This window comes from Serratia symbiotica (Periphyllus acericola) (assembly GCF_964019515.1).
Taxonomy (GTDB): Bacteria; Pseudomonadota; Gammaproteobacteria; order Enterobacterales; family Enterobacteriaceae; genus Serratia; species Serratia symbiotica_D.
The window spans coordinates 57,672-115,342 of sequence record NZ_OZ026452.1; the positions used below are offsets into that span (position 1 = coordinate 57,672).

Genomic DNA, 57,671 nt, shown 5'->3' on the forward strand with positions numbered 1-57,671 from the left:
GTGGGCACAACCTGCTGCTGATCTGCCCACCGGTTACCGGAAAAACCATGTTGGCCAGCCGCCTGACCGGCCTGCTGCCATCGTTAACCGAGCAAGAGGCATTGGAAAGCGTGGCGTTAGCCAGCCTGCTGCGCCATGATGTAGAGTCTTTACCTTGGCGGCAGAGGCCTTTTCGCGCGCCGCATCACAGTGCATCGATGGCCGCGTTGCGATGGCCGCTTTGATCGGGGGAGGATATTTGCCGCAGCCAGGTGAGATCTCCATGGCACACAACGGAGTACTGTTTCTGGCTGAACTACCTGAATTCGAACGCAAGGTGCTCGATGCGCTGCGTGAACCCTTGGAATCCGGTGAGATCGTGATTTCACGCGCCAACGCAAAAGTCTGTTTTCCCGCACGGGTGTAATTGATTGATCGCAGCGATGAACCCCAGCCCGACCGCACACTATCAGGGGGCGCATAACCGCGCTTCCCCTCAGCAGGTGTTGCGTTATTTGAGCCGACTTTCCCGGCCTTTTCTCGATCTTTTCGACCTGTAGATAGAAGTGCCGCTATTGCCGCCAGGTATTCTCAGCAAACGCCGGACAGAGGGAAAAAATAGCGCTTAGGTGCGCACACGAGTTATGCAGGCGCACAATAGGCAGCTTCATCGAGCCGGTAAAATCAATGCACGGCGTTGTTGAATAAATCGAACTTTTTCTTGGCCACGGAATGTCGCTATTTTTGCAGAAGGAGAGTGATCTGATCCTCGTGGCGGCTAAAAGTTCGATTTATTCAACAACGCCGGGGTAATAGATGCTAGAGTCAATTTTACCAGCTTCAGCGCATAGGCGATGCTCAGCGTCCTTTTGCCAAACAGCGAAATGCAAAATAGTAGCCAATGCACGCACCCAGCCCGGTTTTGTTCAGACTACGGGAGATCATGATTGAAAAACCAATCAACCAGATAAACTGGTCGGAAAATCCGCTCAGCGCATCGTCCAGCGCCGCGCCCGGATCGTCAGGATGAGTGACACCAGTAACAGCCACAAGCGCAATGGCAATCACCGCAACGGCACCGATCGGCATCGCCTTACCGATGATGGCAATCATGGTGCCGACAAACAGCGCCAGCAACTGCCAGGCGCTAGCGGCAGCACCTGCCGGCACTGGGATAAGGAACCAAATAATCAATGCAGCAGCAACGGCGCACAGTGAAGCAACAGGTCTAAGCGGTGTCAGTGTATCCATAACGTACCCACTTTTTTCTAAACGGATCGGCATCTCAAGCAAGATGGAAAAGAGCGCAGCAATCGCCCTAGGTGCTCGCTTAGCTTGGATGTGTGGCGCATCATTCTCAATGATATAGGTCAATAATGCCAACGTTTCTCAGACGTCCCGCACCCGGGTGCTCACCCACAGCGCTGCCACCGCCAGCAGCGCTGCCAGCCAGTAAACTGCATAGTGACCCATATTTTCCACCAGTGCTCCCTGTAATAGACCCGCTAAGATCACTCCGGTAGAAATGCTATTGGTGAACAATGTCGTCGCAGCACCTGGCCGCCCCGGCATCAGATCCTGTAAATAGAGCATGCCGATACCCGCGACGATGCCGATAAAGATGGAATTGAGTAACTGCAACGCCATCAGCGCCGACCGACCATTGAACACCACCAACCCGGCGTAGAACAGCACTCCAGCCAGCACCGCAAACAGCATCATGTTACGCTTGCCGAAGTACCTGACACAGTAACCCGCCAGTAATATCGCTGAGATCTCCAATCCAGCTGCGGTACCCATCATCACCCCCGCCAGGTTCTCCGGCAAGCCGAGATCAGCGGTGATGTACAGCGGCATATCAATGATGTACATGGTGTTGCAAGTCCACATCAGCATTGAGGCGATAAACAATAGACGCACATCGCGGTTGCGCCAAGCGTTGGCAGGAGCGATCAGCACAGTAGCGCCGCCCTGCAAGGTATCGTCCATCGCGTTCGCACGAGGTACCGAGGGCAAGGTCAACCAGACCAGCAACGAACAGACGATGAAGGTAGCGGCAGCGATCAGAAAGATTATGGTAAAATCGTAGTTCAGCGCCACCGCAAACGACAGCGGTGGGCCGATCACCCACGCCAGCGATAGTTGGGCGCGCATCACCGAACTGAACATCACCACCTCACGCGCTTCATTTTCAGCGTATTCCCGCGCCAAAGCGAAAATTTGCGGCATCGCGGTATTGGCAATCGCCGCCATCAACACACCCAGGGTGATCAACGTCAGATAGTCACGGTTGAAGGCGAACAACAAGCAGTTGCCGATAGCCATCAGGCAACACAGCAAAATTAGCCTACGCCGATCGCCAAAAATATCGGAACGTTTAGCCAACAGGAAGCTGACCAGGATGCCAGCCACCGCGTTGGCGGTATAGAACAACCCGACCCATAGCGGCCGCACTTTCACCTCAGTGGTCAGGAACAGACTCAGCGTCGGTGTCTGTAACGCGCCAGCGATGCCGTAAAGAAAGGCGATCAGCAGGAAAGCGGCAAAGATGGGATTAAAGCGTTGAGACAACCAATTGGGGCGTTTCATATCTTCCCTTAGTCGGTGCTCTTAGAAGTGAAAACCTTAGGCTAGCTGATATAAATTGCAAGAAGATGAACGCCTGACAGGATAAAAAAACCTGTGGGTTGCCCCACTGGCTGGCGAAACAGCACCATTACTCAGAAACTCTTTTGCTCTTCGTATTTCAAATCATAGCGTTGTTGGATTTTCCCCCTTTGCCGCCTAGCTAAGGTATGAAATCCATCGGGCATCACTTTGTTGCCTTATCACAGAGGCTCGCGATACTGTTTGTCCTTTATGTCAAGGCTGTAGTCATTTGACCCGCAGCAAGGTGCGAGTCGTGAGGTGTAGTGGGCCAAATAAGCGGCGGGTAACACAGGCGTAGTCTACGTTGTCGGGCTTGCCGATAGCCCACAAGGGGCCCGACCCCTCCGTCTAGATAACGGGTTGTTGGGTCTGCCGCGGTATCAGATTCAACGGTGGGATACTGCCTAAGATCCCACTGGAGCAGGTGAGCCAGCATATCCAGCCGGGCCTGTTCTGGCACCACCCCCAACCAATCAGCGTGCTGGCGGCGCACCGCGCTGAAATAGCGCTGATAAAACTGTTTTCACAAGAAAGTTTTTATTATTCGCCCTCCCCCGTTCGTTGAGGAAAATTGTCGGCGTAATATTAGGAAAAGATAAATTGACTAATTGACACAGGAGTATTCCTCTTTTATGTCCACTTCCAGATTGCAGCAGCAGTTCATCCGCTTGTGGCAGCGCTACTATTGCAAGACCACCGAAACCACGCTTCAGCAGTTGGTAGACGTGCTCAAGTGCTCGCGGCGTCATATGCGTTTGCTGCTGAACACCATACAGCAGCGGGGTTGGCTCACCTGGCCAGCGGAACCGGGGCGCAGTAAGCGTTCTCTCCTCACCTTCCATTACACCGGCCTGGCGTTGCAACAGCAGTGGACTGAAGAGTTACTGGATCAAGATCGCATCGATAAGCTGGTACAGTTGGTCGGCAATAAAAATGAGCTGCGCCAAATGCTGTTATCCCAACTCCGCCGCCGCTTTCGCCAAGGAAAACACATCCTACGGGTGCTCTACTATCGCCAACTGTACAACCTGCTGCCCGGCTCAGCACTGCGGCGTTCGGAAACACACTTGGCTCGGCAGATCTTCAGCTGTCTGACGCGGATAAATGAGGAAAATGGGGAACCAGAATTAGACCTTTCCCATCACTGGCAAGTCTTGACGCCACTACACTGGCGTTTTTATCTGCGTCCAGCAATTTGTTTTCACCACGGTCGCGAATTGGAGATGGAAGATGTCATCCGTTCGCTCACCCGCCTGATACCGCAGCCACTGTTTGCACAAATCAGAAGAGGCAGGCCGTAATCGGACTATTTCCCTGCCTCTCCTCTCCGAACCGGACGTGCGCCTTTCAGCGCAGCCGGCTCTCTATTTAAACGCTGGCGAACGCCATTGCCACTTCAGTAAAACGCGATGTGTATGTGCGCGATGTGTATGTGTTTATGACTTCTGTCCGCAGATAAGGATTACCTTCAGGCAAACGCCAACGGAACAACTTCTTGCCTTGCCTGACCAACCTGTACAGGATTTTACCACTGAGTTTGCCATTATTGGTTTTGCTAAATAAAACCCATGTTTTACTCTTTCCGGGCTTTGGTGGCTTACGCCAATGGCGCATCAGCGTTTTGATACCCACACGGTATTTACGGGCCAGCCAGTGAGCAAGTTTCCAGAACACCACACGGTCGATATAGCTGAACACTTTGGATTTAAAATCAATGAACTGATAGAACGTAGCCAAGCCTTTCAGTTTCCGGTTGAGCACCTCAGCCATATAGATTTTGCTTTCGCTGTAATTGCCTGATAACAGTGGCGTCAGCGATGTTGCGAAGTTTCTGGCCTTATCGTGTGGGATTGTCGACACCACCCGTATGTCACCGTAACGGCTACGTTTGCGCATGATCCGATGACCCAAAAAGATAAAGCCGTTATTGACATGAGTGATCCTGGTATTGTCCATGTTCAGCTTGAGTTTAAGACTTTCTTCAAGCACGCCACGACACTCTTTCCTGATCGCTTCCGCCTGTGCTTTACTCCCCTTGATGATGAGCATAAAGTCATTGGCATAGCGGCAATAAGCAACGTCGGGTTTCCATTGCCAGTTTTCTATGACCGCAGTACTTCAGCCTCGCTGGATACTGTTATTCCAGTACCATCGATCCTTTCTGGCTTTCCCGCTCAGGTAGCGTTTATGTAGATACTGATCGAATTCATTCAGCATGATATTCGACAGTAACGACGATATCACTCCTCCCTGCGGTACGCCTTCACTAGCGGCCCGAAAGAGTCCGACATCAATATGTCCCGCCGTGATTGTTTTTCACAGCAGAACCATGAAACGTGAGTCACTGATCCTGCGGCGTACGGCTTTCATCAGCAGACGATGATGCACGGTGTCGAAGTAGCTGGACAAATCTCCTTCAATAACCCAGCGTCACCGGGTTTCCCCACAGTCGGTGAGCTGTAATTTCACTGTACGGATCGCGTGGTGAACACTGCGTTCAGGCCGGAAGCCATACGAGAGCGTATGAAAATCACTCTCCCAGATCAGCTCCATCGCCATCAGCATTGCTCGCTGAACAATACGATCCCGTAACGCGGGGATACCCAGCGGTCGCTGTTTGCCTTTGCTTTTAGGGATGTAAACCCGTCTGGCTGGAAGGGGCTGGTAGTGACCCGAGAGAAGTTCTTCTCTGAGTATTTGCAGTTCAGCAGCTAGTCTGGCCTGTAGCTTTGCTTTGTTCACGCCATTAACGCCAGGGGTATGCGCCCCTTTTGATGAAAACGTGATCCGCGCCGCTTTAGCCAGCCATTCTGGTTGTGTTATCAGACGCAGCAGCCGTTGAATCCGTCGGGACGGTTCGGTTACTGCCCATGTGGCAAGCTTGCGTTATATTTCGCTGATTATCAAAGGTCTTCAACTCATTAGGTCAGTTAATTCACGTCGCAAACATATTTAAACTGCTTCCCTTCGCCATGTAATGGGCTTTCCTCATCGCAGACTACTCAGTACGAAAGCTCCGTCAGCCAGCACGTCATCGGGGCCATGCCCCCTTAACATCCGTCGCTGACCTTCCCCGGTTCACCTGTCTGGACTCAGACATACTGAGGAGGCTGCCTATCGCACTCTTTACCCTTGCTTGCCGCAAGTTGGCAGAAGTCAGTAGCCCGAGAGTGACGGGCGCTGCTGTCCCGGTATTTTGCCTACATATCAAAACATCTTTGACTGACAGTGCACACCTGTCACTGACAGTCCCTTCTGCACGGCCTGACAGATCACATAGGCCGTGGTGACGTTTTCAACCCACAGAGGCGGATTAACGGGTTCATGTTCTTCAGCCTTTCATTACTTAACCTTGATGATCATCTTGGCTGAGTGATCTCGCCTCAATCCCGATTGTCAGCGGGTTAAATCACCCTTCAGGCATGCCGCAGGCCACTGCCGCTCAGGTTCTCCACCGTCACACCCGGTGGGATTGTTTGGCTTCTCGTCATGAGTTACTGGCTCAATATTCCAGATAGACTCGTGGTTCATTTGAGCATCCGTGCTCGTCTTAGACTCCGGGCCACACTATAGGTAATATCCGTTACCCAGACCTGATTGGGTTTCACAACCGTGAACTCCCGCTGCAGAAGGTTAGGTGCTATCAGTGACGGACGTCCTCTGTTTCCACGTGGTATCTTGTAACCGGCGTTGTTGAATAAATCGAACATTTGGCCGGGACGAGGATTAGATCACTCTCCTTCTGTCAAAATAGCGACATTCCGTGGCCCAGCAAAAGTTCAATATCACCAACTGAAAGGCTTACAACAACGCCCTTATCGCTCGGGGTTCACTCACTTTCTCGGTGGATGAAACGGCACTTCACGCCTGGTACTGCGAGGCAAAACCTTCTCTGCGTGGTCGCCCACCACATTATTCCGATATGGCAATCACCAGCGTATTGATGCTGAAACGGATTTTCGGCCTGACACTTCGCGCCCTACAGGGCTTCTTCGATTCCATTGTCACACTGATCAAAGTGCCGTTGAACTGCCCGGACGACACCTGCATCAGTAAGCGGGCGAAGTCCGGCCATGTCCCGTTTAAAACCCCAACGCCGGGTGAAATTGCGCACCTCGTTATCGACTCTAGCGGGCTCAACGTGTTGGGTGAAGGCGAGTGGATGGCAAAAAAATACGGTCAGGAAAAACGGCGGATCTGGCGAAAACTGCATTTGGCCGTAGATACAGAAACACATGAGGTCATCTGTACTGACCTTTCCTTGAGCAATGTCACCGATACCGAAGCCTTCCCAGGTCTCATCAGCCAGAGGTACCGTAAAATCAAAGTCGCCTCGGCGGATCCGGCTTAGGATACGCGAGTGTGTGATGATGAGTTAAGGGGCAAGAAGCTCAAGGCGTTAATATCGCCCAGCAGCGGAGCCCGTTACTGGTCGGCAGACTATGCAGAGCGAAATCAAGCGGTGGCGAACCAGCGCGTTACCGGAGACAACACACGGCGGAAAAGTATCACAGGCTACCACCGACGTTCGATAGCGGCAACAGCGAGGTACAGAGTAAAACAGCTATGTGGTGGTCACCTGTCGCGGCGAGATTATGATGGGCAAGTTGCAGAGGCGCTGGCCATGATCTGTTCACTCAACAAGATGCCGCTCGCCGGTATGCTAGAAAGTGTACGCCTTGCCTGAAAGATGCCAATTCACGGGACTCTTTATTCCAAATCCGATTTATTCAACAATACCACATAGAAGGATGAAAAGCAGAACCAGCTCACAAGCCACTCGCAAACGTTTGCCCGCACTGTTAGAATTGCCGCGCCTTACTTCCGGCACCAATACTGGAAGCACGATTTTCAAACTGCAAACCGCCGTGGGGATCGCGCAGTGACCGATAAAACCTCTCTCAGCTATAAAGACGCAGGTGTCGATATCGATGCTGGCAACACATTGGTAGACCGCATCAAAGGTGTCGTTAAACAGACCTGTCGCCCGGAAGTGATGGGTGGCCTGGGCGGGTTTGGTGCCCTGTGTGCATTGCCACAGAAATACCGCGAACCGGTGCTGGTTTCCGGTACTGATGGTGTAGGTACTAAGCTACGTCTGGCCATGGATTTGAAACGCCACGACACCATTGGCATAGATCTGGTTGCCATGTGCGTGAACGATCTGGTGGTTCAGGGCGCTGAGCCGCTGTTCTTTCTCGATTACTATGCCACCGGCAAACTCGACGTGGACACAGCCGTCAGCGTGGTTACGGGCATCGCAGAAGGTTGCAAGCAATCTGGCTGTGCGTTGGTGGGCGGTGAAACCGCTGAAATGCCGGGTATGAACCACGGTGCAGACTATGATGTGGCTGGCTTCTGCGTAGGTGTGGTCGAGAAATCCAACATCATTGACGGCAGCTTGGTGCAGTCCGGCGATGCCCTGATCGCCCTGGGCGCTTCCGGCCCACACTCCAACGGCTACTCATTGGTGCGCAAAATCCTTGAAGTCCACAACACAGACCCCGCTACCACCCTGCTGGCAGGCAAAACGCTGGCGGATCACCTGCTAGCCCCAACCACAATTTACGTGAAATCGGTACTGGAACTTATCGAGACAGTCGAGGTACACGCCATCGCCCACCTGACCGGTGGTGGTTTTTGGGAAAATATCCCGCGCGTGCTGCCAGCAGGCATGCACGCGGTCATCGACGAAGCCAGTTGGCAATGGCCAGCAGTCTTCCATTGGTTACAGCAGGCCGGCAACGTCAGCCACCATGATATGTATCGTACTTTCAACTGCGGTGTGGGCATGGTTATTGCCCTGCCGGAAGCTGAGGTGGAAGCCGCCCTCGCGTTGCTAAATGCAACAGGGGAAAATGCGTGGAAGATCGGTAAACTGACCGCATCGGCTAGCGAGCAACAGGTAGTCATAAACGGATGAAAAATATCGTGGTGTTGGTTTCTGGTCAAGGGAGCAATCTCCAGGCACTCATTAATGCCTGCCAACTTGGGCAGATCAGTGCCAAGATCGTGGCAGTATTCAGCAATAAGGCGCAGGCTTACGGTCTTCAGCGCGCCAAAGCGGCAGGTATTGCCGCTCACGCGCTGGACGCCAACGCTTACCAGGATCGCGCGGCGTTCGACGCAGCCTTGGCCGACGTAATCGACCAATATCAGCCTGATCTGGTGGTACTGGCTGGTTATATGCGTATCCTCAGCCCGCCGTTCGTGCAGCGCTATGCTGGCCGCATGCTGAATATCCACCCTTCCCTATTGCCAAAATACCCTGGGCTGCATACCCACCGTCAGGCTATAGACAATGGCGATAGCAAACACGGCACCTCGGTGCATTTCGTGACCGAAAAGCTCGACGGCGGCCCGGTGATCCTACAGGCCAAGGTGCCTATAGTCCCCGGTGACGAAGAAGATGATGTGATCGCGCGGATACAGGCTAAGGAACACACCCTATATCCATTGGTGGCGAATTGGTTTGTCACTGGTCGGCTGGTGATGCGTGAAAACGCCGCATGGCTGGACGGTGAGCACCTACCCGCACCAGGACATGCCGCTGACTGAACGCGGCAATCTGCCCCCATATTTTTTTCGCCATAAGTCGTTCCCTGAAGTTATACTTTGTACAATTTCGTGATTAAAGAGGAACACAGATGTCCAGCTCTACTAGCTTCAGGCTACGCCCATTGCGTTCGTCCACCAGATGGAAAACAACGCCAGTGTGATGCGTTATTGGTTTGGAGAGCCCTATGAAGCCTTTATGTATGGAGCTTTCCGATCTCTACAATAAACACATCCACGATCAGAGCGAACGGCGTTTTATCATCGAACACCAAAGCAGCAAAGTCGGGTTGGTGGAACTGGTGGAAATCAATCACATCCACCGCCGTGCAGAATTCCAGATTATCATAGATCCAACGCACCAAGGCAAAGGCTACGCCAGTAGTGCCGTCCGCCTGGCGATGGATTACGGCTTCTCGGTGTACAACCTGTACCTGATTGTCAATTAAGGAAAACGCAAAGGCGGATCCATATCTACAGCAAATTGGGGTTTAACGTAGAAGGGGCGTTGTTGAATAAATCCAACTTTTGGCTGGGACGAGGATCAGATCACTCTCCTTCTTTCAAAATAGCGACATTCCGTGGCCCAGCAAAAGTTCAACATCACCAACTGGAAGGCTTAAAACAACGCCATTATCACTCGGGGTTTACTCACTTGCTGGGGGGATGAAACGGCACTTCACGCCTGGTACTGCGAGGCAAAACCTTCTCTGCGTGGTCGCCCACCACATTATTCCGATATGGCAATCACCAGCGTATTGATGCTGAAACGGATTTTCGGCCTGACACTTCGCGCCCTCCAGGGCTTCGTCGACTCCATTGTCACACTGATCAAAGTGCCGTTGAACTGCCCGGACGACACCTGCATCAGTAAGCGGGCAAAGTCCGGCCATGTCCCGTTTCCCGTTTAAAACCCCAACGCCGGGTGAAAGTGCGCACCTCGTTATCGACTCTAGCGGGCTCAACGTGTTGGGTTAAGGGGAGTGGAAGGTAAAAAAACACGGTCAGGAAAAACGGCGGATCTGGCGAAAACTGCATTTGGCCGTAGATACAGAAACACATGAGGTCATCTGTGCTGACCTTTCTTTGAGCAATGTCACCGATACCGAAGCCTTCCCAGGTCTCATCCGTCAGAGGTACCGTAAAATCAAAGTCGCCTCGGCGGATCGGGCTCTCGATACGCGAGTGTGTCATAATGAGGGAAGGCGTGCTTCAGCATCAATATGGCCCTACCCTTCGTCGCTCTCATCCAGTGAGTGGGCAACCTGGCAGAACGCATTGGCAATAACGATGGGAAAAAACGGCGGAGATAGAGCCGCCATCACTGCGGTTAGAACGCAGTGGTGTCCTTGAAAAGGCCCACTTTCAGATCGCTGGCAGTGTAAATAACCTGACCATCGACCAGCACTTCACCATCGGCCACGCCCATAATCAGCTTACGGGTAATCACGCGTTTAAAGTTAATGCGATAAGCGACCTTTTGTGCCGTCGGTAGAATCTGTCCAGCGAATTTAACTTCACCTACACCGAGCGCGCGTCCTTTTCCTTCACCACCGAGCCATCCGAGATAGAAGCCAACCAACTGCCACATCGCGTCAAGACCCAGACAGCCCGGCATCACAGGATCACCAATGAAATGGCAGCCAAAGAACCATAACTCTGGATTGATATCCAGTTCCGCTTCCACATAGCCTTTGTTGTGGCTGCCACCGTCTTCAGTCATTTTCACCACACGGTCAAGCATCAACATGTTACCTGCTGGTAACAGTGGGCCACCAGCGCTAAACAGTTCGCCACGGCCGGATGCTTCGAGGTCTTCTTTCGTATAGGAGTTGCGTTTATCTACCATGTTCTCAATAAACCTTATTGTAATGAAGGGCGTAGTTTAGCTAACAGGTGTACGCCTTGAACCAAACTGAGCCAACGAAGTGGCCATGGCCAACAGCGGCGTTCCTGCGGATTCACTTGCGAAATTCGTTGGTGAATGGCTGCTAATAGATTTGGTTGCTGTTCATCAGAGTAGGCGTAACCGGTGAGTAATGGCAACGCCTCTGCAACGCTATTGACGGCCCACAAATGAAATTTTCCCTCACGCGCTGCATTAACCACGTCTTGACGTAGACACAAATGGCGCACATTGGTGGCCGGTAGAATCACGCCTTGCTTACCGGTTAGGCCACGGCGTAGACAAACTTCAAAGAAGCCTTCAACTTTTTCATTAACGCCACCGATTGGCTGCACGTTGCCGAATTGGTCGACGGAGCCGGTAACCGCAATCTGCTGGTTGATAGGTTGCTGAGACAGAGCGCTAATCAAGGCGCACAGCTCGGCCAGTGAGGCACTGTCGCCATCCACTTCGCCATAAGATTGCTCAAATACGATAGAGGCGGAGAAAGGCAGTGGGTGGTCTAGTTCCAGTTCGGAAATCAGGAAGGCCTGCATAATCATCATGCCTTTTGCATGCAGATTACCGCCGAGTTCAGCTTTACGCTCAACATCAGTGAATTCGCCATCACCGAGGTGCACAACGCAGCTTATACGTGACGGTTCGCCGAAACTGCGTGGATGGCCTGGATAATCCAGTATGGAAAGCCCGTTAATCTGGCCAACTGTTTCGCCTTCTGTTTCGATCAGGATTTGGCCCAACTCAATCTCACGCTGCATGCGTTCCGCGAGATAACTTTCACGCCAATCTCGTGCACTCAGCGCAGCCTTGAAGGCTTTGGCTGTAATGACGTTTTCTTTGGTATATAGCGCAGCCTCAGCAAGCTGCTGACTAATCCACAGTGAGGACAATGGCAGAATGCCTTGATCACCGCTGTAGCGCACTGCGTGAGTCATCAGAAGTGGCCAAGCGTCACCAGCCAACGTCGGCAACTGCTGCTCTACGATCACGCTATTAACGTAGCCACACCACTGTGACATATCGCCGATATCGTTGAGTTGCAGACAATCTTCGTATTCTCCGTAGATTGCTTGCTTACTAAGCTCAGGTTCGATATCGTGAAAATCAGCTAGCCCGTGACGATCACCTACCACGATCAAACGCAGTTCCAGCGGTATGGGCGGAATGGTGATCGGCAATGGGCGCGTTTCATCCGGGGAAACCCAGTGGAACTGGCGCTGTGTGATCATCTGCTTCAGCCTCAACCATAGCAGTGGCTGAGCCAATAGTGAACGGACAGAAAGGATCAACACACCGTCATTGGCCTGATGCACCAGACCCGGCTGTAGGCTGATCTCATTATTATGGAATCTGACACAGCCAAAAAGTTGTTCCGGCTCTACCCAATCCTGGAATACGCAGCTACCGCTAGTGGCGAAAGGTTCGTCTCCGTGACTGGCAGCTTCAACGCTAACCTTACTGCCCTGGATCACATAATGGATGCCTTTGCTGGCGGTTTTCTGTGGGTGGAGTTGCTGCACCGCACGAGCGATCAGCGCCAGATATTCTCGTATTTCTTGCGCTTTCAGCAGCATGAAACGCAGTGGTGACTGCGGACGGCAAAATAGCGCCAGCGCATTTTCTAGCCGGGGCTGAATAGCCGCAAAGGGCACGGGTGCCAACTGATAGGAGGTATCAAATATCGCCTGATAAGGCGTTACGTCCGGCAACAGAGATTGCCATTCAAGTCGGTTGTTGGTCAAAGTGTTAGATGCAATCGTTAAAAAGGGAAAGAGCGATTATACAAGAATAACGGTAGCTTAATATATGCAGAGTAGTTGTTGGTGAAAGGGAGTTTGATATCTTGTGGTTACTGCTGCTCAGTGTATTGCCGTCTGATCGATATCGGCCCACCACCGCAAAAATAACTCGGTGTCCACAGAATACCTTTGTAGTAATAGCGCTGGGCTATGTCGGGGCGGTCACGGCAAAGCAGTCTGCTAGAAACGCCTTTAAGACTGTTGACCAAGTTTGATATTGCCAGCTTTGGCGGGTAGTTAATCAGCAAATGCACGTGATCGCATTCACCATCCATCTCGACCAGCTCAACATCAAAGTCAGCACATACGCTAGAAAAGTAGCAGCGCAGCTTTTCTATGGCATCCTGATCAGATATTTTTCGTCGATACTTGGCAACGAATACCAAGTGAACATGCATCAGGAAAATGCAGTGTCTTCCTCGGCAAATATCGGTTTCTTTTGTCACAGACCAGAGTATTATAGTAATAATGAAACGACTTCAAGCCTTCAAATTTCAGTTAAGACCAATACGAAAATGACCTCATGGCTCATTAATTGGAAATCCGATCCTGAAACACAATGGCTTAAAGAATCTCCATTGCAGACGTTGCAGCAGTCACTGAAAGATTTAGAGCGCGGCTACAATAATTTCTTCCAGAAGCGTGCAGCATTCCCCCGTTTAAAAAAACGCGTGCAGAATGGTGCATTGCGCTACCCACAAGGTGTGAAGCTCAATCAAGCCAATAGTCGTATATCGTTGCCAAAGTTGGGATGGATACGCTACCGCAACAGCCGCGAAATTATAGGTGAAGTGAAAAATGTCACCATCAGCCAGTCATGCAGCAAATGGTACGTCAGCATCCAGACAGCATACGAAGTTACTGAACCCGTTCATAACTCAGCGTCAATGGTCGGAGTGGATGCCGGAGTCACCAAACTCGCTACGCTTTCAGATGGCACGGTATACCCGCCCGTCAACAGCTTCAAAACAAGCCAGCACAAGCTGGCAATACTTCAGCGTCAGTTAAGCAGAAAGGTAAAATTCAGCGCCAACTGGCAGAAACATAAGCGAAAAATCCAGCATCTACACTCGCACATTGCCAATATTCGGCGCGACTACCTTCATAAAATCACCAGTGAAATCTGCAAAAACCACGCAATGATCGTCATTGAAGACTTGAAGGTCAGTAACATGTCAAAGTCGGCAACAGGCACGGCAGAGCAGCACGGGCGAAACGTCAGAGCTAGATCAGGCTTAAACCGCTCGATACTGGTCAGGGATGGTATGAAATGCGTCGTCAACTTGAGTACAAGCAGCTCTGGCGAAGAGCACAGGTACTAGCAGTATCTGCGGCATATACCAGCCAGCGGGGTGCATGCTGCGGTCATACAGCGAAAGAAAACCGCCTGTCGCAAAGTAAATTTGTGTGTCAGATATGTGGATACACCACGAACGCCAATGGAGGGATAGTGCAGTCAGACCCCGCCCGTTGAAGCAGGAACCCACCCAGGCGAGTCAGCTTTCGGTCTGAACGCTGTAGGAATCCCCGTCCTTTAGGCCGGAAGGACGTCAAGATGTTCAAGATTGACTACAATAGCTACCGTTCGGTAGCCAGCTTCAATCAACGCGTACGCTTTCTGGTGATGCATTATACGGCACAGAATTTTGTCAATTCCGTGAAATTTTTGACCGGCAAATCAGTTAGCGCCCATTATCTGGTACCCGATCCGACGGATACCAGCTACCAGGCTGCGGGTTTCAACGGCGTGCGCATCTTCAACTTGGTGGATGAGAATGAACGCGCCTGGCACGCTGGGGCCAGTAAGTGGGGTAACTGCAATAACCTCAACGACACATCGATTGGTATCGAGATCGTTAACCTGGCGAGCGGCAATGGGGAATACATCACCTTCCCATACTTTAATCCACAGCAGATTGAAGCGGCAACCCAGCTCGCGCAAAACATCCTGCAACGCTATCCGTACATCACCCCGGTCAACGTGGTGGCACACTCCGATATCGCACTAGGTCGCAAGAGCGATCCTGGCCCGCAGTTCCCTTGGCGGCAGTTGTATCATGCAGGGGTAGGGGCCTGGTATGACGAAGCCACGAAGCAAAAGTACCAGCAAAACTATGGTAGCCATGGCCTGCCTGCACAGCAACAACTGCTGACGCTGTTCGCCAAATACGGTTACGATATCTCGGCTGCGACCGGTGCTGAAGGTTATCGCCAACTGGTACGTGCTTTCCAGTTACATTTCCGTCAGAAGAGATACGATGGTGTGATGGACGTAGAAACCGCTGCTATTCTGCGCGCCCTGTTAGATAAGTACGCTGCTGAAGGGCTTTATGGCGAATGAGGGACTCCTGATTCGCCTTTTCTCCTTGGACGGGTGGGTACAATCGGTAGGATAAGGCATTCAAGGTTGTGCCTGACCGCCTCAAAGCTGTATCGTTGTACCACAGTGGCCGTGAGAAAATGAATCTGTATATGACTAAAGCAAGGGTATAAAAAGGGTATAAAGATGGATAATTAAAATAAAGCGAGTTTTCAGAAAATTCTGGAATTTGTGCGTATGTTACGACGTAAAAATAAGTTGCAACGCGAAATCGACGACAATGAAAAGAAAATTCGTGATAACCATAAGCGTGTACTGCTGCTTGACAACCTCAGTGAGTACATCAAGCCTGGTATGAATATGAGCATTGATGACATTCAGGCTATCATCGCCAGCATGCGCTGTGACTATGAAGAACGCGTTGATGACTACATCATCAAAAATGCCGATCTATCTATCTAAAGAGTGCTGCTAACTTAATGAAATTAATTAATTGTTATTCATACTAATGTGTGCTTGGTACGTTTTTTGGTACATACCCCACATCGAGAAGGGCGAGGCTTCCTAATCCGGCGTGGGGACTGATAAAGTGGTTGAACAAAAAAATGTTAAGCCTCGTAAAAAAATTTTAACAAGGTGTTTGGATGAATGAACTGGAAAATATGTTTATAAAAGTGAAGTCTGACTGCGTCAAAAGAAACGCTTTCTTTGTAGCCTTCATTATGTTAATAGTAATTTTACCCATTGGTTTCGTCAATGAAAAGTCGGCAAGAGTGGCTTTCTATTTATGCGGATATATTTCTATACTGGGAATTTTATTGGATTATAAAAATATTAAGTGGATCATCTTAAACAACAAGCAATTCTATCCTTTTTTAGCACTTTCAATACTTTTCTTTTCATGGTCTGTTATTTGTACATTTCATGAATACCCAAAAAAATCCCAGGGAACATTGTTTACTCCAGCTAAGCGCTGGCTACTATCCTATATAATAAGTATTTTCCTAATTTCAAACCTCAATAAAATCATATCTGATAGAAGAGTTTTTTCTAAACTTGCGTTTATTTCCTTATTTTCGTCATTTGTTATATCAAGCGGATATGGAATTATGCAAAGCTATAATGGTATAGATAGAATCTTACTAGGTATTGACCGTGCCACATTGACAGCATATATTTATAGCGCACTATCATTGACTGTAATATCGATTCTTTCGAGGATTGAAAAACCTTCATGCCGATGGCCTTTGCTAATTCCGTCATGGCTAATCTCGGTTTATGTTATAATTGCCACTGGAACCCGTTCCGCCACTTTAATTCACACGCTCATATCTCTCAGCATTATTTTAAGTGCAGCATGGAAAAACAAAAGTGTATTATCAAAAACAATGTTTTTATTTTTTTTAATTGCTTTATTTTTTTCTGTTATTTGCATAAATAAAACCACGATACAACATCAAGCCGAAATGGTAGTAAAAGAGATATTTAGCTACTCTCACGGTAATGATCACACCTCCCTCGGTTCTCGTTTTACACTATGGAAGACAGGACTGATTGCATTCCACGAACAGCCATTTGGACAAACTCAATTACATAGAAATAGGATAATAAAGGACTATCTTAACAGTGTAAACCCTAATTCTTTTGCTCTAGAATATATTGACGTACACTTACATAATGAGCTTATACAGTATATTTCAATTTTCGGAATTTTTGGTGCTGTAATTTTGCTTTACTTCTATATCTCATTAATTTTTAAATTTTTTCTAAAAAAATCTATGGTTTTAATTGTAGTAACAGCTTTACTTTATGGTTTAACCGACTTACTCTTAACTTCTATCGAGTATATTACTCTATTTTCAGCACTGTTCATCCTAAATAATATTTACAGATAAAGGAATGGAATATGGAATCCAAAAAACTTAACTCCATAATAAAAATTTATATCATCAACCTTCCTGAGCATAAAGATAGATTGGAACTCATGACTAAATAAATGGAGAATTTGGATATTCCATTTGGGATAATTGTAGGTTTCAATGGGGAAAAAATTAAAGATGCAGATGGCGTTGTTGAATAAATCGAACTTTTGGCCAGGACGAGGATCAGATCACTCTCCTTCTGTCAACATAAAGTGCCGTTGAATTGCCCGGACGACACCTGCATCAGTAAGCGGGCGAAGTCCGGCCATGTCCCGTTTAAAACCCCAACGCCGGGTGAAATTGCGCACCTCGTTATCGACTCTAGCGGGCTCAACGTGTTGGGTGAAGGGGAGTGGATGGCAAAAAAACACGGTCAGGAAAAACGGCGTATCTGGCGAAAACTGCATTTGGCCGTAGATACAGCAACACATGAGGTCATCTGTGCTGACCTTTCCTTGAGCAATGTCACCGATACCGAAGCCTTCCCAGGTCTCATCCGTCAGAGGTACCGTAAAATCAAAGTCGCCTCAGCGGATCGGGCTTAGGATACGCGAGTGTGTGATGATGAGTTAAGGGGCAAGAAGCTCAAGGCGTTAATACCGCCCAGCAGCGGAGCCGGTTATTGGTCGGCAGACTATGCAGAGCAAAATCAAGCGGTGGTGAACTAGCGCGTTACCGGAGACAACACACGGTGGATATGATAGGCTACCACCGACGTTCGATAGCGGCAACAGCGAGGTACAGAGTAAAGCAGCTATTTGTTGGTCACCTGTCGCTGCGAGATTATGATGGGCAAGTTGCAGAGGCGCTGGCCATGATATGTTCACTAAACAAGATGCCGCTCGCCGGTATGCCAGAAAGTGTACGCCTTGCCTGAAAGATGCCCATTCACGGGACTCTTTATTCCAAATCCGATTTATTCAACAACGCCTAAAAAAACATCTAAATGGTATGTTGAAGTTCACCCTAAGTAAAATTACATTTTTAATAAAAATGTATTATATTTTTTGGTGCAGTGCAATAGGTGCGGTGCAATATTTGTGTGATTCGATGCAATACAGGGGCTTAAGAAATCAAAGCTTGCAAAAGAGGCCTCTCAGATGGTAAAGATTTATACTGCGTCACACTAAAATGGCAGGTGAAGCATTCATTGCATTAACATAAGCCTGTATCAAATAATTAAGTATTCTCTTCGTTGCACGGTGGTTAAATGTGGGGAAGAGAGTCTCTAAGGAATTTTGGTTATGAAAAATGTAAAAATTAGCCTTGCATGGCAAATACTGATAGCGTTGGTGTTAGGTATTATTGTCGGTGCGATATTGCATAATCAGGCCGAGTCGCGTGAGTGGTTGGTCAGCAATATTCTCAGCCCTGCAGGCGATATTTTTATTCGTCTGATTAAAATGATTGTCGTGCCGATTGTTATTTCCACGTTGATCGTCGGCATTGCTGGGGTAGGAGATGCGAAGAAGTTAGGGCGCATCGGATTAAAAACGATTATATATTTCGAAGTGATCACCACGATCGCCATAGTGGTAGGATTAACACTGGCCAATTTTTTTCAACCCGGTCACGGCATCGATATGTCGACGCTGACCACAGTGGATATCCCGCAGTACGAGAAAACCACCGAGCATGTGCAGAGTGGTTCGCATAGTCTGGTGGTCACCATCCTGTCGTTGATCCCGTCTAACATCTTCTCATCAATGGTCAACGGGGACATACTGCCGCTCATCTTCTTCTCGGTGTTATTTGGCCTAGGGTTGTCTTCATTGCCGAAGGAAACCAAAGACCCGTTCCTGAAGATGTTTAAAGCGGTTTCAGAGAGCATGTTCAAGGTCACCCACATGGTTATGCTTTACGCGCCAATCGGGGTGTTTGGCTTAATCTCGGTGACGGTGGCGAACTTCGGCTTCACCTCGCTGTTGCCGTTGGCTAAATTGGTGCTCCTGGTGTATTTCGCCCTCGCCTTTTTTGCTTTCGTGATATTGGGCGTAGTCGCGCGTTTATGCAACCTACGCATCTGGATGCTGATCCGCATTCTGAAGGATGAATTGATCCTAGCCTACTCTACCGCCAGTTCAGAAACGGTGCTGCCGCGCATCATTGAAAAGATGGAGGCTTATGGCGCGCCTAAGTCGATCGTCAGCTTTGTGGTGCCTACCGGATATTCCTTCAACCTGGACGGATCAACCCTGTATCAAAGCATTACCGCTATCTTTATTGCACAGCTGTATGGGATTGAGCTGTCGCTGGGCCATGAAATCATCTTGGTACTGACCTTGATGGTAACCTCAAAGGGTATTGCGGGTGTACCTGGCGTTTCCTTTGTGGTATTGTTTGCCACATTAGGCAGCGTTGGTATCCCGTTGGAAGGGCTGGCGTTTATCGCTGGTGTTGACCGTATCCTCGATATGGCGCGTACCGCTTTAAACGTGGTGGGTAACGCATTGGCGGCGCTGGTCATTGCTAAGTGGGAGCACCAGTTCGATCGCAAGAAGGCGCTGGCTTATGAGCAGGAACTCCTCTCAGATAAAGCTAAATCGGCCAGTTAGCCTTAATCCGCGAACGCCACCAGCCTCACTCTGGGGGCGTTTTGTTATCCGCTATTCCCTCATTGAAAACTGAGCGGAGGTCGGCATGAAAAGGGGTAATGCCTCTTTTCGTTGGTTTATGGCTATGAGACAGGCCAGTTAATGCTAAGGTAATATGTTCGGCCCGGTTCGTTGTAGGTAGCCACACCTGCACCGGCAATGTTAATTAAGCCGGTTGTTAGGTTACCGGTGTTCTGCGCGTTGCCGGCGCGGAACTGGCGTTTGTCGAACAGTTTCTCGATCCCTGCGGTGACGCTGACGTTTTCAGTCAGGTTATAGCTGGCGCTGGCCCCCCACAATTGCGTAAGGGCTGACTTCGCGTTTTTCAGATCCAGTAAGTGGGTTTGCCCTGATAATTGTACTTTTTAGGCTTTTGCCGACAGTACCAAGTCAGAGTAGATTGTATCAACAAATTCTCGGTGGCCTGCCAGCTCAGGGTCGAGTTGATGGTGAACTTGGAGATCACCGAGAGGTAATAGCCGGTGCTCTTGTTCTAGTTTTCGATCATGTAGGTGGCGTTGTTGCTCCAGGAGACGCTCTCGCTAACAGGCACGTTCAGCGTACCTTCCAGACCTTGAACTACCCCGCTTTCAGATTGTCGTTGCCAATCAGGTAACAGCCATTGACGATATCGCTGCCCACGCAACCTTTGCCTTGGCTGTACAGCAAATAATTTTTGTTGGTCTGGAATAGGTTAGGTGTCTTATAGGTGCGGGCGATGCCCATTTTCTGGGTGAAGTTGTCGCCCACTTCCTGCGATAAGTTCAGTTATGGACTCCAGTTCTTACAAGCCTTGGAGTGCACATCGTAACGCAGGCCCGGCGTCAACATAGTACTGTCGATCAGTTCCAGATTGTCTTCGGCGAACAGCGAGAAGACATGAGCAGAAGCATAAGGGCTACGAGTGCCGGTCTCTCGGCTGGGTAAAGTTCCTCCCCCAGCTTTTGACTGGCTGACGATGTATCTTTCATATGCTGCTGGTTCCACTAGGTACCCAGAGCAGCGGTTTGTGTTACGCCGAGTTCGAGCGGTATATTGACTTCACTGTGTGCTAGGAAACTGTCCAGTTTAGTGGTCATGAAACCAGGATCTTTGAGATTAAAGATGCCCTCGGTGCCACCGGCCAACCCTTCGTTCAGGCCGGTATTGCGGGTGTGCTCAAATTGCACGTAGTTGTTGGTGCTGATGCCATTGTCTCCGGCACCGTGGTAGTTCAAACCGCAGTTTTCGCGATAAATGCGGTTGGTCTCTTTACCGTAGTTACTTTGCACCAGCGCATTGGTGTTGGTGTTCTGGGTATCCCCGGCAACAAATTGCCCTGGCGGCCATAGGCATATTCGAATCCAGCGACTGCAAATGGGCTAAGTCCCAGTGAAGCAGTGCATCAATGTTTTTATCGATGACGCCTGCGTGCCCGGCGGGAATACTATTGATATGGGTAGATGCACGTTCAGATTTATAGGGTGCATTGATATCCCATGCATCGGCCTGCCTTTTGCTCTAGCCGCCAAACAGACGGAAACTCAATTAATCACTCAATGGGCCGGATAGGCTGAAGTCGGTGTGCTTAGCGGCACCTTCCTGCTTATGCTGGGGTAGGTTGAAATAGCCGTTCAGCGTACCATGTAATGCGTTGCTGGTCTTCTTGATGATGATATTGATCACGCCGCCAGCAGCACCAGTGCCGTAACGCTCTGCTGCGGGGCTGCGCAGCACATCAATGCGTTCGATCATTTTAGGCGATACCCAGGCGGTATCACCGCGTGTATCATGCTCTCCGCGCCAGCCTTGACGCACCGAGTTGCGGCTAGAGGCGGGTTTTCCGTCGATCAGGATAAAGGTATTTTCTGGCCTCATGCCGCGAATATCGATCTGGCGGTTGTTGCCACGTTGGCCACTGGTGGCGTTGCCCGTCAGGTTAACCCCTAGCATGGTGCGGATCAATTCGTTAATATCACGCGCTGGCGGGCGTTTCTTTATGTCTTCTGCGGTGATGGTGGCAACCCCTGGTGCCTGCAAGTTCTGCCTGGTAGCGGTCACCACGATGGTGTCTTCCACTCGTAGTAATAGGTATTTTCTTCGGTGGTGGTGGTGTCTGTCTGTCTGCTGCGTGGCGTTGGCCATCGCTGATGTTAGCCCTAACCCAAAATGATAGTGGCTAAAGAATAACGAGATAATGTGCTGTTCATTGGTGTGTCCTACGTTGCTGCTATAACCCGCGCTAAGCGGGAAGAGTAGTTGTAGTTATTGCGTGGTTGAGGCATTAAAAAACCAGCCGCGGCAGGGGATATAACCTTATGTATCTAGCATCCCTCGCCATTGTGCAATTTCTGCACAGCTTCCAAGGCTAATACAATATTATAAATGCGAATAATGATCAATATTATTCTTCTCATTGCGTTACATTGCGTCTAGGCTAGTTCTCCTAATCGTTACGGATAAGACCAATGTTTATCTGAACCGCCAACGACAAAATAGACAGGTATTGTGAATATAGAAAGCAGCAAATTATTGGCCAGCCCCCGTGCCGGTAGCCCCGGCTGGTGGTTGCAAGTGGTTCGTCGCGGCACCCCGTGGATGGAACCAGCGGAGAATAACCGATGACGAGTGACGTTTTTCTGGCGTGATCCCTAGGGATGCGAGTTAACTTCAAACTGCCAGCGGATATGGGTGCACATTAACTGCCTGACTAACCATCATCAGCCGAATCCACAACAGGGCTTGCAACGTCTGAATGGTACCGACGTCTGGTATTTGCAGACAGAGCTGAATGGTGACTAGCGTAGCAGTTACTGTTTTATTCCCTGCTTTGATGAGTGTCTGCCAGAGCTCAGCGGCGATGACGCCGACTGCAACATGCACAACATGCGCCACTGGTGGTATCAGGTGTTTGCCAGCACCACGCATGATCTACTCAATCCTCGCCGTGCTTGGTCGGGTACTAGCGGCCACTTTCTCTCCGGCCTGCATCTGCCGGAAGCGCAGCCACAGCCTGAATGGAGCGCATTCGATGAGTATGAGATCACCAGCGGGGCGTTGTACGCCAGCACCGCCATAGCACGTCAGCAACATCATAACTTGGCGCAATGAGCGGCTGGGCAACAGCCGCAACGTCTGGATCTATTGGATCTATACCACCGGTGATAGCCAGCCAACCAAACGCCCACTAGCTATTCTGCTCGATGGGCAATTCTGGGCGCAGCAGATACCGGTGAGGGAACCGCTGATGCAACTGACACGCGGGGGCGAGTTGCCGCAAGCGGTATATGTGCTGATCGATATTATCGATCTGAAGCAGCGTGCGCGCGAACTGACCTGCAAGAATATTTCTGGTTGGCAGTACAGGAAGAACTGATGCCTCAGGTGGCCGAACGGGCGTCATACAGCGACAGCCCCGCCAGCATAGTAGTAGCGGGGCAGAGCTTCGGTGGGCAGTCTTCCCTGTATGCCGGGTTGCGTTGGCCACAGCGCGACATGCTACAGCATCCGACCATGCCGGACGATGCTGGTTGGTTGATACAACATGGTTTGGGTCATTCAGGTGCGCTGAAAGTGTTTATAGAAGCTGGCTGGCGTTTTTGAATAAATCGGATTTGGAATAAAGAGTCCCCTGAATGGGCATCTTTCAGGCAAGGCGTACACTTTCTGGCATACCGGCGAGCGGCATCTTGTTTAGTGAACATATCATGGCCAGCGCCTCTGCAACTTGCCCATCATAATCTCGCAGCGACAGGTGACCAACAAATAGCTGCTTTACTCTGTACCTCGCTGTTGCCGCTATCGAACGTCGGTGGTAGCCTATCATATCCACCGTGTGTTGTCTCCGGTAACGCGCTAGTTCACCACCGCTTGATTTTGCTCTGCATAGTCTGCCGACCAATAACCGGCTCCGCTGCTGGGCGGTATTAACGCCTTGAGCTTCTTGCCCCTTAACTCATCATCACACACTCGCGTATCCTAAGCCCGATCCGCTGAGGCGACTTTGATTTTACGGTACCTCTGACGGATGAGACCTGGGAAGGCTGCGGTATCGGTGACATTGCTCAAGGAAAGGTCAGCACAGATGACCTCATGTGTTGCTGTATCTACGGCCAAATGCAGTTTTCGCCAGATACGCCGTTTTTCCTGACCGTGTTTTTTTACCTTACACTCGTCTTCACCCAACACGTTGAGCCCGTTAGAGTCGATAACGAGGTGCGCAATTTCACCCAGCGTTGGGGTTTTAAACGGGACATGGCCGGACTTTGCCCGCTTACTGATGCAGGTGTCGTCCGGGCAGTTCAACGGTACTTTAATCAGTGTGACAATGGAGTCGACGAAGCCCTGGAGGGCGCGAAGTGTCAGGCCGAAAATCCGTTTCAGCATCAATACGCTGGTGATTGCCATATCAGAATAATGTGGTGGGCGACCACGCAGAGAAGGTTTTGCCTCTTAGTACCAGGCGTGAAGTGCCGTTTCATCCCCCCAGCAAGTGAGTGAATCCCGAGTGATAAGGGCGTTTTTGTAAGCCTTCCAGTTGGTGATGTTGAACTTTTGCTGGGCCACGGAATGTCGCTATGTTGACAGAAGGAGAGTAATCTGATCCTCGTCCCGGCAAAAAGTTCGATTTATTCAACAACGCCAAGAATAGGCTCTCATTCCACTATTGGGGCAAGGCTCACTCTGTTTTAGTGGTCGAGGGGATAAGATCACGCAGCCAACTCCCCCAAAGGCGCTGATAGAACTGCCAGGTATGGGTGATCAGGTAGTGACTAACTCCACGCTCTTTTTCCGACACCAAGCAAAAATCCACAGGCTCTTCGTTAGCGACCATTTCGCTCGCGACGTTGCCGACCGCGTTGATCAAGGCGTCGATCTCCGCCGGATCACCGTCCACCTCCAATCTCCAATCCCACCAACAGATTAGGCTGCTCATCCACCGCCTGATCGTGCATCAGCGTGAGGAAGGCACGGCGCACCAGTTTGCGTTGACTAAGCAATGTGTTTAGCGCCTCCACCATCGCCGTGGGATAGTCCTTCAGCTTGCCTAACAGGATTTGGCTGTCTTTATCAACATAGCGCTCTACCGGCTTGGTAACCCTGTCGGTGGCCAACAGCGTTGCTACCTCCTCGGGATAAAATTCCTTGCCGTATTCCGCCTTTGGGTTCAGGAACAAATCCGCACCCTGGATGATTTCAAACAATACCCGCGCTGGTAGCGCGATAAATGGTTGTTCACCCTCAACAGCTATTCGCAGCGCAGCCAACGAGGAGAAAAACGGAATGATGTTGCCGCCGCCATGTTTTTCCCAATGTTGAATATTGACTGGGATGTCGGCATTCAGGATAATGTCACCGTCCTGCCGCATCTGCTCGTTGTCGCCGAGGATCAGCACCGTGGCATTAAGCAGTGCGCGGAAGAACGCCGGGCGCTCGGCTTGCTCTGTCACTGCCAGCTTAAGCAGGTGTTCAAGTTCATTCTCGCTGGGTGCGACATCCTGATGATGGAAAATCATGGCAAACTCCAGAGATCAAATAGTATCGCCCAGCATGCTGGGCGATGACGATAGAGCACAGGCTAGCAGGCTTCAATGGTTTGGCTCTTGAGCAGCAGATTCGCCAGTGTACGCACACCCAGGCCAGTGGCACCCGCAGACCACTGTTTCCACCACGCCCTTGCGGTAGGTGGCGGAGCAATCGACGTGCAGCCAGCCTTGCTTATAATGTTTGACAAAGTGCGATAGGAATGCAGCTGCGGTGCTGGCCCCCGCGGTGTAGGCGGAGCCGGCCAAATTGTTCAGTTCGGCGAAATTGGACGGTAGCTGGCTGCGATGGAACTCGGCCAGCGGCAAGCTCCAGAAGGGTTCTTGTTCAGCGGCGGCGCTGGTCAGCAGTTCCTGCGCCAACGCATCATCAAAGCTGAACAGGGCATGATAATCACTGCCTAGGGCGGTTTTTGCCGCGCCAGTCAGGGTGGCACAATCGATGATCAACTGCGGGCTCTGCTCGCAGGCGTCAATCAGGCCATCGGCCAATACTAACCGTCCTTCCGCGTCAGTGTTCATCACCTCAACGGTTTTGCCGTTGCGGTAGCAAATAATATCACCCAGTTTGAAGGCGTTGCCGCTAACCATGTTGTCCGCACAGCACAGATACAGTTTCACGCGTTGCTTAAGGCCGCGTGCCGCCGCCAGCGCCAAAGCCCCAGTGATGGTGGCGGCACCGCCCATATCGGCTTTCATGGAATCCATATAGGCACTCTGTTTCAGGCTGTAGCCACCGCTGTCAAAGGTGATACCTTTGCCCACCAGACAAGCGAACACCGGCGCATCGGGGTTAGCAGTGGGGTTGAAATCCAGCACCAGCAGTACCGGCGGACACTTGGAACCACGGACAACGGTATAGAGACCCGCGTAGTTCTGCTCAAGCAAATCCTCGCCTTTGGTGATACGATAGCTAATTGCATCGCCGCCGACATAGTACATCAAATCAACAGCGCGGATAGCCAGTTGCTCTGGGCTTAGTGCGTCAGCTGGTATGTTGATAGTGTCGCGTACCCAGTCAACGATCTTCATGCGCTTATCCAGCTCTTGGCGTTCGGCTTCCGGCAGTTCTGCCCATTCGATGCTGCGTCGGCCTTTTGGCCCACGATAGCCCTGCCAAAACGCCCAACTGCTTTCCAGATCTCAGCCTTCGCTAGCCAACTTCACTTTGCTGATGCCCTGGGCGTCAATTTTGCGCCCAGCACGCTGGATGGCACCCTGCTTATCGTTGCCGGTCAGATGGAGGGTTATTCCTTCCACGTTGGTGCTCAGCAAGGCTTTTTCGCCCCAACGCGCGTCAGCAGGTTGCGGTGACAGCGTGACCTACATGAATTCTGTTGTCATAACCTTCTCACTCCGAATTTATCCCCTTAATTTTTCACTCTTCAAAGCGAAACTCAAGAGGGATTTTTATTGCCTAGCTTATGGATTTCAAGTTGCAGCTAGGCGGCAACTGCCTGGGCCTCCAACCGCTTACACCAGTAAGTGACTGGGGTGACAAATCTGCTGGGAGCAAATTTGCACGCTGCTGGCAGCGGCCCCGCATGGGGTTAGGCCCAGGGATCGGCCAAATAACTGCACGCGGCCAACAGCGCTGTGGCTTGAAAGGCAATGGGTATCAATGCTCACGCGCGTGGTTAACGGTGTAACGGGGTATTTCAATCACCAGATCTTCGTCGGCGACCCGTGTCTGACAGCTGAGGCGGCTTTCCGGCTCCAAGCCCCAAGCCTTATCCAGCATATCGTCTTCCAGCTCGCCGCTTTCTTCCAGAGAATCGAAACCTTTACGCACAATGCAGTGACAGGTAGTACAAGCGCAGGATTTCTCGCAGGCGTGCTCAATTTCAATACCGCTGCGCAACGCAACGTTGAGTATGGATTCCCCGGGTTTAGCTTCCACGACTACCCCCTCAGGGCATAAATCTTGCTGGGACAAAAAAACAATTTTAGGCATAGTTAAACCTCATCCACAGAATGACCAGCCAACGCGCGGCGAGTGGCGGCATCCATGCGGCGCGCGGCAAAATCTTGCGTTTGTGAATCTAATGCTTTAATGGCAGTTTCGATAGCTACGGGGTCGTCGCCTGATACTGCATGTTGCAGCGCTTGCGATACGGCAACGATCGCCTGGCTTTCCATTTCGCTCAGCAGCGCGGCATCTTTATCTAACGCACCCTGTAGGCTTTCTAGCACCTGCAAAGCTTCCACCCGCTGTTCCGCCAGCTTGCGTGTGCCAACATCGTTATGGGCATGGGCCATCGACTCTTTGAGCATCGTGGCAATTTCGCTGTCGGACAAGCCATACGAAGGTTTTACCTGAATTGCGGCTTCAACACCGGTGGATTTCTCCATCGCAGTGACGCTCAGCAGACCGTCGGCATCCACCTGAAAGGTGACGCGGATATGCGCGCCACCGGCCGGTAACGGCGGCAACCCGCGTAGCGTGAAACGCGCCAGCGAACGGCAATCTTGTATCAGTTCGCGCTCGCCCTGCAGTACGTGGATCATCATCGCATTCTGACCGTCTTTGAAGGTGGTGAACTCCTGCGCGCGCGCCACCGGAATGGTGGTGTTGCGCGGGATCACTTTCTCAACCAAACCGCCTATGGTTTCCAGCCCGAGTGACAACGGGATCACATCCAGCAATAGCATGTCGCTGCCCGGCTTGTTGCCCACCAGAATATCAGCTTGGATCGCCGCGCCAATGGCAACAACTTTATCCGGGTCGATAGAGATCAGCGGGGGGCGGCCAAAGAATGTTCCCACCTGTTCACGCACGAATGGCACACGTGTGGAGCCGCCGACCATCACCACTTCCCGTACCTCTTCAGCGACGAGGCCAGCGTCTTTCAGCGCACGTCGGCAGGCAAGCAGAGTGCGTTTCACCAACGACGCGATCAGCGCTTCAAACTGGGTACGCGTCACTTCACCGGACCAACCAATAACCTCGACCTGGACGCTATCGGCATCACTCAGCGCGATTTTTGCAGCGATAGCGGCATCCAGCAGTTGACGCTGCACACCATGATCACTACGGTCAACCACGCCAGCCTGATCGCGTAACCAGTCAGCCAGCAGGTGGTCGAAGTCGTCGCCGCCCAACGCAACATCGCCGCCGGTGGCCAAGACTTCAAACACCCCTCGGCTAAGACGTAATAGGGAAATATCAAAGGTGCCACCGCCCAGATCATAGACCGCGATCACCCCTTCTTGGCCGGAGTTCAGCCCGTAGGCGATCGCTGCAGCGGTCGGTTCGTTTAACAGACGCAATACATGCAGGCCAGCCAGATGTGCAGCGTCTTTGGTGCCTTGGCGCTGTGCATCGTCAAAATAGGCAGGAATGGTGATCACCACGCCGTCAAGGTTCCCTTGCAACGCCGCCTGTGCGCGGACAGAAAGCACCTTGAGAATATCGGCTGAAACCCCTACCGGGTTAACCAACCCAGCAGCGGTAACGATCATCGGCAGGCCGTTGTCACTGGCCTGAAACTGGTATGGCAGGTTAGGATAACGTTGCTGCACATCTACCAGGGAACGGCCCATCAAACGTTTGATCGAGCTAATGGTGTTGGCTGGCTGCTGTGCCGCCTGTTGGCGCGCTTGCCAACCCACAAGCTGCGCCTCCGCCTGGTAGTGCACCACTGAAGGCAGCAAATGGCGGCCCTGTTCGTCGGCCAGTGTTTCTGCCTGCCCACTACGCACCGTGGCAACCAGCGAGTTGGTGGTGCCTAAATCGATACCTGCCGACAAACGGCGCTGATGCGGCGCAGTACTTAGGCCAGGCTCACTAATTTGTAATAAGGCCATGTTGAAGCTTCCACAATCAGAAGGTGTTACTCAAAACCCAGCAGCTTTTCTGTGAGTTGTTCAACCTCTTGCTGGAGTTTGTCCGAAAAGCGCAGCTTACGCACGGTATCGGCAGCTTCCGACCATCGCTCGCCATTCAACTGTTGCACCATCAGCGCACTGCGCCGTTTAATCGTGTCGTTCAACCGCATGTCAAATTCGGCCAGCAAGCTCTCCGCATCCGCTTTGTGCTTAATGGCATCAAGCTCCTCACGTAACTCTAGCTGTTCAATCAGAAAAGCGGTGTCGCGCAGGGTGTGCTGTTCATTAGCCAGGTCAAAGCCGTACAAATATAACATATACTCTGCGCATTTTAATGGATGCTTTAGCGTCTGGTAGGCTTGATTGATGGTCGCCGCCTGCTGCAAGGCTATCAGGCGTTCACGTTCCGGCTGGCAGGCAAAACGATCGGGATGGAATTGGCGCTGTAGATCCTGAAAACGGGATGTGAGTAGGCTAGCATCCACAGGATAGCAAACTGGCAGCCCGAATAGGGTAAAGTAATCCATAGCGTGCTCTTGGCGTTAGCGGATAAAGTACCCCCGCACATGGCGGGAGGGGGCGATAGGCTGTCAAACGTTAAAACTCTCGCCACAGCCACACTCGCTTAAGACGTTCGGGTTGTTGAATTTAAAGCCTTCATTCAGACCTTCCTTAACGAAATCAAGCTCAGTGCCATCAAGATAGACCAGGCTTTTGCCGTCAATGAACACTTTGACGCCTTTGTCTTCAAAGACGATGTCATCATCGTTTATTTCGTCAACAAATTCCAGCACGTACGCCATTCCAGAGCAGCCGGAAGTTCTTACCGCCAAACGCAGACCGAGACCTTTACCTCGTTTATCGATAAAAGTCTGAACACGTTGTGCAGCGCTGTCGCTCATGGTAATTGACATCACAACCTCATAGGTCACATTAAAGCCCCGCCTAACAACCGGGCTAACTGACTCAAAAAAACTACTTGGTGCTATGTTTGCTTTTGTAGTCGGCGATCGCTGCTTTAATGGCGTCTTCTGCCAAAATTGAACAGTGAATTTTAACCGGCGGCAATGCCAGTTCTTCGGCGATCTGGGTGTTTTTGATCGCTTCAGCCTGATCGAGAGATTTGCCTTTCATCCATTCGGTCACCAGCGAACTGGAGGCGATGGCGGAACCACAGCCGTAAGTCTTGAAGCGGGCGTCTTCAATGATACCTTCATTGTTAACTTTGATCTGCAACTTCATCACGTCACCACAGGCCGGTGCACCTACCATGCCGCTGCCAATGGTGGGATCTTGGTTGTCAAAGGAACCCACGTTGCGCGGATTTTCATAATGATCGATTACTTTTTCGCTGTAAGCCATGATTTTGCTCCTGGATCCTGAGAATTAATGATGTGCCCACTCGATGCTGTTGATATCCACGCCCTGTTTGAACATCTCCCACAAAGGGGAAAGGTCGCGCAGGCGGCAAATGGATTTACGCACCAGTTGAATGGTGTAATCGATCTCTTCTTGCGTAGTGAAGCGCCCCAGGGATAAACGGATCGAACTGTGCGCCAATTCATCATTCATGCCCAGCGCGCGCAACACGTAGGACGGCTCCAGGCTGGCGGAGGTACAGGCAGAGCCGGAGGACAAAGCCAGATCTTTCAGCGCCATGATCAGCGACTCACCTTCAACGTAATTGAAACTGACGTTAAGGATATTCGGTGCACCCTGTTCTAGATCGCTGTTTAAATACACTTCTTCCATATCTTTAACGCCGTTCCACAGGCGATCGCGAAGCCAGCTTAGGCGCGCCATTTCCGTCGCCATCTCTTCTTTGGCAATACGGTAGGCTTCACCCAGGCCGACGATCTGGTGCACCGGCAGGGTGCCGGAACGCATGCCGCGCTCATGACCACCGCCGTGGATTTGGGCTTCGATGCGGATACGCGGCTTGCGGCGCACATACAAAACACCAATGCCTTTCGGGCCGTAAATTTTATGGCCGGAGAACGACATCAGATCAACTTTCAGCTTGCTCAGATCAATAGGCAACTTACCCACGCTCTGTGTGGCGTCAACGTGGTAAATAATGCCGCGCTCCCGGCACATTTCGCCAATTTTTTCAATATGTTGTACCACGCCGATTTCGTTGTTCACATGCATGATAGAAACCAGAATGGTGTCGTCACGCATCGCTGCTTCGAGAGCGGGCAGGTCGATGATGCCATTGCTCTGTGGTGCCAGGTAGGTCACCTCAAAACCTTCGCGCTCGAGCTGGCGACAGCTGTCCAACACGGCTTTATGTTCGGTTTTGCTGGTAATGATGTGCTTGCCTTTTTTCTGGTAGAAATGAGCCGCACCTTTAATCGCCAGGTTATCGGATTCCGTCGCCCCTGAAGTGAATACGATTTCGCGTGGGTCTGCCCCCACCAATTCAGCAATGTGATTACGGGCGATATCCACGGCTTCTTCGGCCTGCCAACCGAAACGGTGAGAACGGGAGGCCGGATTACCGAAAGTGCCATCCAGGGTCAAAAATTGCATTATCTTCTCAGCAACGCGCGGGTCTACCGGCGTCGTTGCTGAGTAATCCAGATAAATCGGTAATTTCATTGCGCTTGTGCTCCCTACATCACTTCCAAAACTAAAGAATATCGCCAGCTGCTTATGCGCGCAGATTAACGTCGATAACTTCTTGTGGATGACCGTTTGTCTATGCAACGCGTATCGTTGTTCTGACGATCCGCCACTATCAGTACTTCCTGGTTATTAACTAGTTCTGCCAACGTAATATTGTTCAAGAATTCGCTGATGCGCTCGCTCAGATCGCGCCACAGGGTATGCGTCAGGCAGCGTTCCCCCCCTTGACAACCGTCTTTACCTTGGCAGCGGGTGGCATCTACCGATTCATCAACAGCAGTGATAACAGTACCAACTGCGATGTCACTCATGTCTTTACCAAGTAGATACCCCCCACCCGGACCGCGCACACTGGCCACCAGGCCATGCTTGCGCAGACGAGAGAATAATTGTTCCAGATAAGAGAGAGAAATACCCTGGCGCTCGGAAATATCCGCCAAAGGCACATGCCCTTCCTGCGAGTGCAATGCTACGTCAAGCATAGCGGTTACCGCATAACGGCCTTTAGATGTCAGTCTCATAGTTCAATGGCTACCTGTTGGTCAAATACGGCTGAAATTTTGACATTCCTGAGTAGATCAGTCAACTATTTAACCTAGTAATTCACTCAAGTATTATGTTTAGCCATATCCAATGCTCCAGATGCTGATAAAAACGCTCAAGATCGTCCACCAGTGGATAAGGCGTCTCTTCCTGAGGCGTTCCCCCCGTTTGCTGGCGGTCGAGATAAGCCACACGCAACTCATATGCCAGGATCTGCACCGCCATCGCCAGGTTCAGCGAGCTGTAATCTGGATTGGCGGGAATGGCAACATGGTAGTGGCACTTCTGCAACTCATCGTTGGTCAAGCCCCACCCGTTCACGGCCAAACACCAGCGCCACTGGCGCATGCTCACCTGCCTTTACCGCCCGCAGCCCGCACTCACGTGGCTCCAGCATTGGCCAGGGTAATGTGTGTGAACGCGCACTGGTACCCACCACTAAGCTACAACCGTTAATGGCGTCATCCATGGTATCCACGAGAGCGGCGTTACCGATCACATCGCTGGCACAAGCAGCCAGAGCAATCGCCGGAGAATCGGGTTTTATCAGCGGATTAACCAAATAAAGGTTGGTTAATCCCATATTTTTCATGGCGCTGGCGGTCGAATCCATGTTGCCGGTACGGGAGGTCTCTACGAGAACAATGCGGATGTTGTACAGCATACAAACTCTTGAGCGTAGCGGAAAATCAACGCATCTTAACACAGCAGTAGGCATTTTGCCGCAGAGCTGCTATACTTGTTCCGTGCCGTTTCCTGTTCTTTAACATCCTAGTTGGAAGATACCCATGCATCCGATGCTGACTATCGCCGTGCGCGCTGCGCGTAAGGCGGGTAACTTGATTGCCAAAAACTATGAAACCCCAGAAGCCGTTGAAGCGAGCCAGAAAGGAACCTATGAATTTGTAACTAATGTCGATCGCGATGCAGAGCATCTGATCATCGAAGTGATCCTCAAATCTTATCCGCAACATACTATTGTTACCAATGTTACCGAAGAACGTGGTGAACTGATTGGTGAAGCTCAAGATGTACAATGGGTGATCGATCCACTGGATGGCACCTCAAACTTTATCAAACGCTTCCCACATTTCTCTGTCTCCATTGCAGTACGTATTAAAGGCCGTACTGAAGTGGCGGTGGTATATGATCCAATGCGCAATGAGTTGTTCACCGCTAGCCGTGGCCAAGGTGCGCAACTTAACGGTTACCGCCTGCGTGGCACCCATGCTAAAGATCTGGATGGCACTATTCTGGCGACCGGTTTCCCGTTCAAAAATAAACAGCACGCCGCCCCATATATCAAGGTGATTGGCACACTGTTCACCCAGTGCGCGGACTTCCGGCGCACCGGCTCTGCCGCGCTGGATCTAGCCTATGTCGCCGCTGGCCGCGTGGATGGCTTCTTCGAGATCGGTTTGAAACCTTGGGACTTCGCTGCAGGCGAACTGCTGGTGCGTGAATCTGGTGGCTTGGTCACCGACTTTATTGGTGGCCATAACCACTTTAGATCCGGTAACGTGGTGGCGGGCAACCCGCGTGTTGTGAAAGCGATACTTTCCACCCTGCGTGAAGAACTGAGCGAAGCGCTAAAGCGCTAATAGGAGTTCGGCTGGAAAACCGATGAGATCCTACGCTAAGCCTATTTTTTGTACAGACTACTATCCACTGAGCGTAATGGATTAGATTTTGGTAACGTAGATATGGCAAGGGCTAGAGCACTATCTTACACATTTACTTACTAATACTTACGCTAAGCGTAGGTTTTCGCCCATTAGACCTCAACCCCCTAATACGATTATATAGACTGAACTATTTATAACTTTCAGGCTTATTGCAAAAGTTAAGGAATCCCTTCAGTCACCCAAACTGGGCGTTTTACCGAAGCCCGTTAGACAGGCAAAAACCGGATAAATAATGTAATGCGTAACGAATATGCAGTTTATTTACTTCACTAAGTGAGTCTCTCATGAACGATACCAGCATAAAGCGTCAGCAGGGCCGTCCCCGTACCGGAAATGCCCTGTTACCCGCAGAGCGGGCGCGGCGCTATCGCAAAAATAAGAAGATCCGCCATGCAGAAAGCATCCCCCTCCAGGGCGGAGCTGCTTGCATAGCTGGAAGCGGCAAACAATCGTATACGCCAGCTTGAGGCACAATTAGCGTTACTCGTGATAGAAAGTCATGACTCAATCAAAAACTGGTCAGTACAGGATCGTAAAGGAAAAGCCCGCTGGCAGAGGGTTAAGAATGTTCTGGTGCGGGCAGAAGCGGAGAAGATGCTGGATAAACTGGCAGCTTCAAAGAGTTTAGGGAATTACACGTACCGCATGAGGCGTTGTTGAGTAAATCGAACTTTTGGCCGGCATGCGGATCAGATCACTCTCCTTCTGTCAAAATAGCGACATGCCGTGCCCAGCAAAAGTTCAACATCACCAACTGGAAGGCTTACAACAACACCCTTATCACTCGGGGTTTACTCACTTTCTCGGTGGATGAAACGGCACTTCACGCCTGGTACTGCGAGGCAAAACCTTCTCTGCGTGGTCGCCCACCACATTATTCCGATATGGCAATCACCAGCGTATTGATGCTGAAACGGATTTTCGGCCTGACACTTCGCGCCCTCCAGGGCTTCGTCGACTCCATTGTCACACTGATCAAAGTGCCGTTGAACTGCCCGGACGACACCTGCATCAGTAAGCGGGCGAAGTCCGGCCATGTCCCGTTTAAAACACCAACGCCAGGTGAAATTGCGCACCTCGTTATCGACTCTAGCGGGCTCAACGTGTTGGGTGAAGGGGAGTGGATGGCAAAAAAACATGGTCAGGAAAAACGGCGGATCTGGCGAAAACTGCATTTGGCCGTAGATACAGAAACACATGAGGTCATCTGTGCTGACCTTTCCTTGAGCAATGTCACCGATATAGAAGCCTTCCCAGGTCTCATCCGTCAGAGGTACCGTAAAATCAAAGTCGCCTCGGCGGATCGGGCTTAGGATACGCGAGTGTGTGATGATGAGTTAAGGGGCAAGAAGCTCAAGGCGTTAATACCGCCCAGCAGCGGAGCCCGTTATTGGTCGGCAGACTATGCAGAGCGAAATCAATCGGTGGTGAACCAGCGCATTACCGGAGACAACACACGGTGGAAAAGTATCACAGGCTACCACCGACGTTCGATAGCGGCAACAGCGAGGTACAGAGTAAATCTGTGCATTAAACAAGATGCCGCTCGCCGGTATGCCAGAAAGTGTACGCCTTGCCTGAAAGATGCCCATTTAGGGGACTCTTTATTCCAAATCCGATTTATTCAACAAAGCCCCGCTCTATGCCACACAATACCGGCTCTCGGCAACCAGCGCCGAAGTGAGCCAGGATGTAACGTCGAGTTAAATAATTTATTAATTTCAATCGTTAATATCTCAGCATTCCACCGAGAACGCAGATAGACAAAGTCCTGTGGAGAACGCTGAACGAGCAAATCAAGCATCTTCAACATCGCCTCCGTGGGCCATTTTCGGAGGCGTCCAGGTGAAAGGCTTGCCAATCCTTCATAGCCGCCCAATGTGAACAAATTAACCCATCGTCCGACAGAGGAGCGGGCGGCACATAAGGTTTTACCTAGGTAAGTCAGCGTGTTGCCACGGTGTAACATCAACATGGTGATAAGGCGTCTGGCATAATTTTTATCTGGTTTTTTCTGGATAATTTTTTGCATCTGACGTCGTTCATGTCGGGGTATGGGTGCTATGATCGGCATTACTCAGTTCGGTTGTGAGGGTTTATGATATTTGGCGATTGATGAGATCGCTCAAACCGGATTGAGTTCCTTCAGTGATCTACTATTTAGCGCAGGTATTTAGGGTAGTGTGGAACTTTTAGCAACCTGTGTACCCGTTTTCAGGTAGTCTCAATCAGGCAATGATTATGACCGCGACAGCGCAGCAGTTTCAGCTTGTTAAAGACAGTATTAAAACCATCCCGGATTACCCCAAGCTGGGCATTTTGTTCCGTGATGTTACGAGCCTGCTGGAAAAACCCCTAGCTTATGCCGCAAGCATTGAACTGCTGGCTGAGCATTATCGCACAGCAGGTGTAACCAAAGTGGTGGGTACTGAATCGCGTGGTTTCCTGTTCGGCGCGCCTGTTGCTCTGGCATTAGGTGTCGGGTTTGTGCCGGTGCGCAAGCCGGGCAAACTGCCGCGAACCACCCTCAGCGAAAGCTACGAGCTAGAGTACGGCACTGATCAGTTGGAAATCCACACCGATGCCATTTCCGTAGGTGACAAGGTACTGGTGATTGACGACCTGCTAGCGACCGGCGGAACCGTTGCTGCTACCGTCAAGCTCATTCGCCGTCTGGGTGGAGAAGTGAAAAATGCGGCTTTCGTTATTAACCTGCCTGATCTGGGCGGTGAATTGCGTTTGAACACACTGGGTATCAAATGTTACAGCTTGATCAATTTCGCTGGTCACTAATCTGCATTACCCCATTACAACAACAGCCTCGCGGATCGCTGTGGGGCTGTGTTAGCATGGTTCTCCAGATCACTCGACTTCTTCGGTATTAATGAGCTATCAGGTTCTTGCCCGTAAGTGGCGTCCTCAAACGTTTTCAGATGTTGTCGGACAAGAACATGTCCTGACTGCACTGGCTAACGGCCTTTCGCTGGGGAGAATTCATCATGCCTATTTGTTCTCAGGCACGCGTGGCGTGGGTAAGACCACTATTGCGCGCCTGCTGGCTAAAGGGCTGAATTGTGAAGCTGGCATCACTGCCACGCCGTGCGGTCAATGCACTAACTGCCGTGAGATTGAGCAGGGGCGTTTTTTCGATCTGATCGAGATCGACGCCGCGTCCAGAACCAAAGTGGAGGATACCCGTGATCTGCTGGATAACGCCCAGTACGCGCCAGCCCGTGGCCGCTTCAAAGTTTACCTGATCGACGAAGTACACATGCTCTCACGCCACAGTTTTAACGCCTTGTTGAAAACGCTGGAAGAGCCGCCTGCGCACGTCAAGTTCCTGCTGGCCACCACCGATCCGCAGAAATTACCGGTCACTATTCTTTCCCGCTGCTTACAGTTCCATCTCAAGGTGCTGGATGTCGAACAGATCCGCAATCAGCTACAAAGGGTTCTAATTGCGGAGCAAATCACCAGCGATACCCGTGCGTTACAATTGTTGGCGCGCGCTGCTGATGGCAGTATGCGCGATGCGCTCAGCCTAACAGACCAGGCGATCGCTGTGGGTCAGGGGCAGGTTACTGCTGCCACCGTCAACCAAATGCTCGGTACGCTTGATGACAAACAGCCATTGGCGATCCTAGAAGCGCTGGCCAGCGCTGACGGTGAGAAGGTGATGGCGCAGGTTGCGCAGTCTGCAGCGCGAGGTGTGGACTGGGAAAGCCTGCTGGTGGAGACGCTAGCACTATTGCACCGCATTGCAATGGTGCAATTGCTGCCTGCGATGTTTGATAACCAGTACGCTGCCCTTGAACAGCGGTTACGTGAGCTGGCACGCACCTTGCCGCCCGCAGACGTGCAACTTTATTACCAGACACTGCTGGTGGGGCGTAAAGAGCTGGCCTACGCGCCAGATCGCCGTATGGGGGTTGAAATGACCCTGCTGCGTGCGCTAGCGTTCCATCCCAAAGCGCTAATCGCTGAGCTGCAAAGCGAGCCCGTGCAGATAACTCAGCCAATGCAAGCGCCACAATCTCAGGATGTGCCACCGCCATTAGGCCAAGCTGCTGTACCGCAAAATCACCAACAGCCGAATTTACCGGATGCCACCACCCAGTTGTTAAAAGCACGTAGTCAACTGCGGCAGCAGGGAGCATCCACAGCAAAAAAGCATGAACCTACGGCGTTAGGAAGAGCGCAGTCGGCAAGCTCAGCGCTGGAGCGATTGGCTTCTGTGACTGAGCGCAGCCAGCAGCGTCAGGCAGAAAAAATCGTGCCGGAAAAAACAGTCAAGCCAGAAGCCTACCGCTGGCGTGCTTCAGGAGAGCCGGAGGTAGCGCCGACGGTGCTGAGGACGCCCAATGCGCTACGCACGGCGCTGGAGCATGAGAAAACTCCGGAAATGTCGGCCAAGCTGGTGGTGGAGTCGCTTGAGCGTGATACCTGGGCGGCGGAAATTGCCAAACTGAAGCTGCCAAAGTTAGTGCAGCAGTTGACGTTGAATGCTTTTAAGCAGCAACAGGAAGCGGGCAATATTTGTCTCCACCTTCGGTCTGCGCAATGTCACCTGAATTCGTCCTCGGCGCAGAAGACACTGGCTGACGCGCTCAGCGAGCTATATGGCCGCCCGGTCGAACTGAGCGTGGTGTTAGATGATAATTCGGCGGAACGGACTCCGCTGGAATGGCGGCAAGCCATTTATGAAGAAAAACTGGCGCAGGTGCGCCAGTCCATCGTTGCGGATACCCATATTCAGACGCTGCGCCGCTTCTTTGACGCGGAACTGGATGAAGACAGTATTCGCCCTATTTAAACGTAAATGCTGCGTACTGTGTGCAGCCTAAGTGACGAGAGACGACTATGTTTGGTAAAGGCGGTTTGGAAAATCTGATGAAGCAAGCCCAACAAATGCAGGAAAAAATGCAGCAAATGCAGGCAGAGGTCGCCAAATTAGAAACGACGGGTGAATCTGGCGCGGGTATGGTGAAAGTTACCATCAACGGTGCGCATAACTGCCGCCGTGTGGAGATCGATCCAAGCCTGATGGAAGACGACAAAGAAATGCTGGAAGACCTGATCGCCGCTGCCTTTAACGATGCCGCGCGCCTTATTGAAGAAACCCAGAAAGAGAAGATGGCCTCAGTGTCCAATGGCATGCAGTTGCCGCCTGGCTTCAAGATGCCGTTCTGAGGCAAACCAGCCCGCTGCTTGAATTATTGATAGAGGCGCTGCGCTGCCTGCCGGGCGTGCGCGCAAAACCAGCTCAGCGCATGGCGTTCCAACTGCTCCAACGCGATCGTAGCGGCGGCATGCGTCTGGGGAAGGCACTGACGCGTGCCATGTCGGAAATCGGCTACTGTGCCGACTGCCGCACTTTCACCGAGCAAGATATTTGCACCATTTGCGCCAATCCACGCGGTCAACAAAATGGCCAGATTTACGTGGTGGAGACTCCGTCTGATATTCACGCCATTGAACAGACTGGACAGTTCGCCGGACGCTACTTTGTGTTGATGGTGCGCCTGTCACCGCTGGATGGTATAGGCCCTGGTGATATTGGCCTGGATCGGTTGGGGCAACGGCTGGAGAAGGAACGCATTACTGAAATCATCCTTGCCACCAACCCAACGGTGGAAGGGGAGGCCACCGCCAACTACATCGCCGAGATGTGCGGCAAATATGGCGTGCCCGCCAGCCGGATCGCTCACTGCGTACCGGTAGGTGGCGAATTAGGATGGTCGATGGCACACCACGCTGTCGTATTCTCTGGCCGGTCGTCATGCAATCAGGTTCCCCTGATGGAGCCATTCGGCTCCGTCAGCTATTGTGCAAAAATTTCACGCCAGTCGCTTGAAAAACATCGCCCTGATCCCCACCTGATACGCATTATTATGCGATCTTGGTAACCATTGTCTTTTGAGGTAATCAATGAATATGAAAGGTCAAGAAACCCGTGGGTTCCAGTCTGAAGTAAAGCAACTGCTTAATTTGATGATTCATTCGCTATACTCCAACAAAGAGATTTTTTTGCGCGAGTTGATCTCCAACGCCTCGGATGCTGCTGACAAATTGCGTTTCCACGCATTGTCCGCGCCTGAGCTGTATGAAGGTGATGGTGAACTACGTGTGCGCCTGTCCTTTGATAAAGAGCAGCGTACACTGACCCTCTCTGATAACGGCATTGGCATGAGCCGTGAAGAAGTGATCGAGAACCTTGGCACCATTGCCAAATCAGGCACTAAGGATTTCCTTAAGTCTATCGGTTCCGACCAGGCTAAAGACAGCCAACTGATCGGTCAGTTTGGTGTCGGTTTCTATTCCGCGTTTATTGTAGCAGACAAAGTGACAGTGCGTACCCGTGCCGCAGGTGCCCCCGCCGATGAAGGCGTGTTATGGGAGTCCACAGGGGAGGGAGACTACACTATCGCTGACATTACCAAAGAGACCCACGGCACTGAGGTCACTCTGCATCTGCGTGAAGGTGAAGATGAGTATCTCGACGCCTGGCGTTTGCGTTCGGTGATCGGAAAATACTCCGATCACATCGCGCTGCCGGTGGAAATTGAGAGAAAAAACGAAGAAGACGGCACCATCACTTGGGAAAAGATCAACAAGGCGCAGGCTCTGTGGAAGCGTAACAAGGCTGATATCACCGACGAAGAGTACAAAGAGTTTTACAAGCATATCGCCCATGACTTCACTGATCCGTTGATCTGGAGTCTTAACCGGGTGGAAGGCAAGCAAGAGTATACCAGCTTGCTGTATATCCCGGCTCAGGCACCGTGGGACATGTGGAATCGCGATCATAAACATGGCCTGAAGCTGTATGTCCAGCGTGTGTTTATCATGGACGATGCTGAACAGTTTATGCCGAACTACCTGCGCTTCGTGCGCGGCCTTATAGATTCAAATGATCTGCCACTAAATATCTCGCGTGAAATGCTGCAAGATAGCCGCATAACCCAGAGCCTGCGTGGCGCACTGACCAAGCGTGTACTTCAGATGCTGGAGAAGCGGGCGAAGGACGATACTGAAAGCTATCAGAAATTCTGGCAGCAGTTCGGCCTGGTACTGAAGGAAGGCCCAGCGGAAGACAACGGCAACCAAGAAGCGATCGCCAAGCTGCTGCGTTTCGCATCTACCCACAGCGATAGCTTGGCGCAAACTGTATCGTTGGAAGAATACGTTGGCCGTATGGTTGAAGGGCAGGATAAAATTTACTACATCACTGCCGATAGCTATGCCGCCGCCAAGAGTAGCCCACATCTGGAGTTGTTCCGCAAGAAAGGCATCGAAGTGTTGCTATTATCCGACCGCATCGATGAATGGATGATGAGCTATCTGACAGAGTACGACGGCAAGCCGTTCCAGTCAGTGAGCAAAGCCGATGAAGCGCTGGACAAACTGGCGGACGAAACTGAAGAGCAAAAGGCCGCCGAGCAGCAATTGGAACCCTTTATCGAGCGTGTGAAGACGTTGCTGGGTGAACGTGTAAAGGACGTGCGCCTGACGCATCGCCTGACCGATACCCCAGCAGTGGTCATTACCGGTGCCGACGAGATGAGTACTCAAATGGCTAAGCTGTTCGCTGCTGCGGGTCAGCAAGCGCCGGAAGTAAAATACATTTTTGAGCTGAATCCTGAGCATACCCTGGTTAAACATGCCTCCGATGTGGCTGATAACGAACAATTCGCTGAATGGATCGATCTGTTGCTGGATCAAGCGCTGTTGGCAGAACGCGGTACGTTGGAGGACCCAAACCAGTTCATCCACCGAATGAATAAATTGCTCTCCGTATAATACAGAAACTATGCGCCCCTGACTGACACATTTGGGGCGTATTGCCGATTTTTCTCTACATATCCCCTCTTTTCCCTGAATTTTTTCTTATGATTTACAATTAATTTCCTTTGCGTAACCTTGAGCGACTCCCCCTTGAAATGATATGGTGGTGTGTTTTTGCCATTTTTTTAAAAACTCAATACCCAAAAGATTTCAAATTGCGGCTAGGCGGGCAAGCACGCACAGCCTCAGGTAAGTGACTGTGTTGAGTGTGCGCTGCCAAATTGCGGCGGCTTGAAAGATGAAGGAATAATAGCAAGGGGATTTACGCAATGCGTATCATTCTGCTGGGCGCTCCGGGCGCTGGTAAAGGTACTCAGGCTCAGTTCATCATGGAAAAATACGGTATTCCGCAGATTTCCACTGGGGATATATTGCGCGCTGCCGTGAAGACGGGCAATGAATTGGACAAGCAGGCGAAAGAGATTATGGACGCCGGCAAATTAGTGACCGATGAGTTGGTAATTGCTCTCGTCAAAGAACGCATCACTCAGGAAGATTACCGCAACGGTTTCCTGCTGGACGGTTTCCCACGTACTATTCCACAGGCTGATGCGATGAAAGAAGCCGGTATTAACGTGGATTATGTGTTGGAATTCGATGTGCTAGACGAACTGATTGTCGATCGCATCACTGGTCGTCGCATACATGTGCCATCTGGCCGCGTATATCACGTGAAGTTCAATCCACCACAAGTGTCAGGCAAAGACGATGTAACCGGCGAAGAACTGACCATGCGCAAGGACGATCAGGAAGAAACCGTACGAAAACGTCTGGTGGAATATCACCAAATGACCGCACCACTGATTTCCTACTACAGCAAAGAAGCGGAAGCAGGCAACACCCAATACCGTAAAATCGACGGTACTCGCAAGGTGAGTGAAGTGAGCGCCGAGTTGGCGACTATTTTCGGCTGATCGATTTCATTGCTTGCATAGCGCCAGACCTCAGGTCTGGCGTTTTTTTTGCCATTCTTCCATCGAATAGTGATCGCCGCAGCTTGTAGCGTACGCGCCCTTTAATATCCCTCCGCAAATGGTGTATAGGTGTATAAATGCCTGTATTTTCATCAGCAGCAGGGAACTGGGGATGTTCGGACAAACCAATTTTCTGGCGGAGGCCACCGCGCGCCAGATTGTGCAGCGGGTGATTAGCATCATCAGCCACTGCGTGATCGGCATATCCGGCGAGCCGACCGAGGTGCGCGCCTATGCTGAACTGGTGAAGAAGATGGCGGCGGAGCTGATGGTGGAACAGATGGCGCTGCTGGACCAGAACCAGTGGGAAAAATGCTATCGTGAAGAGTTGGCGAACCAACTACTGTAGCCGCAGCTGTTACGCGAACTGCTGACTGATCTGGAGGCGGCCCAGCGCAAGGCGCTGATCGCCATCACCGGATTCAACGAGATGATCCTGCTGCGCCCGGCCTGCATGGCGCAGGGGGCTTGTCGTTCAAACCTGACGGCGCGCGCCACCCAGGCGCTGGCGCAGCGGCTGAAGCATTAGCTGGGCCGCACCTGGCAGGTAGTGGGCGCGCAGGATGAAAAAGTAGGGCTGCGCGGCACCCTGCGGCACGATTTTTCGCAAAATTGTGATCAAACGCAGACTGCCGCGCAGTTGCATATCCACGTCAATACCCTGCGCTACCGGCTACAGCGGATCGAAGCGATTACTGGACTAAAAATCAATTAGTTAACCGACTCGCTGCGGCTATATATCGGCATGCTGATGCACGACTGAGTTGTGCCAACCCACAATTTCGCTGCCGTTTTAGCGGCGGTTTTTTGTCTTTTCCTCTCAGGCTTATTGCCGACGGCCAGGATAAGGTTGACTGCACATCAACCACGGGGAAAACAATAATGGCAACCGTATCCACTCTGTGGGCACTGGTGGCGTTAACCGTCGCCATCGTCCTGATCTTACGCAAGGTTCCGCCGGCCTACGGCATGATTGCTGGCGGGCGGCCTGTGCGGCGGTGCCGATCTGGTGCAGACCGTCACGCTGATGATCGGTGGCGAGCAGGGCATCACTAACGCCGTGATGCGCATTCTGGCGGTCGGCGTGTTGGCCGGGGTGCTGATCGAATTCGGCGCGGCGCACACCATCGCCTAAACCATCGTGCGCAAAGTCGGTGAAATCCGGGCGCTGCTGTCGCTGTCGATAGCTACACTGATCCTGACGGCGGTAGGAGTATTTATCGACGTGGCAGTAATCACCGTGGCACCGAGCGCGCTGTCCATCGCGCAGAAGGCCGGGATCTCGCACGCGGCGATCCTGCTGGCGATGATCGGCGGCGGAAAAGTCGGCAACGTGATGTCGCCGAACCCCAATACCATCGCGGCAGCTGACAACTTTCACGTGCCGCTCACCTCGGTGATGATGGCAGGTATCGTACCGGGCCTTGTGCGGACTAGTGGTGACTTATCTGCTGGCGCGGCGCCTGAGCGACAAGGGCAGCCTGGTGATAGCGGAGGAACTGACGCAGCACGCTGAAGGCGCGCGTCCGGGGTTTGCCGCGGCGATCAGCGCGCCGCTGGTGGCGATTTTGCTGCTGTCACTGTGGCCGATTGTCGGCACCTGTGGCGATCATGCTGCTCGGTACCGGCACACTGGCGGGCATCATCGCCAACTCGGCGCTGAAGGACGTGCTGATCACCTTCCTGCCGGCCTAGCTGCTGGCACCGCTGTCCGGCGCGCTGATATCGATGGCTACCGCCTCGACCACCGCAAGCACCGCGTTGGCGTCCGGCGTATTCAGCAGCACGCTGTTGGAGCTGGGCGTCAGTGGGCTGGCCGACGCGCCGATGATCCACGCCGGTGCCACTGTGCTGGATCACCTGCCGTACTGCAGCTTCTTCCATGCGACCGGCGGCAGCGTCAATATGGCGGTGCACGAGAGGTTGAAACTGTTGCCGTATGAAACGCAGGTGGGCTTTACCATCGCGGCAGTTTCGGCGCTGATGTTTGGCGTATTTAATTTGGCGGGATAAGAAAGAGTAATAAAAACGTTGAAGAAAGTGGTCATAGCACCGGATTCTTTCAAGGAGAGCCTGAGCGCGCTGGAGGTTGCTAATGCGATTGAGTGCGGCTTCAGCCAAATCTTTCCGCAGGTGCGGTATATCAAGCTGCCGATGGCTAATGGCGGCGAGGGCACGGTGGAATCGATGGTGACGGCCACCGGCAGCGTAATTATCGAACTCGAGGTGACCGGGCCGCTGGGGCGGCCGGTACAGGCGTTTTACGGCCTGCTGGGCGATGGCGAAACCGCGGTTATTGAAATGGCCGCCGCTTCCGGCCTGCATCTGGTGCATAATGGCCAGCGTGACCCGCGCGTCACCACCAGCTACGGCACCGGTGAACTGATGCTGGCGGCGCTAGCGCGCGGGGTGAAGGCGATGGTTCTCGGCATCGGCGGCAGCGCAACCAACGACGGCGGTGCCGGCATGATGCAGGCGCTGGGTGCCCGCTCAGCGTCAGCCTCTGCCCCCGGGTGGCGCGGCGCTGGCGCAATTGGCGCATATCTATCTGGCCGGGCTGGATCCCCGCCTGCGGCAGTTGAGCATCACCGCCGCCTGCGACGTTGATAATCCACTGTGCGGCGAGAAGGGCGCATCGGCGGTATTCGGGCCCGCAGAAGGGCACCACGCCGCAGATGGTGGTACAGCTCTATGCGGCGCTGCGCCACTACGGCGAACTGATGGAGCAGGTTACCGGCCGTGAGATCGTCCGCCATCCGGGCACCGGGGCGGCCGGGGGAATGGGCGCGGCGTTGTTCAGCATGCTCAAAGCCCGGCTGCGGCCGGGCATTGAGATCGTGATTGAAACCCTGCGGCTGGAAGAGGCGGTGCGCGGTGCCGATCTGGTGATCACCGGCGAAGGTCGGCTGGACAGCCAGTCGATCCACCGCAAAACGCCGATCGGCGTGGCGCGGGTGGCCAAGCGCCAAGGCCTACCGGTGATCGGCATCGCCGGCAGCCTGGCACCGTATTATCCGGTAGTGCATCTGCACGGCATCGACGCCGCATTTTCGGTGCTCGATCGCATCGTCACGCTGGAGGAAGTGCTGGCGGGTGCGGCGCACAATCTGGAGGTCACGGCGCGCAACGTGGCGGCTGGCGAAGAGATGTGAGGCCGAATAGCGTCGTTATGGACGGTGCCTGTTGCTGATATCGGTTCCGACGAAGAGCTTTTCCGTTACAATAGATCGCATTAGTGGCTGCTGACATCCCGACCCAGAACGGGATGCCGGCCGGAAAGGTAACGAGGGGAACTGAGATGAAGCAAGAGAAACACGGCGTATTGCTGGTAAACCTGGGGACGCCAGATGCGCCAACCTCATCGGCGGTAAAATGTTACCTAAAAGAATTCCTCAGTGATGGCCGCGTAGTTAACACCTCACCGTTGCTTTGGTGGGTTATCCTTAACGGCGCGATCTTACCGTGGCGATCGCCGCGCGTCGCCAAGTTGTATCAGTCAATCTGGATGGAAGAAGGTTCTCCGCTATTGGTCTACAGCCGTCGTCAACAGCGGGCGCTGGCCGAGCGTATACCGAATATTCCCGTCGAGTTGGGCATGAGCTATGGTTCGCCAAGCTTGGCGGAAGCGATCAGTAAGCTGCTGGCTCAAGACATAACTAACCTGGTGGTGCTGCCGCTATACCCGCAATACTCCTGCTCGACCAGTGCAGCGGTATGGGACGGTGTGGCGCGCGTCCTTAAGGGCTATTGCTGTTTACCATCGATCAGGTTTATCCGCGATTACGCCACACACCCAGCCTATATCTTTGCGCTACAGCAAAGCGTTGAACACTCATTGGCTGAACATGGTCAGCCGGATCGCCTGATACTTTCGTTCCACGGTATCCCCAAGCGCTATGCACGTCTGGGGGATGATTACCCGCAGAGCTGTGAAGATACGCAGCGTGCGCTGACTGCCACGCTGCCGTTATCGCCGGAACGGGTGATGATGACCTACCAATCACGCTTTGGTTGTGAGCCGTGGCTGACGCCATATACTGACGAAACGCTGCAAAGCCTTCCGGCGCAGGGCGTGAAACATATTCAATTGATCTGCCCCGGTTTCTCGGCGGACTGTTTGGAAACGTTGGAGGAGATCAAAGAGCAAAACCGTGAGATATTCCTCAAGGCTGGCGGCGAGAAGTTTGAGTATATTTCTGCACTGAATGACGAACCGGCACATATTGATATGATTCAGCAATTGGTGATGGAGTGTACTTAAAGCCTATACCAGTTGGTGTACATTGTTGCAGTCTGTTTGGATGAGAACAGCGCGCAATCCTCGCAGCATACATGGCGTATGTGATGGTTGTGGTCACTGCCCAGGGCCAAAATGGCAAATAAAATAGCCTTTATGGGATAGATTCTTAGTCATCATTACGTCAGGTGTTGGGTCTATCACTACATCAGGCAGGAATACGCTAATATTTTAATTTCTGGCTGCTAACGGCCCAATGATCATTTATCGCGCTGGGTTGTACTAAAAGTAAAAGATCCCGCAAGGCGGATCTTACTTATCATCAATATCGATTAGGCCGTGCCTGGCAATGGCCCATGAGTGCCGTTGGTGGTTGTTTGAGCGTGCAGCAAGGCGCATGTGATGAGGTTGGGTGGCCTAATAAACAGCGTGTCACATAGGGGTACCTGCACCTTCCGCCTTGATTATCGGCTTTTGGGTCTGCGACGCCGCCACGTTAGATGACCTAGATCGGGCAATTGCCCACTTTCTCTTCTTCGCTCAGCCTATCCAATCTGAGGATTTTGAGCATGCTGTTGGCGATCTCCCGCTCGCCCATCACCACCTGATTGTCACCGCGATCAAAAATATAAGCCACTTAATCGTCGTAATGTGCACGGGTGATAATCTCAATGTTTGGCCGTCTATGACGTGCCGAGGCGAAGATCTCTCCAGCCTCATAGCCATTCGTGATGGTTAGCAGCAGCCAGAGAGCGCAGTCGAAGCGTGCCAGATCCATCACCTCAGGATTGGGGCAGCATTGCCATATACCGCCTTGATGCCCTGTTCACGCAGCGCCTCAACGCGCGGGCGCGAGTTTTCAACCACGACCAGCGGAATGCCTGCCTCGGCCAGTTTGCTGCCTAGCAGGCTACTGACGCGGCCATAGCCGACCACCAGCGATCTCGACCGGGATTTGTTTCTCTTCTTCCAGGCTCTGTTCTTCTATGAACTCGGTTTTGGCCAGATAGTGCTCCAGCAGAGTGAACAACAGCGGGTTGAGCATAATCGACAGGATAGCACCGTCCAGAACCAAGTTGCGCCCATGCTCCGACATCATCCCCAGCGTAATGCCTAGACCGGCCAGGATAAAAGCGAACTCACCGATCTGTGCCAGGCTGGTGGAGATAGTTAGTGCAGTGCATTTGGAGTGGCCGAACAGCCTCACCATTAGGAATGCGGCGGCAGATTTGCTGAACACAATGATCGCCAGCGTTGCCAATACGGCCAACGGCTCGTTGAACAGGATCATCGGGTCAAACAGCATGCCGACCGAGACGAAGAACAGCACTGCGAATGCATCATGCAGCGGCAGCGTATCGTGGGCCGCACGATGGCTCAGCTCCGATTCGTTCAATACCATGCCAGCGAAAAAAGCACCTAACGCAAAGGAAACATCGAACAGCTTCACCGAACCGTAGGCAATGCCAAGCGCCAGTGACAAGTACTGCCAGGGTGAGTAGCTCACGCGAACGGTGCTGGCGGTTTTTGACAATATCCAAGGCACTAGACGGAGACCGACCACGATCATCAAGGCAATAAAAGCGATGACTTTGCCAATGGTGATCGCCAGTTCGATCAGCAGTTAATTGCTGTGGGGGTTGCCGTTATCCATCATGTTGCCAAAAGCTGGCAACAGTATCAACGTTAGCACCATTGCTAAGTCCCCGACGATCAACCAGCCAATGGCAAGTTGCCCGTGCTGGCTGTCTATTAACTGCCGTTCTTCCAGTGCGCGCAATAACACCACGGTGCTGGCGGTGGACAGGCAGAGACCGAGTACCAGGCTGGAGAGTAAATCCTAACCAAGCAGCGTAGACAGACCGATGCCTAGCAGCGTTGCAACCGCAATCTATGCCATGGCACCGGGGATGGCGATAGATTTTACAACGAGGAGGTCTTTAAGTGAAAAATGCAGACCCACACCGAACATCAACAGGATCACACCGATTGGAAGGCTTACAACAAGGCTCTTATTACTCGGGGTTCACTCATTTTCTGGGGGGATGAAACGGCACTTCACGCCTGGTACTGCGAGGCAAAACCTTCTCTGCGTGGTCGCCCACCACATTATTCCGATATGGCAATCACCAGCGTATTGATGCTGAAACGGATTTTAGGCCTGACACTTCGCGCCATCCAGGGCTTTGTCGACTCCATTGTCACACTGATCAAAGTGCCGTTGAACTGCCCGGACGACACCTGCATCAGTAAGCGGGCGAAGTCCGGCCATGTCCCGTTTAAAACACCAACGCCAGGTGAAATTGCGCACCTCGTTACCGTTATTGGTCGGCAGACTATGCAGACCGAAATCAAGCGGTGGCGAACCAGCTCTTTACCGGAGACAACACATGGTGGAAAAGTATGACAGGCTACCACCGACGTTCGATAGCGGAAACAGCGAGGTACAGAGTAAAATAGCTATTTGGTGGTCAACTGTCGTTGCGAGATTATGATGCGCAAGTTGCAGATACGATGACAATGATCTGTGCACTAAATAAGATGACGCTAGCCGGTATGCCAGAAAGTGTACGCGTTACCTGAAAGATGCCTATTCAGGGGACTCTTTATTCCAAATCCGATTTATTCAACAAAGCCACTGTACGTTCATGCAACTCTGGTGGATAACGGTTTGTTGATTTTGATGTCATTTCGGGTCTCCTTTCACTCAGAATTTAGTCTCCAATAAACCCGGGGCGGTTGATTACCTGCAGCACCTAGAACAGCCTCATATGCATATGCTGAAAGCGCAAGATTTGCGTGGCAAGACGGCGATTAAAGCCGATTTATCATTAGGCAGGCTGTGTCTGTTATACCAATGAATCAACCTATTACCGGATGATTGCGGTGAGTTCCATGTACTGGTAAGCAGTTGGATCGACGCTCAGGCGTTTACTGGTGCATCAGCGGTGTTAGTGGTCAATGGGCTGGAATCGCTACAACCACAATTTACCGCTGCTATTCAATGTATTGAGACTGAAAATAAAAAACTGTTTGGTAATGACCTGTTGCCAGAGCATCCATTGCAAAAATGGTGTGTTGAGCGGGATATTCCGTTATCGCTGCATGAACAAACTGATAGTGATATCACATTGCGGCTGAGTATTCCGTTGGCAATGTTGTCACCAGCAGCTGAAGGTCGGGATCTTAATACGGTTTTGCATCAGTTTTGCCACAGATATAACAAACGGTAGTCGCAGAAAAACTGAATGAAAGCGTGCCAACGGCATTTTGGCTGGCACTGTGGCAAAGTTCGTGCTGAACCGGCCTTCGGTATTATTGAATGGTCTTAAATTTCAAATATCCAGTTACCAGCGTACCCGCCCAAAGGATGATATTGCAGGTGAAGTGTCGGCCTTTGAATACGTTCATACTTGGTAACGGAATGGCAGAAAGCTTTGTCAAAACAATGAAGCTGACTACATCAGTATAATGCCAAAACCTAACGGGCTAACGGCGATATGGAACCTTGCTATGGCGTTCGAACACTACAATGAATGGCATCCGCACAGTGCACTGGGATACCGTTCGCCACGGGAATATCTGCGGCGTCGGCCCCATAATCGGTTAAGTGATAAAAGATGTAAGGAAATATAGGGGCAATCCAAGGGAGTAGGCCCACAGATGATCGACAAATGATCGACAAATTTGCGCACCGCCAACAACGTGGCAGCATGAAAGATAAAGAGTATCTCAACCCTTATAGACGCATCCTGCGGTACAGGTTTCTTTCACCCTCACCGCCGTCAGTTCCGGCAACTGGGGTTTGAGCTGTTGCCAGATCCAGGCGGCGAGCACTTCGCTGGTTGGGTTTTCCAATCCTGGGATATCATTAAGGTAATGGTGATCCAAACGTTTCCAAATTGGTGTGAACACGGCCTTAAGCTCGGCAAAATCCATCACCCAACCGGTATGATGGTTCACTTCACCGGTCACTTCTAAACGCACCATAAATGAATGCCCATGCAGGCGAGCACATTTGTGGCCCTCCGGCACATGCGACAGACGGTGTGCGGCTTCAAATTGAAAATCTTTAAACAGCGTGTTTGCCATTATTACGGCCTCATTGACTCAAAAAACTCAGCATAGTACCGGAAAGTGCATCTGCTTGCCATTTATACCGCTTTGCTCTAACCGGCTAACATTTTTTTATGTGGTACCAGGCGTTGTTGAATAAATCGAACATTTGGCTGGCACGAGGATCAGATCACTCTCCTTCTGTCAAAATAGCGACATTCCGTGGCCCAGCAAAAGTTCAACATCACCAACTGGAAGGCTTACAACAACGCCCTTATCACTCGGGGTTTACTCACTTTCTCGGTGGATGAAACGGCACTTCACGCCTGGTACTGCGAGGCAAAACCTTCTCTGCGTGGTCGCCGACAACATTATTCCGATATGGCAATTACCAGCGTATTGATGCTGAAACAGATTTTCGGCCTGACACTTCGCGCCCTCCAGGGCTTCGTCGACTCCATTGTCACACTGATCAAAGTGCCGTTGAATTGCCCGGACGACACCTGCATCAGTAAGCGGGCGAAGTCCGGCCATGTCCCGTTTAAAACCCCAACGCCGGGTGAAATTGCGCACCTCGTTATCGACTCTAGCGGGCTCAACGTGTTGGGTGAAGGGGAGTGGATGGCAAAAAAACATGGTCAGGAAAAACGGCGGATCTGGCGAAAACTGGATTTTGCCGTAGATACAGAAACACATGAGGTCATCTGTGCTGACCTTTCCTTGAGCAATGTCACCGATACCGAAGCCTTCCCAGGTCTCATCCGCCAGAGGTACCGTAAAATCAAAGTCGCCTCGGCGGATTGGGCTTAGGATACGCGAGTGTGTGATGATGAGTTAAGGGGCAAGAAGCTCAAGGCGTTAATACCGCCCAGCAGCGGAGCCCGTTATTGGTCGGCAGACTATGCAGAGCGAAATCAAGCGGTGGTGCACCAGCGCGTTACCGGAGACAACACACGGTGGAAAAGTATCACAGGCTACCACCGACGTTCGATAGCGGCAACAGCGAGGTATAGAGTAAAACAGCTATTTGGTGGTCACCTGTCGCTGCGAGATTATGATGGGCAAGTTGCAGAGGCGCTGGCCATGATCTGTGCATTAAACAAGATGACGCTCGCCGGTATGCCAGAAAGTGTACGCCTTGCCTGAAAGATGCCCATTCACGTGACTCTTTATTCCAAATCCGATTTATTTAACAAAGCCCCTGGGCAGTGCTCACCATCTTCAGGTACTCCCTGTACGCTTTGGGTATTGCACGCTGTCCGTATCCAAACTGGTTGCACTGGGATAGGCTCTAAGTGACTGGCATTACGCCGCAGCGGGCGTTAAATTTAGCCGCCAATCAGGCTGTCATCACTGACCTTTGACTTCTGACTTATTTCAGGCCGTTGAACGGCGCGCGGTCACCCAGCGTTTCTTCTATACGAATCAACTGATTATATTTGGCAACGCGATCAGAACGACTCATTGAGCCGGTTTTGATCTGGCCCGCCGCAGTACCTACCGCCAGGTCGGCGATGGTGGCATCTTCTGTCTCACCGGAACGGTGAGAGATCACCGTAGTATAGCCAGCCTCTTTTGCCATCTTGTTAGCGGCCAAAGTTTCGGTCAGAGAACCGATTTGGTTGAATTTGATCAGAATGGAGTTAGCGATACCTTTTTTGATACCTTCTTTAAGGATCTTGGTGTTGGTCACAAACAGGTCGTCACCTACTAACTGGATTTTGTCGCCTAGCACTTTGGTCTGATAGGCAAAACCATCCCAATCAGATTCATCCAGGCCATCTTCGATCGACACGATGGGGTACTGTTTAGTCAAGTCTTCTAGGAAGTGGGTGAACTCTTCAGAAGTGAAAGCTTTGTTGCCTTCACCAGCCAGCATGTATTTACCGTCTTTGTAAAACTCGGAAGCCGCACAGTCCATCGCCAAGGTCACATCTTTGCCTAGCTCATAACCCGCCGCTTTTACCGCTTCAGCGATAACTGCCAGTGCTTCAGCGTTAGAACCGAGATTTGGCGCGTAGCCGCCTTCATCGCCCACTGAGGTGTTCATGCCTTTGGCTTTCAGTACTTTCGCTAGGTGATGGAACACTTCAGATCCGATGCGCACCGCTTCTTTAAGGGTTTTCGCGCCAATTGGCTGGATCATGAATTCCTGAATATCGACGTTATTGTCCGCATGCTTGCCGCCGTTGATGATGTTCATCATCGGCAGTGGCATGGAAAATTTGCCTGGGGTGCCGTTTAGCTCGGCGATATGTTCGTACAGCGCCATGCCTTTTGAGGCAGCGGCAGCCTTCGCCACAGCCAGGGAAACCGCCAGAATGGCGTTAGTGCCAAATTGGGATTTGTTCTCGGTGCCGTCCAGCTCGATCATGATCCTGTCAATGTTCGCCTGATCTTTCGCATCTTTACCCCGTACAGCCTGAGCGATCGGGCCGTTTACTGCGGCAACGGCTTTCAAGACACCTTTACCCAAGAAACGAGCTTTGTCACCGTCACGCAGTTCCAAGGCTTCACGGGAACCGGTAGAAGCCCCTGAGGGTGACGCAGCCAGACCGACGAAGCCGCCTTCAAGATGCACTTCGGCTTCAACAGTCGGGTTACCACGGGAGTCGATGATTTCACGACCGATGATTTTAACAACTTTTGACATTAGGGTTTCCTCAGTACAAGTTAAACTAAAACTCAATATAAGCAGCAAGCGCTTTTCACCGTGCAGCTGCCTACAGATAGGTTATTTCATCTGGCGCTTCTGATGCTCACCAGCGGCTTTCACAAAGCCCACGAAGAGCGGATGCCCTTCACGCGGTGTTGAAGTAAATTCCGGGTGGAACTGGCAGGCCACAAACCACGGGTGATTCGGCAGTTCAATGATCTCAACCAGTTTGTTGTCGGCAGAAAGACCGGCTACGCGTAGCCCTGCAGCTTCGATCTGCTTCAACAGCATGTTGTTAACTTCGTAGCGGTGACGATGGCGTTCAACAATGGTCGGTTCACCGTACAATTGGCGCACCAGACTGTTTTCGTCCAGGTGGCATTGCTGGCTACCGACACGCATCGTTCCCCCCAAATCGCTTTCTTCGGTGCGCACTTCTATGTTACCGTCTTCATCACGCCATTCGGTGATCAACGCAACCACCGGGTATTTACAATCTGGGGCAAACTCGGTTGAGCTAGCGTTCTCCATACCCGTCACATTACGGGCGAACTCCATCAAAGCTACCTGCATCCCCAGACAAATGCCCAGGTAAGGGATCGCGTTCTCACGCGCATAGCGCGCGGCCATGATCATGCCTTCCACGCCGCGATAACCGAAACCGCCAGGGAGCAGGATCGCATCCAGCCCTTTTAGCACTTCTATGCCACGGGTTTCCACATCCTGCGAGTCGATCAGCTTGATGTTCACGGTCAGACGTTTTTTCAACCCGCCATGCTTTAATGCTTCAATCACCGACTTATAGGCATCTGGCAGTTCGACATATTTTCCTACCATGCCAATGGTCACTTCGCCGCCCGGATTGGCTTCTTCGTAGATCACCTGTTCCCATTCTGCCAGGTTTGCTTCCGGCATATTCAGGCTGAATCGTTTGCAGATATAATCATCTAACCCTTGAGATTTCAATAGACCTGGAATTTTATAGATGGAATCAACATCTTTAAGGGAAATAACCGCCTTCTCCGGCACGTTGCAGAAAAGTGCGATTTTCGCGCGTTCGTTAGCAGGAACTATGCGATCAGAACGGCAAATTAGCACATCTGGCTGGATACCAATTGAAAGCAGCTCTTTTACGGAATGCTGGGTGGGTTTGGTTTTCACTTCACCTGCCGCTGCCATATAAGGAACCAGCGTCAGATGCATGTAAAGGGTGTGCTCACGGCCGACTTCCACCGCCATCTGGCGGATGGCTTCGAGAAACGGCAGTGATTCGATATCGCCAACAGTACCGCCGACTTCCACCAACACAATATCATGGCCTTCGCCGCCTTCCAGAATGCGCTCTTTGATCGCGTTGGTTATATGAGGGATAACTTGCACGGTGGCACCCAGGTAATCGCCACGGCGTTCTTTACGCAGAACGTCGGAGTAGATACGGCCAGTGGTGAAGTTGTTGCGGCTCGACATTTTAGTGCGGATGAAGCGCTCGTAGTGACCCAAATCCAGATCGGTTTCTGCACCATCTTCAGTGACAAAAACTTCACCGTGCTGAATCGGACTCATAGTACCCGGATCTACGTTGATATACGGGTCCAGTTTCATGATGGTAACGTTGAGGCAACGGGCTTCAAGAATAGCCGCCAGGGAGGCTGCGGCAATGCCTTTACCCAGAGAGGACATAACCCCGCCGGTCACAAAAATATAATTAGTTGTCATGCTGAACCTGAGAGTTTAGGTTTAAAGACGATGCAAGAACGAACCAGGACGGGAAAACAGTATACCCGAACCTCATTCGGCCTACAAACGATCGTTTTACTGCCCATCATCTCTGCCCCCTCCGGTCTTCATCGGGATTTTTATTCTTAAAAACCACTATAACTATTCATAAAACAGCCAGTTAACAGAAAAAATCTTATTTTACAGTCTAGCTGTCACGATAAAACACCTTCTGTTTTAGTTTGTTGGATTTCCTGCTGCCAAGCCTGGTTTAAACGTGATAGGTTTGAAGTTTAGTGCCTATCCCAGTGGGTGTACCTTGTTGCAAACAGTTTGGACCAGTACAGCGCAACAACAGCAGCTTACAGGGAGTCCGTAAGGAGGGTGAGCACGGCCCAGGGCCAAAATGACAAATAAAATAGCCTTACGGGATAGGTTCTTAACCATTTCAACTTGAATGGGCCTTGTCACCTATCAACATCGGGTACCGCGCCTGTGGATCAGTTTTCTTGGCGTTTAACCTGTTGCCAAAACGCTTACATTTGCTCTTGCGTAGCATCTTCCAGGCGTAGCCCTTGCTGTCTGGTGATCTCTTCCACCTGGCGGAAACGCCGTTCGAACTTGCGATTCGCCACCTGTAAGGCGTTTTCAGCCTTATGGCCGAGGTGGCGCGCTAAGTTGACCGTGGCGAAGAGTAGATCGCCACTCTCTTCCTCCAGTTTTTGCTCATAAACTACCGCCTGGCGAGCTTCATGCATCACCTCATCGATCTCTTCATACACATTGTCCAGCACAGGAGCTAAGGTGTTCCAGTCAAAGCCGACACCAGCGCAGCGCTTTTGGATTTTGTGCGCTTTCATCAGCGCTGGCAGCGCCTGTGGGATATCGTCCAAAGCCGAATACCGTGCCTTCTTGGCACGGTATTCGGCTTTCAGTTGCTCCCAACGCGCCGCCACGTGCTCGCTGTCGGCACCAAAAATGTGCGGATGACGGCGCTCCAGTTTATCGCTGATTGCGTTGCACACTTCATCAAAATTGAACAACCCTTGTTCCTGCTCTATCTGGGCGTAAAACTCGTCACGCAGGTCGGCGTAGTCCTGACGCTCAATGGCGTCCAGTACTTCGTAGGTCTCTTCCAGTGTATAGGGTGCAAGGGTAGCGAAGGTCTGCTGGCTATCCCATGAGCAACCCGCCTGCGGGTGGCGCAGCGTTGTCATGATCTTCAGCAGGCGTTGCAGCAGGGGAGATAGCGGGGGAGATAAAGTCATAGGAAAATCTCTGAGAATAAAAAAAGGATGGGCACTCATTTCTGTACCCGCACAGTTTATTGCCAATCACATCCAGGCGCCGGTAGCCAAAACGATACGATTCGAAAGGCACAGGTGACTTAGTCGCCATGCAAACGTTTAGCGTCGATCACGTCCGGTAGTTGATTAAGCTTCGCCAACACCCGGCTCAGTACCAACTGGTTGTAGATTTCGATATCCATATCAATAGTAGCCAGTTGCTTTTTGGTGTCGCTGCGGCTAGCGACACCCAACACATTGACCTTCTCGTTGGCTAAAATGGTGGTGATGTCACGCAACAACCCACTGCGATCATTCGCCATCACGCGCACGACCAACGCATACCCGCTGGAATAGCTTTCCCCCCATACAGCATCGACGATACGCTCCGGTTCATGTGACTGTAGTTCAATCAACTGGTCACAATCGGCACGGTGAATTGAGATGCCACGCCCCTGGGTGATAAAGCCGACGATAGGGTCGCCGGGGATCGGCTGGCAGCAGCGAGCAATGTAATGCATGAGGTTACCCACCCCTTCCACCACCACACGGCCGTTGTCTTTACAGCGAGTTTGCGGCGGCGCTTTATGTTGCACCAGGTGACGCAGCGCTTCGCGATCTTGTTCTTTGGCGCTCAGCTTATTGAACTTGCTTTGCAGGAAGTTCGCCATCTGATTAAGGCGAATGTCGCCGCCACCGATCGCCGCCAATACCTCATCCAACGAGTGCATGTTATAGCGCGGGATCAGCAATTTTTCAGCCTCTTTCAGGTTGATGCCCAGGTGCGCTAACTCGTTATCCAACATTTGGCGCCCGGCGAGAATATTCTTGTCACGATCTTGTTTGCGAAACCAGTGGTGGATCTTCGAACGCCCACGGCTGGTGGTCACGTAGCCCAGGTTAGGGTTCAACCAATCGCGGCTCGGGTTGGGCCGTTTTTGGGTGATGATCTCAATTTGATCACCCATCCG

The 57,671-nt window shown here is 51.7% G+C and carries 42 protein-coding genes, 27 pseudogenes and 1 other annotated feature (2 of these 70 cut by a window edge); of the genes and pseudogenes, 37 read left to right on the top strand and 32 right to left on the bottom strand.

What is annotated here, in order from left to right; all coding sequences use genetic code 11:
• Positions 1-671, top strand: a pseudogene (locus tag AACL06_RS00315) (YifB family Mg chelatase-like AAA ATPase) (its annotated part extends 566 nt beyond the left edge of the window); the annotation flags it as partial.
• Positions 672-781: 110 nt separating this feature from the next.
• On the opposite strand, the pseudogene AACL06_RS00320 reads toward AACL06_RS00315, so the two are convergent.
• The 3 genes and pseudogenes from AACL06_RS00320 to sgrT form a co-directional block, all read right to left on the bottom strand.
• Positions 782-1,230 (bottom strand): annotated as a pseudogene (locus tag AACL06_RS00320) (SLC13 family permease); the annotation flags it as partial.
• A 138-nt stretch (positions 1,231-1,368) separates the two neighbouring features.
• A complete protein-coding gene (locus AACL06_RS00325; protein WP_339037259.1) occupies positions 1,369-2,568 on the bottom strand; it encodes an MFS transporter in 1,200 nt (399 codons plus the stop codon).
• A 463-nt stretch (positions 2,569-3,031) separates the two neighbouring features.
• Positions 3,032-3,121, bottom strand: a pseudogene (gene sgrT, locus AACL06_RS00330) (glucose uptake inhibitor SgrT); the annotation flags it as partial.
• 139 nt (positions 3,122-3,260) lie between these two features.
• On the opposite strand from sgrT, the pseudogene AACL06_RS00335 reads away from it, so the two are divergent.
• Positions 3,261-3,911 (top strand): annotated as a pseudogene (locus AACL06_RS00335) (SgrR family transcriptional regulator); the annotation flags it as partial.
• 85 nt (positions 3,912-3,996) lie between these two features.
• Here AACL06_RS00335 and ltrA read toward each other — a convergent pair.
• A pseudogene (gene ltrA / locus AACL06_RS00340) lies at positions 3,997-5,472 on the bottom strand (group II intron reverse transcriptase/maturase).
• Between the two features lie 725 nt (positions 5,473-6,197).
• Positions 6,198-6,314 (bottom strand): annotated as a pseudogene (locus tag AACL06_RS00345) (IS3 family transposase); the annotation flags it as partial.
• A 4-nt stretch (positions 6,315-6,318) separates the two neighbouring features.
• On the opposite strand from AACL06_RS00345, the gene AACL06_RS00350 reads away from it, so the two are divergent.
• The 8 genes and pseudogenes from AACL06_RS00350 to AACL06_RS00385 form a co-directional block, all read left to right on the top strand.
• Positions 6,319-6,480, top strand: coding sequence for a hypothetical protein (locus AACL06_RS00350; protein WP_339037261.1), 162 nt, complete (start codon positions 6,319-6,321; stop codon positions 6,478-6,480).
• Positions 6,446-7,315: pseudogene (locus tag AACL06_RS00355) on the top strand (IS5 family transposase). The gene AACL06_RS00350 and the pseudogene AACL06_RS00355 overlap by 35 nt, the downstream one beginning before the upstream one ends.
• A complete protein-coding gene (locus AACL06_RS00360) occupies positions 7,299-7,514 on the top strand; it encodes a hypothetical protein (RefSeq protein WP_339037263.1) in 216 nt (71 codons plus the stop codon). The pseudogene AACL06_RS00355 and the gene AACL06_RS00360 overlap by 17 nt, the downstream one beginning before the upstream one ends.
• Positions 7,511-8,551, top strand: a complete 1,041-nt coding sequence (purM, locus tag AACL06_RS00365; protein WP_339037265.1) for a phosphoribosylformylglycinamidine cyclo-ligase — start codon at positions 7,511-7,513, stop codon at positions 8,549-8,551. The genes AACL06_RS00360 and purM overlap by 4 nt, the downstream gene beginning before the upstream one ends.
• Positions 8,548-9,186 (top strand): phosphoribosylglycinamide formyltransferase, encoded by a 639-nt coding sequence (purN, locus tag AACL06_RS00370; protein WP_339037267.1) that lies wholly within the window; start codon positions 8,548-8,550, stop codon positions 9,184-9,186. Before purM ends, purN begins: the two co-directional genes overlap by 4 nt.
• Positions 9,187-9,275: 89 nt before the next feature.
• Positions 9,276-9,703 (top strand): annotated as a pseudogene (gene speG / locus AACL06_RS00375) (spermidine N1-acetyltransferase); the annotation flags it as partial.
• Complete coding sequence (locus AACL06_RS00380; RefSeq protein ID WP_339038491.1) at positions 9,692-9,853, top strand: hypothetical protein; 162 nt, start codon at positions 9,692-9,694, stop codon at positions 9,851-9,853. The pseudogene speG and the gene AACL06_RS00380, both read left to right, overlap by 12 nt.
• Positions 9,816-10,443 (top strand): annotated as a pseudogene (locus AACL06_RS00385) (IS5 family transposase); the annotation flags it as partial. The gene AACL06_RS00380 and the pseudogene AACL06_RS00385, both read left to right, overlap by 38 nt.
• A 70-nt stretch (positions 10,444-10,513) precedes the next feature.
• Here the strand turns inward: AACL06_RS00385 and fabA are convergent.
• The 3 genes from fabA to tnpA form a co-directional block, all read right to left on the bottom strand.
• On the bottom strand, positions 10,514-11,032 hold the full coding sequence (fabA, locus tag AACL06_RS00390; RefSeq protein WP_339037269.1) for a bifunctional 3-hydroxydecanoyl-ACP dehydratase/trans-2-decenoyl-ACP isomerase: 519 nt from the start codon (positions 11,030-11,032) through the stop codon (positions 10,514-10,516).
• A 14-nt stretch (positions 11,033-11,046) separates the two neighbouring features.
• Positions 11,047-12,831 carry a Lon protease family protein gene (locus AACL06_RS00395; RefSeq protein WP_339037271.1) on the bottom strand — a complete coding sequence of 595 codons (1,785 nt, stop codon included), beginning with the start codon at positions 12,829-12,831 and terminating at the stop codon, positions 11,047-11,049.
• A gap of 107 nt (positions 12,832-12,938) precedes the next feature.
• Complete coding sequence (gene tnpA / locus AACL06_RS00400) at positions 12,939-13,349, bottom strand: IS200/IS605 family transposase (protein WP_425336945.1); 411 nt, start codon at positions 13,347-13,349, stop codon at positions 12,939-12,941.
• A gap of 51 nt (positions 13,350-13,400) precedes the next feature.
• Between tnpA and AACL06_RS00405 the strand changes: the two are divergent.
• The 6 genes and pseudogenes from AACL06_RS00405 to gltP form a co-directional block, all read left to right on the top strand.
• Positions 13,401-14,400, top strand: a pseudogene (locus AACL06_RS00405) (RNA-guided endonuclease InsQ/TnpB family protein); the annotation flags it as partial.
• Positions 14,401-14,443: 43 nt separating this feature from the next.
• Positions 14,444-15,229, top strand: a complete 786-nt coding sequence (locus AACL06_RS00410; RefSeq protein WP_339037275.1) for an N-acetylmuramoyl-L-alanine amidase — start codon at positions 14,444-14,446, stop codon at positions 15,227-15,229.
• 216 nt (positions 15,230-15,445) lie between these two features.
• Positions 15,446-15,670: a DUF496 family protein gene (locus AACL06_RS00415; RefSeq protein ID WP_339037276.1), complete on the top strand. Its 225-nt coding sequence runs from the start codon at positions 15,446-15,448 to the stop codon at positions 15,668-15,670.
• 182 nt (positions 15,671-15,852) lie between these two features.
• Positions 15,853-17,103 (top strand): O-antigen ligase family protein, encoded by a 1,251-nt coding sequence (locus AACL06_RS00420; protein WP_339037278.1) that lies wholly within the window; start codon positions 15,853-15,855, stop codon positions 17,101-17,103.
• A 224-nt stretch (positions 17,104-17,327) separates the two neighbouring features.
• Positions 17,328-18,007 (top strand): annotated as a pseudogene (locus AACL06_RS00425) (IS5 family transposase); the annotation flags it as partial.
• A 367-nt stretch (positions 18,008-18,374) separates the two neighbouring features.
• On the top strand, positions 18,375-19,685 hold the full coding sequence (gltP, locus tag AACL06_RS00430; RefSeq protein ID WP_339037280.1) for a glutamate/aspartate:proton symporter GltP: 1,311 nt from the start codon (positions 18,375-18,377) through the stop codon (positions 19,683-19,685).
• A gap of 122 nt (positions 19,686-19,807) precedes the next feature.
• On the opposite strand, the pseudogene AACL06_RS00435 reads toward gltP, so the two are convergent.
• Positions 19,808-21,848: pseudogene (locus AACL06_RS00435) on the bottom strand (TonB-dependent siderophore receptor).
• Between the two features lie 546 nt (positions 21,849-22,394).
• Between AACL06_RS00435 and AACL06_RS00440 the strand changes: the two are divergent.
• The 3 genes and pseudogenes from AACL06_RS00440 (at position 22,395) to AACL06_RS10430 (ending at position 23,306) form a co-directional block, all read left to right on the top strand.
• Positions 22,395-22,814, top strand: a pseudogene (locus tag AACL06_RS00440) (enterochelin esterase domain-containing protein).
• Between the two features lie 136 nt (positions 22,815-22,950).
• On the top strand, positions 22,951-23,079 hold the full coding sequence (locus AACL06_RS00445) for a hypothetical protein (protein ID WP_339037281.1): 129 nt from the start codon (positions 22,951-22,953) through the stop codon (positions 23,077-23,079).
• Positions 23,079-23,306: a hypothetical protein gene (locus tag AACL06_RS10430; protein WP_425336946.1), complete on the top strand. Its 228-nt coding sequence runs from the start codon at positions 23,079-23,081 to the stop codon at positions 23,304-23,306. The genes AACL06_RS00445 and AACL06_RS10430 overlap by 1 nt, the downstream gene beginning before the upstream one ends.
• 43 nt (positions 23,307-23,349) lie before the next feature.
• Here the strand turns inward: AACL06_RS10430 and AACL06_RS00450 are convergent.
• From AACL06_RS00450 to trmJ, 12 genes and pseudogenes are all read right to left on the bottom strand, one after another.
• Positions 23,350-24,248 (bottom strand): annotated as a pseudogene (locus AACL06_RS00450) (IS5 family transposase).
• Complete coding sequence (locus AACL06_RS00455) at positions 24,181-24,342, bottom strand: hypothetical protein (RefSeq protein WP_339037283.1); 162 nt, start codon at positions 24,340-24,342, stop codon at positions 24,181-24,183. Before AACL06_RS00455 ends, AACL06_RS00450 begins: the two are co-directional and overlap by 68 nt.
• A gap of 39 nt (positions 24,343-24,381) precedes the next feature.
• Positions 24,382-25,219: pseudogene (locus AACL06_RS00460) on the bottom strand (enhanced serine sensitivity protein SseB C-terminal domain-containing protein).
• A gap of 62 nt (positions 25,220-25,281) precedes the next feature.
• A pseudogene (gene pepB, locus AACL06_RS00465) lies at positions 25,282-26,563 on the bottom strand (aminopeptidase PepB).
• A 301-nt stretch (positions 26,564-26,864) separates the two neighbouring features.
• Complete coding sequence (gene fdx / locus AACL06_RS00470) at positions 26,865-27,200, bottom strand: ISC system 2Fe-2S type ferredoxin (protein ID WP_339037285.1); 336 nt, start codon at positions 27,198-27,200, stop codon at positions 26,865-26,867.
• Between the two features lie 2 nt (positions 27,201-27,202).
• Positions 27,203-29,053, bottom strand: coding sequence for a Fe-S protein assembly chaperone HscA (gene hscA / locus AACL06_RS00475; protein WP_339037287.1), 1,851 nt, complete (start codon positions 29,051-29,053; stop codon positions 27,203-27,205).
• A gap of 26 nt (positions 29,054-29,079) precedes the next feature.
• Complete coding sequence (gene hscB, locus AACL06_RS00480; protein ID WP_339037289.1) at positions 29,080-29,601, bottom strand: co-chaperone HscB; 522 nt, start codon at positions 29,599-29,601, stop codon at positions 29,080-29,082.
• Between the two features lie 63 nt (positions 29,602-29,664).
• A complete protein-coding gene (gene iscA, locus AACL06_RS00485) occupies positions 29,665-29,988 on the bottom strand; it encodes an iron-sulfur cluster assembly protein IscA (RefSeq protein WP_339038430.1) in 324 nt (107 codons plus the stop codon).
• Between the two features lie 61 nt (positions 29,989-30,049).
• Entirely contained in the window at positions 30,050-30,436 is a 387-nt protein-coding gene (iscU, locus tag AACL06_RS00490) for a Fe-S cluster assembly scaffold IscU (RefSeq protein WP_339037290.1), read from the bottom strand.
• Positions 30,437-30,460: 24 nt separating this feature from the next.
• Positions 30,461-31,675: an IscS subfamily cysteine desulfurase gene (locus tag AACL06_RS00495; RefSeq protein ID WP_339037291.1), complete on the bottom strand. Its 1,215-nt coding sequence runs from the start codon at positions 31,673-31,675 to the stop codon at positions 30,461-30,463.
• 52 nt (positions 31,676-31,727) lie between these two features.
• Positions 31,728-32,223 (bottom strand): annotated as a pseudogene (gene iscR / locus AACL06_RS00500) (Fe-S cluster assembly transcriptional regulator IscR).
• A 115-nt stretch (positions 32,224-32,338) separates the two neighbouring features.
• A pseudogene (trmJ, locus tag AACL06_RS00505) lies at positions 32,339-32,909 on the bottom strand (tRNA (cytosine(32)/uridine(32)-2'-O)-methyltransferase TrmJ); the annotation flags it as partial.
• Between the two features lie 124 nt (positions 32,910-33,033).
• Here trmJ and suhB point away from each other — a divergent pair.
• Positions 33,034-33,846 carry an inositol-1-monophosphatase gene (gene suhB, locus AACL06_RS00510; RefSeq protein WP_339037292.1) on the top strand — a complete coding sequence of 271 codons (813 nt, stop codon included), beginning with the start codon at positions 33,034-33,036 and terminating at the stop codon, positions 33,844-33,846.
• A 797-nt stretch (positions 33,847-34,643) separates the two neighbouring features.
• Positions 34,644-35,511: pseudogene (locus tag AACL06_RS00515) on the top strand (IS5 family transposase).
• A gap of 55 nt (positions 35,512-35,566) precedes the next feature.
• On the opposite strand, the pseudogene AACL06_RS00520 reads toward AACL06_RS00515, so the two are convergent.
• Positions 35,567-36,004 (bottom strand): annotated as a pseudogene (locus AACL06_RS00520) (IS630 family transposase); the annotation flags it as partial.
• Positions 36,005-36,171: 167 nt separating this feature from the next.
• Here AACL06_RS00520 and apt point away from each other — a divergent pair.
• The 10 genes and pseudogenes from apt to hemH all read left to right on the top strand — a co-directional run bounded on the left by apt (position 36,172) and on the right by hemH (position 47,010).
• The gene (gene apt / locus AACL06_RS00525) at positions 36,172-36,723 is read left to right on the top strand and encodes an adenine phosphoribosyltransferase (protein WP_339038431.1); all 552 of its coding nucleotides are present in this window, start codon (positions 36,172-36,174) and stop codon (positions 36,721-36,723) included.
• A 91-nt stretch (positions 36,724-36,814) separates the two neighbouring features.
• Complete coding sequence (dnaX, locus tag AACL06_RS00530; protein ID WP_339037293.1) at positions 36,815-38,743, top strand: DNA polymerase III subunit gamma/tau; 1,929 nt, start codon at positions 36,815-36,817, stop codon at positions 38,741-38,743.
• Positions 38,076-38,140 (top strand) — a sequence feature (DnaX frameshifting element). It overlaps the preceding gene by 65 nt.
• Before the next feature lie 47 nt (positions 38,744-38,790).
• Positions 38,791-39,120, top strand: a complete 330-nt coding sequence (locus AACL06_RS00535; RefSeq protein WP_339037295.1) for a YbaB/EbfC family nucleoid-associated protein — start codon at positions 38,791-38,793, stop codon at positions 39,118-39,120.
• Positions 39,117-39,729: pseudogene (gene recR, locus AACL06_RS00540) on the top strand (recombination mediator RecR). The gene AACL06_RS00535 and the pseudogene recR overlap by 4 nt, the downstream one beginning before the upstream one ends.
• A 135-nt stretch (positions 39,730-39,864) precedes the next feature.
• Positions 39,865-41,730, top strand: a complete 1,866-nt coding sequence (gene htpG / locus AACL06_RS00545) for a molecular chaperone HtpG (protein ID WP_339037297.1) — start codon at positions 39,865-39,867, stop codon at positions 41,728-41,730.
• 314 nt (positions 41,731-42,044) lie between these two features.
• Positions 42,045-42,689: an adenylate kinase gene (gene adk / locus AACL06_RS00550; protein ID WP_339037299.1), complete on the top strand. Its 645-nt coding sequence runs from the start codon at positions 42,045-42,047 to the stop codon at positions 42,687-42,689.
• A gap of 172 nt (positions 42,690-42,861) precedes the next feature.
• Positions 42,862-43,464 (top strand): annotated as a pseudogene (locus tag AACL06_RS00555) (PucR family transcriptional regulator).
• Positions 43,465-43,631: 167 nt separating this feature from the next.
• A pseudogene (locus AACL06_RS00560) lies at positions 43,632-44,762 on the top strand (GntP family permease).
• 9 nt (positions 44,763-44,771) lie between these two features.
• Positions 44,772-45,901 (top strand): annotated as a pseudogene (locus AACL06_RS00565) (glycerate kinase).
• A gap of 146 nt (positions 45,902-46,047) precedes the next feature.
• A complete protein-coding gene (hemH, locus tag AACL06_RS00570; protein WP_339037301.1) occupies positions 46,048-47,010 on the top strand; it encodes a ferrochelatase in 963 nt (320 codons plus the stop codon).
• A 481-nt stretch (positions 47,011-47,491) separates the two neighbouring features.
• Here hemH and AACL06_RS10435 read toward each other — a convergent pair whose 3' ends face one another.
• From AACL06_RS10435 to AACL06_RS10455, 5 genes are read right to left on the bottom strand one after another with little or no spacing between them, the layout of a single operon-like run.
• The gene (locus AACL06_RS10435; protein WP_425336914.1) at positions 47,492-47,623 is read right to left on the bottom strand and encodes a hypothetical protein; all 132 of its coding nucleotides are present in this window, start codon (positions 47,621-47,623) and stop codon (positions 47,492-47,494) included.
• A complete protein-coding gene (locus AACL06_RS10440) occupies positions 47,624-47,764 on the bottom strand; it encodes a hypothetical protein (RefSeq protein WP_425336915.1) in 141 nt (46 codons plus the stop codon). It abuts the gene before it with no gap.
• Positions 47,764-47,922: an NAD-binding protein gene (locus tag AACL06_RS10445; protein WP_425336916.1), complete on the bottom strand. Its 159-nt coding sequence runs from the start codon at positions 47,920-47,922 to the stop codon at positions 47,764-47,766. Before AACL06_RS10445 ends, AACL06_RS10440 begins: the two co-directional genes overlap by 1 nt.
• Complete coding sequence (locus AACL06_RS10450; RefSeq protein WP_425336917.1) at positions 47,897-48,556, bottom strand: cation:proton antiporter; 660 nt, start codon at positions 48,554-48,556, stop codon at positions 47,897-47,899. Before AACL06_RS10450 ends, AACL06_RS10445 begins: the two co-directional genes overlap by 26 nt.
• Before the next feature lie 54 nt (positions 48,557-48,610).
• On the bottom strand, positions 48,611-48,775 hold the full coding sequence (locus AACL06_RS10455; RefSeq protein ID WP_425336918.1) for a hypothetical protein: 165 nt from the start codon (positions 48,773-48,775) through the stop codon (positions 48,611-48,613).
• A 162-nt stretch (positions 48,776-48,937) separates the two neighbouring features.
• Between AACL06_RS10455 and AACL06_RS00580 the strand changes: the two are divergent.
• The 4 genes and pseudogenes from AACL06_RS00580 to AACL06_RS00595 form a co-directional block, all read left to right on the top strand.
• Positions 48,938-49,569, top strand: a pseudogene (locus tag AACL06_RS00580) (transposase).
• The gene (locus tag AACL06_RS00585; protein ID WP_339037303.1) at positions 49,553-49,714 is read left to right on the top strand and encodes a hypothetical protein; all 162 of its coding nucleotides are present in this window, start codon (positions 49,553-49,555) and stop codon (positions 49,712-49,714) included. Before AACL06_RS00580 ends, AACL06_RS00585 begins: the two are co-directional and overlap by 17 nt.
• 220 nt (positions 49,715-49,934) lie before the next feature.
• Positions 49,935-50,219, top strand: coding sequence for a hypothetical protein (locus AACL06_RS00590; protein ID WP_339037305.1), 285 nt, complete (start codon positions 49,935-49,937; stop codon positions 50,217-50,219).
• 185 nt (positions 50,220-50,404) lie between these two features.
• Positions 50,405-50,622, top strand: a pseudogene (locus AACL06_RS00595) (integrase core domain-containing protein); the annotation flags it as partial.
• Positions 50,623-50,718: 96 nt separating this feature from the next.
• On the opposite strand, the gene queD reads toward AACL06_RS00595, so the two are convergent.
• Entirely contained in the window at positions 50,719-51,078 is a 360-nt protein-coding gene (queD, locus tag AACL06_RS00600; protein WP_339037307.1) for a 6-carboxytetrahydropterin synthase QueD, read from the bottom strand.
• A 113-nt stretch (positions 51,079-51,191) separates the two neighbouring features.
• On the opposite strand from queD, the gene AACL06_RS00605 reads away from it, so the two are divergent.
• Together AACL06_RS00605 and AACL06_RS00610 are read left to right on the top strand one after the other, a co-directional pair.
• Complete coding sequence (locus AACL06_RS00605; protein ID WP_339037309.1) at positions 51,192-51,353, top strand: hypothetical protein; 162 nt, start codon at positions 51,192-51,194, stop codon at positions 51,351-51,353.
• Positions 51,286-52,188: pseudogene (locus AACL06_RS00610) on the top strand (IS5 family transposase). The gene AACL06_RS00605 and the pseudogene AACL06_RS00610 overlap by 68 nt, the downstream one beginning before the upstream one ends.
• A gap of 226 nt (positions 52,189-52,414) precedes the next feature.
• On the opposite strand, the gene eno reads toward AACL06_RS00610, so the two are convergent.
• From eno to relA, 4 genes are all read right to left on the bottom strand, one after another.
• The gene (eno, locus tag AACL06_RS00615) at positions 52,415-53,695 is read right to left on the bottom strand and encodes a phosphopyruvate hydratase (protein ID WP_339037311.1); all 1,281 of its coding nucleotides are present in this window, start codon (positions 53,693-53,695) and stop codon (positions 52,415-52,417) included.
• Between the two features lie 81 nt (positions 53,696-53,776).
• Entirely contained in the window at positions 53,777-55,414 is a 1,638-nt protein-coding gene (gene pyrG / locus AACL06_RS00620) for a glutamine hydrolyzing CTP synthase (RefSeq protein WP_339037313.1), read from the bottom strand.
• Positions 55,415-55,950: 536 nt separating this feature from the next.
• Positions 55,951-56,682, bottom strand: coding sequence for a nucleoside triphosphate pyrophosphohydrolase (mazG, locus tag AACL06_RS00625; RefSeq protein ID WP_339037315.1), 732 nt, complete (start codon positions 56,680-56,682; stop codon positions 55,951-55,953).
• Between the two features lie 119 nt (positions 56,683-56,801).
• Positions 56,802-57,671, bottom strand: the 3' end of a protein-coding gene (gene relA / locus AACL06_RS00630; RefSeq protein WP_339038433.1) for a GTP diphosphokinase. It continues 1,362 nt past the right edge of the window; the window shows 870 of its 2,232 coding nt (coding positions 1,363-2,232); the start codon falls outside the window, past its right edge; its stop codon occupies positions 56,802-56,804.

Bases quoted from the DNA above. Each gene is read 5' to 3' on its own strand.
- fabA (WP_339037269.1), bottom strand. From the start codon at position 11,032: ATGGTAGATAAACGCAACTCCTATACGAAAGAAGACCTCGAAGCATCC.
- AACL06_RS10430 (WP_425336946.1), top strand. From the start codon at position 23,079: ATGCCTCAGGTGGCCGAACGGGCGTCATACAGCGACAGCCCCGCCAGC.
- hemH (WP_339037301.1), top strand. From the start codon at position 46,048: ATGAAGCAAGAGAAACACGGCGTATTGCTGGTAAACCTGGGGACGCCA.
- AACL06_RS00325 (WP_339037259.1), bottom strand. From the start codon at position 2,568: ATGAAACGCCCCAATTGGTTGTCTCAACGCTTTAATCCCATCTTTGCC.
- AACL06_RS00420 (WP_339037278.1), top strand. From the start codon at position 15,853: ATGAATGAACTGGAAAATATGTTTATAAAAGTGAAGTCTGACTGCGTC.
- eno (WP_339037311.1), bottom strand. From the start codon at position 53,695: ATGTCAAAAGTTGTTAAAATCATCGGTCGTGAAATCATCGACTCCCGT.
- AACL06_RS00445 (WP_339037281.1), top strand. From the start codon at position 22,951: ATGCAACTGACACGCGGGGGCGAGTTGCCGCAAGCGGTATATGTGCTG.
- iscA (WP_339038430.1), bottom strand. From the start codon at position 29,988: ATGTCAATTACCATGAGCGACAGCGCTGCACAACGTGTTCAGACTTTT.
- htpG (WP_339037297.1), top strand. From the start codon at position 39,865: ATGAAAGGTCAAGAAACCCGTGGGTTCCAGTCTGAAGTAAAGCAACTG.
- hscB (WP_339037289.1), bottom strand. From the start codon at position 29,601: ATGGATTACTTTACCCTATTCGGGCTGCCAGTTTGCTATCCTGTGGAT.
- queD (WP_339037307.1), bottom strand. From the start codon at position 51,078: ATGGCAAACACGCTGTTTAAAGATTTTCAATTTGAAGCCGCACACCGT.
- hscA (WP_339037287.1), bottom strand. From the start codon at position 29,053: ATGGCCTTATTACAAATTAGTGAGCCTGGCCTAAGTACTGCGCCGCAT.
- suhB (WP_339037292.1), top strand. From the start codon at position 33,034: ATGCATCCGATGCTGACTATCGCCGTGCGCGCTGCGCGTAAGGCGGGT.
- AACL06_RS00410 (WP_339037275.1), top strand. From the start codon at position 14,444: ATGTTCAAGATTGACTACAATAGCTACCGTTCGGTAGCCAGCTTCAAT.
- AACL06_RS10440 (WP_425336915.1), bottom strand. From the start codon at position 47,764: ATGGATCTGGCACGCTTCGACTGCGCTCTCTGGCTGCTGCTAACCATC.
- fdx (WP_339037285.1), bottom strand. From the start codon at position 27,200: ATGCCTAAAATTGTTTTTTTGTCCCAGCAAGATTTATGCCCTGAGGGG.
- dnaX (WP_339037293.1), top strand. From the start codon at position 36,815: ATGAGCTATCAGGTTCTTGCCCGTAAGTGGCGTCCTCAAACGTTTTCA.
- iscU (WP_339037290.1), bottom strand. From the start codon at position 30,436: ATGGCTTACAGCGAAAAAGTAATCGATCATTATGAAAATCCGCGCAAC.
- purN (WP_339037267.1), top strand. From the start codon at position 8,548: ATGAAAAATATCGTGGTGTTGGTTTCTGGTCAAGGGAGCAATCTCCAG.
- adk (WP_339037299.1), top strand. From the start codon at position 42,045: ATGCGTATCATTCTGCTGGGCGCTCCGGGCGCTGGTAAAGGTACTCAG.
- AACL06_RS00415 (WP_339037276.1), top strand. From the start codon at position 15,446: ATGTTACGACGTAAAAATAAGTTGCAACGCGAAATCGACGACAATGAA.
- AACL06_RS00535 (WP_339037295.1), top strand. From the start codon at position 38,791: ATGTTTGGTAAAGGCGGTTTGGAAAATCTGATGAAGCAAGCCCAACAA.
- AACL06_RS00495 (WP_339037291.1), bottom strand. From the start codon at position 31,675: ATGAAATTACCGATTTATCTGGATTACTCAGCAACGACGCCGGTAGAC.
- AACL06_RS10450 (WP_425336917.1), bottom strand. From the start codon at position 48,556: ATGATCGTGGTCGGTCTCCGTCTAGTGCCTTGGATATTGTCAAAAACC.
- pyrG (WP_339037313.1), bottom strand. From the start codon at position 55,414: ATGACAACTAATTATATTTTTGTGACCGGCGGGGTTATGTCCTCTCTG.
- apt (WP_339038431.1), top strand. From the start codon at position 36,172: ATGACCGCGACAGCGCAGCAGTTTCAGCTTGTTAAAGACAGTATTAAA.
- gltP (WP_339037280.1), top strand. From the start codon at position 18,375: ATGAAAAATGTAAAAATTAGCCTTGCATGGCAAATACTGATAGCGTTG.
- mazG (WP_339037315.1), bottom strand. From the start codon at position 56,682: ATGACTTTATCTCCCCCGCTATCTCCCCTGCTGCAACGCCTGCTGAAG.